Here is a 55,197-nt window from a genome sequence, read left to right on the forward strand (position 1 = left end):
AGATCGGCGGCGAGATCGACCGGGACGGCGCCGACCAGCTGCGCCGGGTGATGCTGGAGGCGGTCACCGGCCGGCCCCGTGAGGTCGTGGTCGACCTGGACGGTGCCGGTGGGGTCGACGCCGGTGGGATCGCGGCGCTGATGGCCGGCCGGGACGCCGCCGCCCGCACCGGCGTCCCGCTGCGGCTGACCCGGGTGCAGCCCGCGGTACGCCGCTCGCTGGCGGCGGCCGGCCTGCCGGCCACCGTCGAAGCCTGACCGCTGCGTGGCCCGACCCCGGCGCGGCCCGCCCGCGCCGGGGTCGGACCGCACCCGTCACGCCGACGCGGGCCCCCACATCCGCCCTCGCCCGGAAGGCCGGGCCGTGGACCGGCTGTGCGATCAGGTCGGTAGCCGGCCACCACCGGCGCCGCCGGTCCGGGCCGAACCCGCAGGGGCGGGGTGGTCGGGCCGTCTCACCTGGTCCGACCGACGGTGGCTGCCGCGACGAGCGCGCCGACCGGCCACGGGCCGAGGGCGACCGTGCCGAACCCGACAGGTGGACGGGCCGCAACCGAGCGGCGTCGCCGGTCGTGTCCCGCTCAGTGCTCCTCGGTGTCGCCGTGCCCGCGCGGGTGCCGCCACCGCTCGTTCTCCTGCGGCGCCCGCTCCGCGCCCAGGGCGCCGGTCTCCGGCTCGTCGGTCTCCTCGAAGCTGGGCCGGCGCACCTCCTCCGGCTCCGGCACGTCCACCGGCCGGGCGCCGGACTGCGGGGCGGGGTGGTACGCCTCCGCCGCCCGCGCGCCGTGCGCGCCCTCGGCCGCCGGCGACTCCGGAAGGTGCTTCTCCCGGTGCAGTTCCTCGCGGAACTCCTGCGGCGGGCGGGTGGTGCGCTGCGGCAGGTCCCGGCCCAGGTCGGCGACGAGTGGACCGTACTTGGCGTCGAAGGCGGGCCGCTCGGAGCGGATCCGGGGCATCCGGTCGAAGTTGCGCAGCGGCGGTGGGCAGGTGGTGGCCCACTCCAGGGAGTTGCCGAAGCCCCACGGGTCGTCCACGGTCACCATCGCGCCGTACCGCCAGGACTTCCAGATGTTCCAGATCAGGAACAGCGTGGACGCGCCGAGGACGAACGCGCCGACGGTCGAGACGATGTTGAGCACGGTGAAGCCGTCGCTGGGCAGGTAGTCGGCGTACCGGCGGGGCATGCCCTCGTTGCCGAGCCAGTGCTGCACCAGGAAGGTGGCGTGGAAGCCGAGGAACATGGTCCAGAAGTGCAGCTTGCCGAGGCGTTCGTCGAGCAGCCGGCCGGTCATCTTCGGGAACCAGAAGTACAGCCCGCCGAACGCGGCGAAGACGATGGTGCCGAAGAGCACGTAGTGGAAGTGCGCCACCACGAAGTAGGTGTCGGTGACGTGGAAGTCCACCGGCGGGCTGGCCAGCAGCACGCCGGTCAGGCCGCCGAGCAGGAAGGTGACCAGGAAGCCGACGGCGAAGAGCATCGGCGTCTCGAAGGTGATCTGCCCCTTCCACATGGTGCCGATCCAGTTGAAGAACTTCACCCCGGTGGGGACCGCGATCAGGTAGCTCAGGAAGCTGAAGAACGGCAGCAGCACCTGCCCGGTGGCGAACATGTGGTGCGCCCAGACGCTCATCGACAACACCGTGATGGCGATGGTGGCCAGCACCAGACCGGTGTAGCCGAAGATCGGCTTGCGGGCGAAGACCGGGATGATCTCGGTGATGATGCCGAAGAACGGCAGCGCGATGATGTAGACCTCGGGGTGGCCGAAGAACCAGAACAGGTGCTGCCAGAGCATCTGCCCACCGGTGGTGGAGTCGAACACGTGGGCGCCGAGCAGCCGGTCCGCGGCGAGCGCGAACAGGGCGGCGGCCAGCAGCGGGAAGACCAGGAGCACCAGCACGCTGGTCAGCAGCAGGTTCCAGGTGAAGATCGGCATCCGGAACAGGGTCATGCCGGGCGCGCGCAGGGTCAGCACGGTCGTGATCAGGTTGACCGCGCCGAGGATGGTGCCCAGACCCGAGACGGCCAGGCCGACCACCCACATGTTCGCCCCGACGCCCGGCGAGTGCTCGGCCGTGCTCAGCGGGGTGTAGGCGGTCCACCCGAAGTCGGCGGCCCCCTGGGGGGTGAAGAAGGCGGCCATGACGATCAGCGCGCCGAAGAAGTAGAGCCAGTACGCGAACGCGTTCAGCCGGGGGAACGCCACGTCGGGCGCGCCGATCTGCAACGGCACCAGGTAGTTGCCGAACCCGAACACCATCGGCGTCGCGAAGAGCAGCAGCATGATCGTGCCGTGCATGGTGAACATCTGGTTGTACTGCTCGGGGGAGAGGATCTGCATCCCCGGCTGGCCCAGCTCGGCCCGGATCAGCAGGGCCATGAATCCGCCGATGATGAAGTAGGCGAAGGACGTGCCGAGGTAGAGCAGGCCGATCAACTTGGCGTCGGTGGTCCCCAGCAGCTTGATCAGCGAGCTGCCCTTGAGGGCCGGCCGGACCGGGCCGGGGTAGCCGCCGAACCGGGCCGGTGCGAGGATCGCCGGCCCCCGGTCTCGTGCGGGCTCCGTGGTTACCCGTCTGGGCATGGCTCTCACCCCGTCGTCACGACAGAAAGGACGGGCGCGACTACCCGCCCCTCCGCCTATGTAACCAGGCGAGAGAGGTAATTTCGGTCAAACCGCCGGCACGAGGGCCCAGACGACCTTCCCGTCGCCGAGCGGCGAGCTGCCCCAGCGCTGCGCCACCTCGCGGACCAGCAGCAGCCCCCGGCCGCCCTCGGCGCGCAGCTCCGGGCACCCGGCCCGGGCCGCCGTCGGGCTGCCGTCGGCCACCGACACCTGCAGGTACGGCCGGCGCAACGTCAGCGTCACCTGCATCGGGGTGTGCGCGTGCCGGACCACGTTGCCCACCAGCTCGCTGAGCACCAGCGAGGCCGGGCCGGCCAGCTCCGGCACGTTCCACCGGCCGCACGCCTCCGCGACCAGCTCCCGGGCCTTGCGGCAGGCGGTCGCCACCGGCTCCAGTCGCATCCGCAGCCGCGGCGACGCGGACGCTCCGGCCAGCTCGGCGGCCTCGGCGCAGTTGCGGCGTACCGGCACCACCCGGCAGGCGGTGGACTCGGCGAGCCAGGCGGCGGCGTCCGGCGGGGGAGAGCAGAGCACGACCGGCACGGCCGGCCAGTCCGCGGCCCGCCGGCAGGCCGCCGCGAAGACGGACAACGCCAGCCGGTCGGTGACCCGGACGCCGCCGAGGTCGACCACGAGCGCGTCCGGCTGACTGGTCAGGCAGCGGTCCAGCACGGTGTGCACCGCGCGCATCGTGGCCATGTCCAGCGCGCCGGCGAGCCGCACGACGGTCACCGGGGACTCGTCGTGGACCTCACAGCTGATCCGGCTCGCCATCGGCTCCTCCGCTCATGTGCTGGCAGATCCCCGCAGGTACCCGCCGCAGAGCGGGACGAAACCGGACCGCGCCGCCCACCACGGCCGACTCAGTGGCGATCCCCGTCACGTCCGGCGAGCACGCCCAGACCGAGCATGCCGACCCCCAGCCCCAGGTGCAGCAGGTCGTCCGCGCCGTCGACCGGCAGGACGTTCGCGGCGCTGCGATGGTCGACCGCCAGCCCGTACAGCCAGAGCACGAGATAGACCGCCCCGCCGCCGACCAGGTACGCGCGGGCCCGCACGACGGTGCGCGCCAGCACCAGCCCGGCCACCCCGAAGGCCAGGTGCACCAGGTTGTGCAGCACCGACACCTGGAACACCCCGAACAGCTGCGCGCCGGACTGGTGCCCGGCCAGCCGCAGATCGGCGTACCCGGTGGTGATGCCGGGCACGAAGCCCAGCGCGCCGACGAGCAGGAAGAGCACCCCGACGGTGGCCGCGGCCCGCCGCACCGGCGCACGACCGTCCGCCGGGTTGCGCCGGGCCCGGGAGTGGGCCATCGGACCCACCATGGCGGGCTCCCTCCGTCGCGCCGCGCGTACCCGGGCCCGGAAGGGACAAACCCCGGTCCGGACCCCGCGCGGGGTCCGGACCGGGGTCGGTCGTACGGCTCAGGCGGCCTGCAGCTGGGGCACCCGTGCGCCCCGCCGGACCCGCTCGTAGAGGTCGACGTACCGCTGCGCCATCACCGCCGGGGTGAACCGGACGGCCGCCTCCCGCCGGCACTCGTCGGCGTCCAGCAGGCCGGCCGCGAGCAGCAGGTCGCCCAGCTCGTCCTCGTCGCCGGTGAGCAGCCCGGTGCGGCCGTGCTCGATCAGCTCGGGCAGGCAGCCGCGGGCGGTCGCCACCACCGGCGTGCCCAGCGCCAGCGACTCCACCACGGCCGTGCCGCCCGGCTCCTCCCACCGCAGCGGGAACAGCGACGCCTTCGCCCCGGCCAGCAGGTCGTCACGCTCCTGCCCGGCGACGGTGCCCACCCACCGGACCAACTCTCCGTCGACGTGCGGGGCCACCTCGTCGTAGAAGAACCGGACGTCCGGGTTCTGCCGGGCCTCGTCCCCGGCCGCGGCCAGGTCCTCCGGCCGGTGGTACGGCCCGACCGGCCCGGCGAGCACCAGCGGCACCCCGACCCGCTGGGCCAGCCGGGCGCCGACGTCCTGCCCCTTGCCCGGGTTGATCCGGCCCAGGATGATCGCGTAGTCGCCCTTCTCCGGCCGGGGCGCGCGGTCCGCGCCGACGGCCAGCGGCGTGGACAGGTGCACGTGCCCGACGGAGTGCGCCTGCAACGCCCGGGGGGCGCGGGCGAGCTGCGAGGCGGAGACGCCGTTGACCCGGACCCGCTCGCCGGCGTCGAGGTTGCCGTACAGCTCCGGGTGCTTGGCCAGGTCCCAGTGCAGGGTGTGCAGCACCGGCGGGGCGTCCGGGCCCATCGCCGAGAGGGTGGCCAGGCCGACCGCCTCCACGTGGTCGTGCACCAGGTCGATGTCGTCGCGGGTGTGCAACTGCCGGACGACGCCGTTGAGGTGCGCCTGGGAGACCCCGCACACCTGGTTGTACGGCCGTTGCAGGGCGTGGAACTGCCCGTCGGGGAAGACGGAGAACTTCTCGTCCACCGGCAGCGTGCTGCTGTCGACCGAGGCGAGCACCACCTTCACCCCGAGCCGCCGCAACTCCGGCACCAGGGTGGCGATGACGTTCTCGATGCCGCCGTAGCCGGGGGGCGGCACGGACAGCCAGGGGCCGGCGTTCATCAGGACCGTGAGACTCATCGCGCTGTCTTCCTTCCCTCGGCGGGGCCCCCGTCGGTCACCCGCTGCACGCCGTCGACCGACCCGTGGGGCCGGCCGTCCCGCTCCGGTCGTCGCGACCGGACGTTCACGCCGCCGCCACCCGCCGGCGCGGCACCCGGTGGCGCAGCTGCGCCAGCGGCGGACGCTCCTGCACGGAGACGTCGCTGACCACGATCTCCCGGTCCAGGTTCGGCAGCGCGTCCGAGCCGCCCCGGCGGAACTGGGTCAGCAGGGCCGCCGGCACCGTGCCCGGGCTGGCCCAACCGCGTCGCTGCAACCGCGACCAGGCGGTCTGCATGATCTGCGCCGACATCCGGCCCAGCGCCGCGGTGTCCTGGTGGCGGTGCTTGCGCTCGCCGAGGTCGACCTGGGCCAGCGCGTCCAGCCCCACCAGCTCCAGCAGGTCGATGAGCATCGCCGTCTCGACCCCGTACCCGGAGACGAAGGGCACCTGCTCCAGCACCTCGCGCCGGCCCGCGTACTCGCCGGCCAGCGGCTGCACGAAACCGGCCAGCTCCGGCCAGAAGAGGTTGAGCAGCGGCCGGGCCATCAGCTCCGTCACCCGCCCGCCACCGTCGGCCTCCACGCTGTGCGCCCCGACCAGCGGCCGGTGGTAGAAGCCCTTCACGAAGTCGACCGACGGATCGGTCAGCAACGGTCCGAGCAGGCCCGTCACGAAGTGCGGCCGGAACTCGCGCAGGTCGGCGTCGATGAAGGCGACGATGTCGCCCTCGGCGGCGGCCAGGCCGGCCCAGAGCGCGTCGCCCTTGCCGGTCAGTCGGGGCAGGCCCCGGGTCATCTCGTCCTGGCCGACCACCTCGGCACCGGCGGCGCGGGCCACCTGCGCGGTCCGGTCGGTCGACCGGGAGTCGACCACGATCAGCTCGTCGACCAGGGCGACCCGGTCCATCAGGTGTTCGCGGATCGTGGAGACGATCGCCCCGACCGTGGCCTCCTCGTTACGGGCGGGCAGCACGACGCTGACCCTGCTGCCACCCTTGGCGCGCATGAGCCGACGTGCCGGCCAGTCCCGTGCCGACGTCGTGCGATACGTGGCCCATGCCTCCACGACGGGTAAGACGATCGCTTCTGTATCCCGCACTGACACACCCCCAGATCGTGGCGGAAACGCGGAGTGGGTTTTCCCGAATCCGCCCGCGCGCTAACCGGATCATGCCTAACAGCTTGATCACGAAGGGTTCTCCGGTCGGTTCCGGGCAGATGAACGGTGCATTGCGCGCCCCGTCGGGTTTTACGTTCCGTCGCCGGGGGGAGTGCTGTCTCCGCTAGTCGTGACACAGCGTCGAGAGGGTCGGTGGAATGCGCACGTGCCGGGTGGGACTGGTCGGGGCCGGTGGGGTGGCGCAACGTCATGCCCGCGTGTTGGCCGGATTCGAGGACGTGGAACTGCTCGGGGTGACCGATGTGGCCCGGGACGCGGCGACGGAGCTGGCCGGCGCGCACGGCGGCCGCAGCTTCGCCGACATCGACGAGCTGCTCGCCGCCGGACCGGACGCGGTGTACGTCTGCGTGCCGCCGTTCGCGCACGGGCCGGTGGAGGAGGCGGTGATCGCCGCCGGCATCCCGATGTTCGTGGAGAAGCCGGTCGCGGTGGACCTGGACACCGCCGAGCGGATCGCCGCGCTGGTGCAGGAGCGGGGACTGCTCACCGCCGTCGGGCACCACTGGCGGTACCTGCACGTGGTGGAGCAGGCGCGGCAGCTGCTCGCCGACCGTCCGGTGCGGATGGTCAACGGGGCCTGGCTGGACAAGGTCCCGCCGGTGTCCTGGTGGGCGGTGCGGGAGCGCTCCGGCGGACCGGTCGTCGAGCAGGCCGCGCACGTGCTGGACCTGGTCCGCTCGCTGGTCGGCGAGGCGGTCGAGGTGACCGCGTACGGCGACGGCACGCCGCCGCCGGTCGACGGCGCCGACATCGACTCGGTGACCGCCGCCACCCTCCGCTTCGCCGGCGGGGCGGTCGGCACCCTCGCCGCGGCCTGCGTGCTGACCTGGAAGCACCGGGCCGGCCTGGAGATCCTCGCCGACGGCCTGGCGCTGTCGCTGGCCGAGGACGGCCTGGTGATCCGCGACGCCGACGGCGAGCGGCGCGTCGAGTCCGACCCGGACGGCGCGCGGGTCGCCGTGGACCGGGCCTTCATCGACGCGGTGACCGGGGTCGGCGACGACATCCGGGTGCCGTACGCCGAGGCGCTGCGCACCCAGCGGCTCGCCCTCGCGGTCGCCGAGAGCGCCCGCACCGGCCGCAGCGTCACGCTGCCCACCGGCCCGGCCGCCACTCGGTCGGTCGCCGCCGTGCCGACCGCCGTCACCGAAGAGGTGAGCGTCGATGCGTGACAAGGTCGTGGTGGTCAGCGGACCCGGCCGGGTGGAGCTGACCGAGCAGGACGCCGCCGAGCTGCCCGAGGGCTCGTTCCGGGTGGAGACGCTCTACAGCGGCGTCTCCGCCGGCACCGAGCTGAGCTTCGTCAAGGGCACCAACCCGTACCTCAACGTCACCTGGAACCCGGACCTGGGCCTGTTCCAGCCGGGGGAGGCGAGCACCCCGTACCCGGTCACCCGGCTGGGGTACATGCAGGTCGGGCGGGTGGTGGAGAGCCGTACCCCGGCCGTCGCCGTCGGCACGGTGGGGGCCATGACGTACGGCCACCGCACCGGCTACGTGGCCGACCCGCTCGCCGAACGCTTCGTCCCGCTCCCCGACGACCTGGACCCGATGCTCGGCGTCTACGTCGCCCACATGGGCCCGATCTGTGCCAACGGCCTGCTGCACGCCGCCGCCGACCTGTGCGGCACCGATGTGCGCTCGCTCGGCGACGGGGTGCGCGGGCGGCGGGTCGCGGTGGTCGGCAGCGGGGTGGTGGCGCTGCTGACCGCCCTGTTCGCCAAGCGGCACGGGGCGGCCTCGGTGGTGGTGCTGGACCCCACGCCGCAGCGGCGGCAGGTCGCCGAGGCGCTCGGCCTGGAGACCCTCGACCCGGAGGCCGACGACCCGGCCGTGGTGCTGAAGACCCGGTGGAACCACGCCGCCGGCGACCGGGGCGCCGACGTGGTGTTCCAGTGCCGGGGGCAGGCGTGGGCGCTGCACCTGGCGCTGCGCCTGCTGCGCCCCCAGGGCACCGTGATCGACCTGGCCTTCTACCAGGACGGCGCGGACGCCGTGCGGCTCGGCGAGGAGTTCCACCACAACGGGCTGTCGCTGCGCTGCGCCCAGATCGGCCGGGTGCCGCGCGGGCTCGCCCCGACCTGGGACCGGGAGCGGCTCTCCGCCGAGACGATCGAGCTGCTGCGGCAGTACGGCGACGTGATCCGCAAGCACCTGGTCTCCGCCGTGGTGCCGTTCGACGAGGCCCCGGGGCTGCTGACCGACCTGGCCGCGCGGCGCCGGCAGGAACTCCAGGTGATCTTCACCGGCTGAGCCGGTCCGGCCCTGGGCGGGGGCGGCTACGGTCGGGCCATGACCGTCGAGACCGCCGGCCGGCCGGGCCTGGCTGCCCTGCTGCCCTACCTGCGCGCCCATCGCGGCACCCTCGTCGCGGTGGGCGCGTTGTCGCTCGTCGGCGCCGGGGCGGCGCTGGCCCAGCCGCTGCTGACCCGGCAGGTGCTCGACTCCCTGGCCGCGGCCCGACCGGTCGCCGGCCTGGTCGTCGTGCTGGTCGCCCTGGTGGTGGCCGGGGCGGCTCTCGGCGGGCTCCGCGACTACCTGCTGCAACGCACCGCCGAGGGGGTGGTGCTGGGCACCCGCCGCCGGCTCGCCGGGCACCTGCTGCGGCTGCCGATCGTGGAGTACGACCGGCGCCGCACCGGCGACCTGCTCTCCCGGGTCGGCTCCGACACCACCCTGCTGCGGGCGGTGGTCACCTCCGGGCTCTTCGAGACGGTCACCGGAGCGGTGATGGTGCTCGGCGCGGCGACCGCGATGGCCCTGCTCGACCCGGTGCTGTTCGGGGTGACCCTGCTCGGGGTCGCCGCCGGGGTGGGCTTCGCGCTCACCGTCGCCCGCCGGGTGCGCGGCCTGTCCCGCGCCGCCCAGGAGCGGGTCGGGGAGATGACCTCCGCCGTGGAGCGCGCGATCTCCGCCGCCCGCACCATCCGCGCCGCCCGGGCCGAGGGCCGCGAGGCCGCCACGGTCGGGGTCAGCGCGCAGGCGGCGTACGCGGCCGGGCTGCGGGTGGCCCGGGTGCAGGCCGTCGTCGGCCCGGTCAGCACGGTCACCATCCAGGGCGCGTTCCTGCTGGTCCTCGGCGTCGGCGGGGCCCGGGTGGCGGCCGGCGCGATCACCGTCGGCGATCTGGTCGCCTTCGTGATGTTCCTGTTCTTCCTGGTCCTGCCGTTGGGTCAGGCGGTGCACGCGTACACCCAGCTGCAGACCGGGCTCGGCGCGTTGCAGCGCATCGAGGAGGTGCTGGCCGTACCGGCGGAGGAGACCGCGGACCGGGCCGGGCCGGCGCCGGTCCCGCCGCCCGGACGCCCGGCGGTGATCGAGTTCGACCGGGTCGGGTTCGGCTACCCGGACGGCCCGGCGGTGCTGCACGAGGTGAGCTTCACCGTGCCCGCCGGCGCCCGCACCGCCCTGGTCGGCCCCTCCGGCGCCGGCAAGTCCACCCTGCTGGCGCTGGTGGAACGCTTCTACGACGTCACCGCCGGGGCGTTGCGCATCGACGGCGTCGACGTGCGCGACCTGCCCCGCGACGCGCTGCGGTCCCGGCTCGGCTACGTCGAGCAGGAGGCCCCGGTGCTCGCCGGGACGCTGCGGGACAATCTGCTCATCGGCGCCCCGGACGCCAGCGAGGCCACCCTGCGCGACGCGCTCGAACAGGTCAACCTGACCCACCTCGCCACCCGCGCCCCCGAGGGGTTGGACGTGCAGGTGGGGGAGGGCGGGGTGCTGCTCTCCGGCGGCGAACGGCAGCGGCTGGCCATCGCCCGCGCGCTGCTCGCCGGGCCGCCGGTGCTGCTGCTCGACGAGCCGACCAGCAACCTCGACGCCCGCAACGAGGCGGCCCTGCGCCGGGCCATCGACGCGGTGGCCCGGCGGCGCACCCTGCTGATCGTCGCCCACCGGCTGGCCACCGTCGTCGACGCCGACCAGATCGTGGTGCTCGACGGCGGACGGGTGGTGGCGGTCGGCACCCACGACGAATTGACGGTCACCAGTCCGCTCTATCGGGAGCTGGCCGCTCACCAGCTGCTGGTGAGCTGACCCGGCCCACCCCCGCTGAGCTGGGCGGACGCCCGGCCGTTCGGGCCGGCGGCGCGCCCCTGACGAGCCGGGCAGCGATCAGCGGCCCGGTTCGCGTACCGTTGCCGCTCATGGGTGTGTCGCAACGCTTGAAGAGCAGGTTCCGGCGGTTCCTCCAGCGCCCGGGGACGACGGTGGACCTGGCCCCGCTGGAGAAGCTGCTGCCGCGGATCGCCGCGCGCGAGGAGGAACTGTCCGCCCTCGACGACGCCGCGCTCACCGAGGCCGCCGCCACCGCCTCGGAGTACGTGGAGATCTGCGCGCTCGGCCGGGAGGCCGCCCGCCGTGGGCTGGACCAGCGGCCGTACGACGTGCAGCTGCTCGGCGCGATGTCGCTGCTCTCCGGCAAGGTCGCCGAGATGGCCACCGGTGAGGGCAAGACGCTGACCGCCACCATCGCCGCGTACGGGCACGTCCGGCTCGGCAACGGCCCGGTGCACGTGCTCACCGTCAACGACTACCTGGCCCGCCGCGACGCCGAGTGGATGTCCCCGGTCTACCGCCTGCTCGGGCTCACCGTCGGCTGGGTCAACGAGGCCTCCACCCCCGAGGAGCGGCGGGCCGCGTACGCCTGCGACGTCACCTACGTCTCGGTCAGCGAGGCCGGCTTCGACTTCCTGCGCGACCAGCTCGTCACCGACATCGCCGAGCGGGTCCAGCCGCCGCTGAAGACCGCGATCGTCGACGAGGCGGACTCGATCCTGATCGACGAGGCCCGGGTGCCGATGGTCCTCGCCGGCTCGGTGGTCGGCGAGCAGGATCCGGTGCACGCCGCGGCGGCGCTGGTGCGCGGCCTGCGCAAGGGCAAGCACTACACCGTCGCCGAGGACGGCCGCAGCGTCGCCTTCACCAGCGCCGGCCTGGCCACCGTCGAGGCCAAGCTCGGCGGCATCGACCTGTACGACACCGAGCACGTCGGGCAGCTCTCCGCGGTCAACGTGGCCCTGCACGCGCACGCCCTGCTGCACCGCGACGTCGACTACATCGTCCGCGACGGCACCGTCGAGCTGATCGACGAGATGCGCGGCCGGGTCGCCCAGCGCCGCCGCTGGCCGGACGGCCTGCAGGCCGCGGTCGAGGCGAAGGAGGGGCTCGACGCCACCGCCGAGGGCGAGGTGCTGGGCACCATCGCCGTGCAGGCGTACATCGCGCTCTACCCGACGGTCTGCGGGATGACCGCGACCGCGGTGCTCGTCGGCGACCAGCTGCGGGAGTTCTTCGGCCTGGAGGTGGCGGTGATCCCGCCGAACACCCCCTGCATCCGCGAGGACGAGCCGGACCGCATCTACGCCACCCGGGCGGAGAAGGAGGAGGCGCTGATCGACGAGATCAGGCGCAACCACGAGCGCGGCCGTCCGGTGCTGGTCGGCACCCTGGACGTCAAGGAGTCCGAGGGCCTGGCCGCCGGGCTGAACGCCGCCGGGGTGTCCTGCGTCGTGCTCAACGCCAAGAACGACGACGAGGAGGCGGCGATCATCGCCGAGGCCGGCGCGTACGGCGCGGTCACCGTCTCCACCCAGATGGCCGGGCGGGGCGTCGACATCCGGCTCGGCGGCAGCGGCCAGGTCGACGCCGAGCGGGTCGCCGAGCTGGGCGGCCTGTACGTGATCGGCAGTGGCCGGCACGACAGCCGCCGGGTCGACGACCAGCTGCGCGGCCGGGCCGGCCGCCAGGGCGACCCCGGTGGCTCGGTCTTCTTCGTCAGCCTGGAGGACGACCTGGTCGTCCGGCACGCCGGCGACACCGTCCCGGCCTCGCCGCGGATGAACGCCGACGGTCTGGTCACCGACGAGCAGGTCGACTACGCCGTGGAGCACGCCCAGCGGGTGGCCGAGGGCGTCAACCACGAGATCCACCGCAACACCTGGCGCTACAGCGTGGTGATCGAGCAGCAGCGCAAGGCCCTGGCCGAGCGGCGCGAGCGGCTGCTCACCACCGACGTGGCGGCGCTGATGCTGCTCGACCGGGTGCCGGAGAAGGCCGGCGAGATGGACGAGGACCTGCTGGCCCGGGTCGCCCGCTCGATCGCCCTGTACCACCTCGACCGGCTCTGGGCCGAGCACCTGGCCGAGCTGTCGGAGGTCCGCGAGGGCGTGCACCTGCGCGCGCTGGGCCGTCTCGACCCGCTCGACGAGTTCCACCGGGCCGCGGTGCCCGCGTTCAACGACCTCGTCCCCGAGATCGAGACGCGGACCATCGCCACCTTCGAGGAGACCGAGTTCGCCGACGACTGGGAGCCGGACGCCGCGAAGCTGGTCCGGCCCAGCGCCACCTGGACGTACCTGGTCCACGACAACCCGTTCGGCTCGGAGCTGGACCGGTTGATCGCCTCGGTGGGCCGCCGGCTCGCCGGCTCGCGCTGAGCTGCCCCGGGTCCCTTCCGGCGACACCGCGCCGGAAGGGACCCCTTGCGCGGTTTCGATCCCGGTTTGCGAGGGTAGTAGCCCGGGGCTCATGACGCTGGGGGAGATCGGGAAGACGATGACACAGGCAATGGCGCCGGTCGCGCGGGACACCTCACGGTGCACGGGGGTCGGGACCCGGTGAACCTGGACACACGGGAGCCGACCATCGACACCCTCGGCGTGCTGGAGACGGCCGCCCTGCTGCGGGAGCTGACCGCGGGGCTGATCGCGGTCGACGACTTCGACGACGCGCTGGGCCAGCTGGTCCGCATCGCCCGCGACGCCGTGCCGGAGGTCGCCTGGTGCGGCTTCACGGCGCTGCGCGCCGGTGAGCCGGCCGGGGCGGCGGCCTCCGACCCGGCCCTGGCGGAGCTGGACGACCTGCGTCACGGCCCGGACTCGCCGCCGATGACCGCGATCCGCCGTCGCGAGATGACCATCGCGCCGGACCTCGACGGCGAGCAGCGCTGGCCGGCCTGGACGGCCCGGGCGCGCGGGCTCGGCGTACGCGGGGTGATCTCCGCGCCGGTGGACGTCGACGAACAGGCGATCGGGGCGATCAACCTGTACGCCGACGCCGGCGGCATCCTCTCCACCCGGCACCAGCTCACCGCGATGCTCCTCGCCGAGCACGCCGGGCTGCTGCTGGCCGCCGTGCGGGACCGGGCCAGGCAGGCCGAGCGGGCCGGTGAGATCGACGGCGCGCTGCTCGGCGAGGGTGTGGTGAGCCAGGCGATCGGGGTGATCATGACGCAGCGCGGCTGTCCCGCCCCGGAGGCGCTGGAGGTGCTGCGCAGCGCGGCGTCCTCGCTGGACATCCCGCTGCGGGAGGTCGCCGAGCGGTTGGTCACCACCGTCTCGCGTCCCCGCGAGGGCTGAGGGTCGGGTTTCGGTCCGTCCGGAACCCGCGCGTCGTTTCGTCCGGTCGGCGTACGGGTAGCACCCTGGATTCGTGGGCACGTGACGATCCTGGGGAGGACGCGATGGAGAGCCGTCTGCGGGTGCAGGGGCACCCCATCCAACCGATGCTGGTGACGTTCCCGTTCGGGCTCTTCGTCAGCGCCACCGTCTTCGACCTCGCCGACGTGGCCGGCGGGCCGGCGTTCCTCGGCGAGGTCGGCTACTGGACGTCGGTGGCCGCGCTGGTCGCCGCCGCGCTCGCCGCCGTGGCCGGCATGGTCGACCTGTGGGACGTCCGCGCCTCCCGGACCCGCCGGACCATGGTCACCTTCAACCTGGTCAACGCCGGCATGGCCGCGCTGTTCCTGCTCACCTGCCTGGTCCGGGCGGACGCGCCGCAGCGCGGCGCGACCGGTGTGCTGCTGCTGACCGAACTGGTCGCCCTGGCGGTCGGCACGGTCGGGGTCCGGCTCGGCGCCCGGCTGATGCGCCAGTTCGACCCCGGCCGCCGCGAGCCCAGCGGCTTCGACGCCCTTGACGGGGTGCCGGCCGGCGGCTCGACCGTCGAGATCGTCCGCCCGCGCGCCTGAGCGACCCCGCGCCTCGCGATGCGCGATGTGCGGCGTGTCGCGGTGTCCCGGGCGTCGGACACCGCGACACGCCGCAAACTGCGGGGCGCACGCGGGCGGGGTGTCGGCTGGACGAGTTGGGCGGAAATCGGTTGTCGGTGGTGGCCGGGGTCGGCGACGGTCGTCCGGTGACCGAGCGCAGCTTCGCCGAACTGGTCGCCGAGGCGACCGCGGCGCCCGTGACCGGGTGGGGCTTCTCCTGGCTCGACGGCCGGGCCACCGAGGAACGACCCACGTGGGGCTACGCCGGCCTGCTGGCGGCCCGGATGGCGCGGGCGCGTGCCGCGCTGGACGTCGACACCGGCGGCGCGGAGGTGCTCGCCGAGGTGCCGACCCCGCCGCCGCTGCTGGTCGCCACCGAGGCGTGGCCGCCGAACGTCGCGCTCGCCCGGCGTACGCTGCGCCGGCTCGGCGCCGGTGTGGTGCAGGTCGGCGCGGCGGCCGTCCTGCCGTTCCGCGACGGATCCTTCGACCTGGTCACCAGCCGGCACCCGGTCGAGACCTGGTGGGACGAGATCGCCCGGGTGCTGCGCCCCGGCGGGACGTACCTGTCCCAGCAGATCGGCCCGGGCACCATGCGCGAGCTGAGCGAGGCGATCCTCGGCCCGCTGCCTCCCGCGACCGGCCGGCACCCCGCGCTCGCCGTCGCCGCCGCCGAGGCGGCCGGGCTGACGGTGGTACGGCTGGAGGAGGCCACCCTCCGGGCGACCTTCCACGACGTCGGCGCGGTGGTCTGGTTCCTGCGCAAGGTGGTGTGGACCGTGCCGGACTTCGACGTCGACCGGTACCGGCCGCAGCTCGCCGCGCTGCACGAGCGGATCCGCGCCGAGGGCCCCTTCGTCGCCCACGCCCGCCGCTTCCTCGTCGAAGCACACAGACCCGCCCGCTGACCCCCGCCCCTCGGTCGATCATGAAGTTGTCGTCACGACACGCCGATGTGGACGACAACAACTTCATGATCACCGGGGGCCGGGGCGGGCCGGGGCGGGGCGGGGTGGGGCGGGGCGGGGTGGGGGGTCAGTGGGAGTGGGCGTGGTGGGCGGCGAGGACGTCGGCGCCGAAGTCGCCGGCCGGGCGGCGCAGCACGGTGTGCGCGTGGTTGCCGTCGTCGGCGGTGTTGTCGTACTCGACGAGCAGGTCCTCGCCCTGGATCCGGTAGTAGTGCCGCCCGCCCGGCCGCATCGGGCCGGCCCAGGCGAAGTGCGTCTCGCCGCCGGCGACCCGGTCGGCCTCCCGGGCCGCGAGTTCGGCGGGCAGCCGGTCCAGGTAGAGCGCGACGAGCTGGTCCAGCAGCGCCCGGCCGGTGACGCCGAGCCGCCCGCGCGGCACACCCAGCGGGACGAGCGGTGCGCCCACCGAGGCCCGGGTGGCGCTGACGATGTCCGCCGGCGCCTCGTCGGCGATGACGGCCGCCGCGCGCCCGGCCGGGCCGATCGCGGTCAGCAGCTCCCGGGCCAGGTCCTCCTCGACGCCGAGCGGGCGTGACACGGGGCGGCCGGCGTGCAGGACGGTGGCCGGGTTGGCGCCGAGGAACACCGGGGCGGGGGAGACCTCGTCGTCGACCACGGTCATGCTCACCGACAGGTGGTGCCCCTCGAAGCGCCAGGCCCACCGGTCGTCGACGGCCGGGTCGCCGAAGACGGCCACCCAGTAGTCGCCGCTGTGCCGCCCGCGTCGCCACCCCTCCGCCCGGTCCAGCACCTCCTCCAGCGCCACGACCGCCATCGCCTGGGCGTACGCGGCCGGGCTGAGCGCGGTGGCGAGCAGCCGGTGGGCGGCCTTGCGGCCGGCGACGTCCAGGTCCGCCAGGCAGACGCCGGGACGCGGCCGGGGCCGGTACTCCAGCCACCGCCGGCCCTCGTCGTCGAAGTGGTGGCCGGCGGCGGCCCGGGCCGGCTCGTCGAGGGCGTCCAGCAGCGCGGTGGCGGCCGTGCGCATCCGCTCGGGTACGGGATCGTCCACGGTGGCGCCTCAGCGGGTGGTGAGCAGGGTGGGCCCCTGCGGCCGGTCGCACATCCGATGGGCGCAGGCGAGCGTCTCGGCGTCGAGGTCGTCGGTCACCTGTCCAGGTTAGTGGTCCCGGCCGCCCGGCGGGCTGGTAGCTTGCGAGCCCGGGGAGGGTCATGGACGACGTGTACGTGGGCAACGCCGGTGTGGACGGGGCCACCAACGCCGGCTGGCTGCTCGGGCACTTCATGCCCGCCGGCGACCCCCGGCACAGCACCGACGTCGAGGTGAAGTGGGGCGTGCACCCGCCCGGGCAGGCCCGGTCCCGGTGGGCGACCGGTGAGTGCCGTACGGCGTTGCTGGTGCTGGTGAGCGGCCGGTTCCGGATGGAGTTCCCGGACCGCACGGTGGTGCTCGGCAGTCCGGGCGACTACGTCGTCTGGGGGCGCGGGGTCGACCACAGCTGGTACGCCGAGCAGGAGTCGGTGGTGCTCACCGTGCGCTGGCCCTCGGTGCCCGGCTACCGGGTGGACCCGCCCGTGCTGCGCTGATCCCGGCCCGGCCGGAACGTCGTCCCACCATCCGGCAATGCCTACTAAACCTATAGGACTTAACGGCTAGAGTGGCGGCCATGACCGACCTGCTCGCCGTCGCCGCCGGCCACGCCGACCCGGCCACCTGGCCGGTGCCGCCCTGCAGGACCTCGGCCTGCGCCGGGCCACCGACGTGATCGGCGGCTTCGTCGCCTGGCGCAGGGCCGGGCTGCCCGCCCTCGGCCCCACCCCACCGTCCCGCGTCCCGCCCGTCATGCCCCCGGTGATCGCCGGCCGGCCGCCGCACTGACCGCCACGCTCCACCGGGCGTGGCGGACGACCCCGCCACTACAGGAGGCCCCGATGTCCGTCGTCGCCATCACCTCGCGTCCGCACCCGCCGGGCCGACCCGACCGGGTGACGCCGACCCGGCCCCGCGCCACCGGAACCCTGACCATCACCCTCGACCTCGCCGCCGCGGCGATGACGCCCCGGCTGGCGCGCCTGGTCGACCTGCTCGGAGAGCTGGTCGAGTCGGGGGAGGGGATCGTCCGACCGGCCGAGCCCGCCGTGCCGCGACCGGTGGCCGTCGTGCCCGCCCCGCGTCCGGCGGCGGACGACGAGCACCCCGACACGCTGCACGTCCTGGCCGGCACCCGGGTGGTCCGCCGGGGCGGGCAGGAGATCCCGCTCACCCGCATCGAGTTCGACCTGCTGCTGTTCCTCGCCGAGTACCCGTACCGGGTCTTCACCCGGCGGCAACTGCTCGCCGGCGTCTGGGGCTACGAGCACGCCGTGGCCCGTACCGTGGACGTGCACGTGCGCCGGCTGCGCGCCAAGCTCGCCGCCGGCACACCGGTGGTGACCACCGTGTACGGCGTCGGCTACCGCCTCGCCGACGACGCCCGGGTCCGCGTCGACCGGTGCCGCTGACCCGCCGCCGGCCCGGCGTACCGAGGACCTTCCGCCCTGGTGCGCCGGTCCGGCACCGGCCAGTGTGAACGGCGCGGGGGTACCCCCCCGTCCACGTCCACCCCGTGACTCTGCTGTAATCATCAGGCTCGTACGCAGAGCGAGGGTTCGGCTGCGATGTGTTCGTCAATTGTCACATTCATGCAACGCGGCCGCCCCTTGACCCTCGCTCAGGGGCCCGGAAGCATCGATGAAGCGGCGTCCCGGGCCGTGGGATTACCCGGACCAGCCAAGGAGGACCATGTCGGTCAGCCCCGCCTCGTCGCGCGCCGGATGGCATACGTCCCAACCTGCTGTCCCCGGTCGTCCCCCCGGCGGCCAGCGCCGCCCGGCCAACACCGCCGCGCCCGTGCTCACCGTGACCCTGTCCATCCCACTGGCCAACGAGGAGTCGCTGACCCCACCGGCCCGGCGGCTGCTCGAGGCCGCCCGGGAGATGCTGGAGCGGGGTGAGGGCACCATCACCACCACCGGCGTACCGGCCGAACGGCGGCCCGAGCCACTGCCCGCCGGCCGCTCGGCGGGCCGGTCGCTGGCGCCGACCATCCCGGCCCTGCACATCCTGGCCGCCTCCCGCTCGGTGCTGCGCGACGGTGAGCCGTTGCCGCTGACCCGGCTGGAGTTCGACCTGCTGCTGCACCTGGTGGCCCACCCGCGCCGGGTCTTCACCCGGTTGCAGCTGCTCAACGCCGTCTGGGGGTACGAGCACGCCGGGGTCCGCACGGTCGACGTGCACGTGCGGCGGCTGCGCGGCAAGGTGGGCGTGGACGTCCCGCTGGTCACCACCGTCTACGGCGTCGGCTACCGGCTCGCCGACGACGCCCGGGTCACCATCGACCGCACCGGCTGAACCACCGGCACGTCACCGGAGCGGCCACCACCGCCTCGCGTCGGCGTACCCCCGACGACGCCCCGACCGCGCCGACCCGGCCGGGGCACCATGGTCGGATGCGCGTCCGACCCATCTCGCCCGAGCGGCTCGTCACCGAGCTGACCGACCGCGTCCTCGCCGCCGCCGACCTGGCCGCCGACCGGCCGCCGTCCGGCCCGGGCCCGGCCGCCGACCGGTCGCCGTCGCGGCTGCGGGTGGCGGTCGACGGCCCACCCGCCGCCGACCCGGACCGGCTCGCCGACGCCCTGGTCGACCCGCTGCGCGCCGCCGGCCGTCCGGTGCTGCGCATCCGGGCCGAGGACTTCCTGCGGCCCGCCTCGGTCCGGTACGAGCTGGGCCGGACCAACCCGGACGCCTACTACGAGGGCTGGACGGACGAGGCCGGGCTGCGCCGGGAGGTGCTCGACCCGGCCGGGCCGGGCGGTTCCGGGCGGGTCCTGCCGTCGCTATGGGACGCCGCGACCGACCGGGCCAGCCGTGCGCCGTACCTCGACCTGCCGGCCGGCGCGGTGCTGCTGGTCAGCGGGGCGTTGCTGCTCGGCGGTGGGCTCCCCTTCGACCTGGCGGTGCACCTGGCGCTCTCCCCGGCCGCCCTGGCCCGGCGGACCGACCCGCGACTGCGCTGGACGCTGCCGGCCTTCCAGCGGTACGCCGAGGAGGTCGACCCCGCCTCCTTCGCCGACGTCGTGGTACGCGTCGACGACCCCCGGCGCCCCGCGCTCGTCGAGCCGTCCTGAGCGCTGCCGCACGTCCGGGAAATTCGTCGGTTTGATCGACTGTGCGGGTGGGTAATCGCCCGGCTCAACAGGCACGGGTGATCTCGCCCGTGCGCACCGGGTCCGGGACGAACCGCCCCGGACAGCCACAGGCCCACGAAAGGCAGGCAGCGATGCTCGTCCACGACACGGTCGGTACGGGCCGATCCCAGGCGGAGATCGACCAGATCCGACTCTCCCTGCAGGCCCGCCACGACGAGCTGTCCGCGGAGTACGAGCAGGCGGTGGCGCAGAGCCAGGTGCTGCGGCTGGTGGAGGTCGGCGACACCGCCGGCGACGACCAGGCCGACAGCGGCACCAAGACCGCCGAGCGGGACACCGCGCAGTCCCTGCTGCGGACCATCCTGGAGCGCCGCGCCCAGTTCGAGCACGCGCTGGCCCGGCTCGACGAGGGGACGTACGGCTTCTGCGAGGGCTGCTCCGCGCCGATCCCGGTCGAGCGGCTGGAGATCTTCCCGTCGGCCACCTCCTGTGTGGCCTGCAAGCAGACGCGGGAGCGGCGAGCCGCCTGAGCGGCGTCGTGACGGCGGACCGGGTCGGGGACGCGGTGGACGTTCTCCATGGGTGAGATCAAGGTGGGCACCGCGTCCTGGACCGACCGGACCCTGCTGGACTCCGGGTGGTATCCGCAGACCGCGGACACGCCGGAGAAGCGCCTGGCGTACTACGCCCGGCAGTTCCCGCTGGTCGAGGTGGACGCCACCTACTACTCGCCGCCGGCCGAGCGGACCGCGCGGCTGTGGGTGGAGCGGACCCCGCCCGGGTTCACCTTCAACATCAAGGCGTTCAGCCTGCTGACCGGGCACCCCACCCGGGTCTCCGCGCTCTACAAGGACCTGCGGCCGGACACCGACAAGCGCAACCTCTACCCGGACGACCTGCCCGCGCAGGCGTACGAGGAGGTCTGGACGCGGTTCCTGACCGCGCTCGACCCGCTGGTCGAGGCCGGCAAGCTGGGCGCGGTGCTGTTCCAGTTCCCGCCCTGGTTCACCATCAAGCGGGCCAACAAGGAGTACCTGCTGGAGGTCCAGCGGCGCTGCCGCCCGCTGCGGCCGGTCTTCGAGTTCCGGCACGCCTCCTGGTTCGACGGCGACAACGCCGACGAGACCCTGGACTTCCTGCGCCGGCACGAGCTGGCGTACGTCTGCGTCGACATGCCCCAGGGGCACCGCAACTCGGTGCCGCCGGTGCTGGCCGCCACCGCCGACCTGGCCGTGGTGCGCTTCCACGGGCACAGCGACAAGTGGACCAGCACCGACATCCACGAGAAGTTCGGCTACCGCTACTCGGCCCGTGAGTTGCGGGACTGGGCGCCGAAGCTGCGGGAGCTGGCGGACGCCGCCGACCGGACCCACGTGCTGATGAACAACTGCTACCGCGACTACGCCCAGACCAACGGCCAGCAGTTGCAGGACCTGCTCGGCGCGTGACACCGCGCGGGGTCCGGCCGGCGTCCGCCCGCTTCACCCGCTGCGGGTGAGGCGGACTCACCCGGTCCCCGCGCAGCATGGGCGGTGCCGGTCACCGAGCGACCGGCCGACACCGACCAGGTACGGAGGTGACCGGTATGGGAGTGCGGGTGGTGACGGACCCACGGCGTGGCGCCGTGCTGCACGTCGTCGGCTCGGGTGGTGGCAGCAGCCCCCGGCGGCCGGCGCGGGCCGACCGGACCAGTCCGGTCCGCCAGGAGCGGGGGCCGTCCGGGCCGCCGCGACGCGACGACGACCGACGCTGGGAGAGCGAGACGCGGGGGTGGCGTGATGGCTGAGCAGCTGCATTCGGCGTTCGAGACGTCGATGGACAAGACCAACCTGATTCTCAAGGACATCGAGCAGGCGTACGGCTGGCCCAAGGAGCAGCGCAACCAGTCCTACGCGGCGCTGCGGACCGTCCTGCACCTGCTGCGCGACCGGATGACGGTGCAGGAGAGCGCCGAGTTCGCCGCGCAGTTGCCGGTGCTGGTGCGCGGGATCTACTTCGACGGGTGGCAGCCGGACAACGTCCCGATCAAGCTCAACCGGGACGACTTCCTCTACGAGGTCCGCCAGGGCTTCCCGTACGACGTGGAGGGCGGCCCCGAGCGGGTGACGCAGGTGGTGCTCGACACCCTGCGCCGGCACATCACCCAGGGCGAGTGGGACGATGTGCGGTCCACCATGCCCAAGGACATGCAGCAGCTGATCCCGTGACCGGGTGACACCCGGCCCGTCCCGCCGCGCCGGTGGGGCGGGCCTCGTCACGTCCGTCAGGCCGTCTCGCCCGCCAGTCGGTGATGCAGGGGTGACGCCCGGACCGTGACCCGGTCAGGCCGTGACGCGGCTGACCGGGTGCCCGGCCCGGCCGGCCAGCCCGGCGAAGGCGACCGCGTCGACCACCGCGGCACCTCCCGGGTCGTTGTTGAAGTACACGTACGCCGGCTGCGCGTCGTCGAAGGCCGCGCCGAGGCGGCGTACCCAGGTGGCGAGCGCCGTGCGCCCGTAGCGCGGCCACGGCCGGGCCCGCCCCTCGTGCAGCCGCAGGTACCCGAAGTCGGTGGTCCGCCACAGCGGGGTGACCGGCCGGCCGAGCCGGTCGGCCCAGACCAACGCCGCGCGGCGGCGCTCCAGCACCCGGCGCACCTCGTCGGTCCACCAGGACGGGTGGCGCGGCTCCACCGCCACCCGCACCTCGGCGGGGAACAGCCGCAGGGTCGCGTCGAGCGCGTCGGCGTCGGCCGGCAGGTTCGGCGGGAGCTGCACCAGCACCGGCCCGAGCCGGTCGCCGAGCGCGGTGGCCCGGCCCAGGAAGCGGGCGACCGGCTCCGCCGGGTCCCGCAGCCGTTTGACGTGGGTCAGGTAGCGGCTCATCTTGACCGCCACGCAGAAGTCCGCCGGGGTACGCGCCCGCCAGGCGGCGAAGGTCTCCCGCTCGGGCAGCCGGTAGAAGGCGTTGTTGACCTCCACGGTGGCGAACCGGGTGGCGAAGTGTTCCAGCCAGAGCCGCTGCGGCAGCCTCGCCGGGTAGAACCGCTCCCGCCAGTCGCGGTACTGCCACCCCGACGTGCCGACCAGGAACACCGCGCCCGCCTAGTGCAGGCCCAGCGGGAAGACCTCGAAGGCGGCCCCGTGGCGCACGCCGAGCCGGGTGCCCGCCGGCCGGCTGATCCCCTCCAGGAACTCCTCCGGGTCGAAGCTGCCGTCACCCAGCCCGCGCAGGTACGCGTCGTGCGCCCGCAGCGACGCCAGTCCCGCGTCGAAGGTGTCGGTCACGTCCACCCCGTGCCGGGCCAGCGGTGAGGCCGCGGCCCACACCTCGCGTACCCGGTTCCAGGGCTGCACGCCGTCGGTCAGCTGCTCCGGGAAGATCCAGCGGTTGCCCGCGTCCCGCGCGGCGTCGAGCACCGCCCGCCCGGTGGCGATGTGGTCGGCCTGGTTGAGCGTGTACGCCCCGTCCCAGGTCTCCCGGAAGTTGTTGGTGATCACCACGTCCGGCCGGTGCCGGCGGATCACCTCGGTGATCGCCCGGCGCAGCGGCACGCCGTACTCCAGCAGGCCGTCGGGGAGACCGAGGAAGTCCACCGTGTCCACCCCGACCAGCCGGGCGGAGAGCCGCTGCTCCTCCTCGCGGATCACTCGGGCCCGCTCCGGGGTGATCGCGTCGATCCCGGCCTCGCCGCTGGTCACCAGGCAGTAGACGACCTCCTTGCCCTGCCCGGTCCAGCGGGCGACCGCGGCGGCGGCGCCGAACTCCAGGTCGTCCGGGTGGGCGACCACGGCGAGCGCGCGCTGCCAGTCCTCCGCCAGCGGCGTCAACGGCTCCGGCTGCGGCTGCCCCATCGCGGTCCCCTCTCCCTCGGCTCCTCCCGCCATCCTGGCACCGCCGTCGCCGCCCCGCCGCCCGGCGACCGCCTTGACGGCCGACAGGGCCGGTGCGAGGATCGCGGAAGCGCTCCCATCGTCGTTCGTCACTGGTCGTCACCGTCGTGCCGACCTCCACGAAGGACAGGGACCGCATGCGCATCCACCACACCTCCCGACGGGCCCGGTCGGCCGTGCTGGCCACCGTGCTCGCCGCCGCCACCGCGCTCGCCGTCGGCGTCACGGTCAGCCGGCCGGGCGCCGCCGAGGCCGCCACCAGCCTGAAGAGCCTGGCCGACGCCAAGGGCCGCGACATCGGCTTCGCGCTGGCCCCCGACCGGCTCGCCGAGAGCGCGTACAAGCAGATCGCCGACAGCGAGTTCAACCTCGTCGTCGCCGAGAACGCGATGAAGTGGGACGCCACCGAACCCACCCGCGGCCAGTTCACCTTCGCCCAGGGCGACGCCGTCGCCGACTACGCCGCGGCCGGCGGCAAGAAGTTGTACGGCCACACCCTGGTCTGGCACTCGCAGCTGCCCGACTGGGCGTCCGGGCTGTCCGGGCCGGAGCTGCTGCAGGCGATGAAGGCCCACATCGCCGGGGTGGCCGGCCACTACCGGGGCAAGGTCGTCGCCTGGGACGTGGTGAACGAGGCGTTCGCCGACGGCGGCTCCGGCGGACGCCGCGACAGCGTCTTCCAGCAGCGGATCGGCGACGGCTGGATCGAGGAGGCGTTCCGCGCGGCCCGCGCCGCCGACCCGGCCGCCGACCTGTGCATCAACGACTACAGCACCGACGGCGTCAACGCCAAGAGCACCGCGATCTACAACCTGGTCCGTGACTTCAAGGCCCGGGGTGTGCCGATCGACTGCGTCGGCTTCCAGGCGCACCTGATCGTCGGCCAGGTCCCCGGCGACCTGCAGGCCAACCTCCAGCGCTTCGCCGACCTCGGCGTCGACGTGCGGATCACCGAACTGGACATCCGGATGCCCACCCCGCCCACCGCGGCCAACCTCGCCACCCAGGCCGCCGACTACCGCAAGGTGGTCACCGCCTGCCTGGCGGTGAGCCGCTGCGCCGGCGTCACCACCTGGGGCATCACCGACCGGTACTCCTGGATCCCGCAGGTCTTCCCCGGCCAGGGCGCGGCGCTGATCTGGGACGACAACTACGCGCCGAAGCCGGCGTACCAGGCGGTGGCCGAGGCGCTCGGCGGGGGAGTGACCGCCCCGCCCAGCACGCCCAACACCTCACCGTCGCCGACCACGCCCACCCCCGGCCCCGGCACCCCGGTCCCGGGCGGGTGCGTGGTCAGCTACGTCCCGAACTCCTGGAACAACGGGTTCACCGCCGAGGTCCGGGTCCGCAACGACGGCCCGGCGCTCACCGGCTGGACCGTCGGGTTCGCCTTCACCGCCGGCCAGCAGGTGACCAACGCGTGGAACACCACCCTCGCCCAGTCCGGCGCGCAGGTGCTCGCCCGCAACGCCGCCTGGAACGGCACGGTGCCGACCGGCGGCACGGTGAGCTTCGGCTTCCAGGGCACCCACGGCGGGTCCAACCCGAACCCCGCCGCCTTCACCCTGAACGGGGCCACCTGCCGTAACGGCTGACCGGCGGCGGGGCCGGGCGAACCGTCCCGAACGTCGGGCCCCGCCGTCTACGGTGTGGTTAGAGAAGATCGCGCGTGGGGTACCACCCGCTGCACGACGAACCCCGACCGACGGCGGGGCGGCACACCCGAGGGAGCATCCATGGCACTCAACGACGATGACATGCAGACCACCAGCGGCGGCGGCCTCGAGGGCCCGGCCGACGGCGGCGCGACCCCGGGTCACCAGGACGGTGGCGCCGATGGTGGTGCCGAGGGTCCGGCCGATGGCGGTGCGACCCCGGGCCAGCAGGACGGTGGCGCCGATGGTGGTGCCGAGGGTCCGGCCGATGGTGGTGCGACCCCGGGCCAGCAGGACGGTGGCGCCGATGGTGGTGCCGAGGGTCCGGCCGACGGTGGTGCGACCCCGGGTCACCAGGACGGTGGCGCCGACGGCAGCGCGTCCTGACGGATCGTCGTGACGATCGTCGACCCGCCGGGCGGCCACGGCCGCCCGGCGGTTCCGTCCCGCGCCCTGGCGGCCCTCACGCGCTGCGTCGGCGTCGAGCCGGCCAAGTTCGCCGCCGCGTACTGGGGCCGCGAGCCGCTGCTCTCCCGTGCCGACGAGCTACCCCACCCGCACGGCTTCACCGACCTGCTCAGCCCCGCCGACGCCGACGAGCTGCTCAGCCGGCGCGGCCTGCGTACCCCGTTCCTGCGGGTGGCCAAGGACGGCCAGCTCGTGCCCGCGGCCCGCTACACCGGCGGTGGTGGCGCGGGCGCCGAGATCGGTGACCAGGTCCTCGACGAGAAGGTGCTGGAGCTGTACGCCTCCGGCGCGACCCTGGTGCTGCAGGGCCTGCACCGCACCTGGCCCGCGCTCGTCGACTTCGCCCGCGACCTCGGCGCCGCGCTCGCCCAGCCGCTCCAGGTCAACGCCTACCTGACCCCGGCCGGCAGCCAGGGCTTCGCCACCCACTACGACACCCACGACGTGTTCGTCCTGCAGGTCGACGGTCGCAAGCACTGGCGGATCCACCCGCCGGTGCTGCCCGACCCGCTGGAGAGGCAGCCGTGGGGCGGCCGGGCCGACGAGGTCTCCGCCACCGCCTCCGGACCCGCCGCCCTCGACGTGGTCCTCGAACCGGGGGACGCGCTCTACCTGCCGCGTGGCTGGCTGCACAGCGCCCAGGCGCAGGAGTCCAGCTCCCTGCACCTGACCGTCGGCATCCGGGCGCTGACCCGGTACGCCCTGGTCGAGGAGCTGTTGGCGCTCGCCGCCGAGGACCCCCGGCTGCGGGCCGGCCTGCCCTTCGGCACCGACGTCGCCGACCCGGACGCGATCGAGCCCGAACTCACCGAGACCGTCGAGGCGCTGCGCGACTGGCTGCTGCGCGCCGACCCGGCTGCGGTGGCCGCCGGGCTGCGGCGGCGGGCCTGGCCGGCGGCCCGGCCGGCGCCGATCCGGCCCCTCGCGCAGGCCGCCGCGCTCGCGGCGCTCGATCCGGACCACCGCATCGCCCCGCGTGGGGGACTGCGCTGGCAACTCACCCCGACCGACGACGGCAAGGTCGCGCTGCGGCTGGTCGACCGGACCGTCACCCTGCCCGGGCAGTGCGAGGCGGCGCTGCGCGCGCTGCTCACCGCCGACGTGATCCGGGTCGGGGACCTGCCCGGGCTGGACGACGACGCCGACCGGCTGGTGCTGGCCCGCCGGCTGCTGCGCGAGGCGGTCGCCGTACCGGCCGAGTGACGTCACCCGCGGCCCGCTCCTGCTCGGCCCGCTCCTACCGGGCGGACCGGGCAGGGGGACCGGGCCGGGCACGCCGCCGACCGGTGCGACCGAAGGGGGCGGGGGTCAGCGGGTCGCGACCAGCAGCGCCACGGTGGTCGCCAACCCGGCGATCAGCACGATCGCCGCCGGCCGCGGGCCGAGCAGCGCGTGTCGCCGGTCCGCCAGCCGCTTCGCCGGGGCCAGGCCCACCAGCGGGCCGAGCAGCGTCACCACCAGCGCCAGCACCGGCATCCCCGCCGCCAGGTCGCCGCCGTAGCGCACCCCCAGCGCGCGGGCGCCGGCCCCCAGCGCGTACGCGAGCAGCGCGCCGGCCACCCCGCAGAGCGCCAGCAGCGGGTTCGCCGAGCCCGGCAGCTCACCCGGCTGCCCGGCCCGGTCCAACAGGTCCCGTACCCCGCGCAGCGACGCCACCGGGTCCCCGCCGGCGTCCCGCGCCGGCCCCGGCGGCGGCCCCAGCCGGCGGGCGCCCAGCCCCACCCGGCCGCGCAGCTCCGCCCAGAGGTGGCCCACCTCGGCGTCCACCCGGTCCACCATGGCCCGCGCCTCCGCCACCTCCGCCTCGGCCCGGCGCAGCTGCTCGGCGGCCTCGGCCACCGCCCGGTCGGCGGCGGCGCACTGCTGGTCGTGCCACGCCTGCGCCTCGGCGCGCTGGGCCCGGACCCGGCCGGTCAGCTCGGCGAGGCGGCGGACGTGGGCGGCGTACGTGTCACTGGCGACCGGTTCGTTCATCGGGACGGACCATAAGGGATGATCACCTGTCCGGTGCGGTGCACCGCGCGGTCGAAGAAGAGCCCGCGCCACGGCCGGGGGTACCAGTCCGGCCCCCCGGTGCCCGGGTACAGCGCCGAGCCCAGCTCACCGCCCTGCACGTCCAGCGCCACCCACGCCCCGATCTGGTCGGTGCGTGCCGCCGGACCGCCCAGGTCGGCCCGCATCCGGGCCACCCCGCGCCACCAGGCCAGCACGTGGGTACGCCGCTCCGGACCGTCGTGCAGGATGCGGCGCAGCCGGTCCAGCCCGCTACGCCCGCCGACCGACGTCGACAGCGCACCGGCCGCCGCGTCGACGGCGAACAGCAGCAGGTAGTGCGGGGTGGCCGGGGTGCCCGGCCGGGCCAGCGCCTCGACCGTCTCGGCCATCAGCTCCGGCACCGTCTCCTCGTCGTACCAGGCGGCGTCGTCGGCCAGGTCCTCGTACAGGGCGCGGGCCGCCGGGTCGGCGTCCGGGTCGAGGCAGGCGATGGAGAACCGGGCGGCGCCGGGCCGGTGCTGCCGGGCCAGCGAGCGGGCCGCGGCGTCGAGCACCGCGCACGCCTCGTCGACCCGGGTGCCGAGCACCGCCAGGTTGCGTCCGGGCGCCCGGGGCAGCCGCAGCGCCGCCGAGCGGGCCTGCACGTCGATGATCTCCCCGAGCAGCGCCACCGGGTTGCGGGGCGCGGCGTCCCCGGCCGGCGGGGCCAGCGCGCGGAAGTCCGGCGCGTCGGCCAGCCGGGGGACCGCGTCGCCGTCGAAGAGCCGGGCCGGGGCGGCGTCGGCCGGGCGCATCCGCCACAGCCGGTGCTGCAACTCGCTCCACGTCTCCCAGTCGCCGGCCGACGGGATCCGCGCCACCTGGTTGCCCTCGGTCATCCCGGACTCGGCGTTGACCACCGCGTGGTACTTCGGCAGCGCCTGCGCGGCGTCGTTGCGCTCGGCCAGGATCCGCAGCGCCTTCGGCAGCGCGATCCGCAGGGTGAACTGGGCGACCAGCGCCGGGCGCCCCCACAGCGCCTCGATGCCGCGTACGTCCTGCGAGGCGAGCACCAGGTGGATGCCCTGCGAGCGGCCCCGCCGGGCCAGGTCCTCCAACAGGTCGGCGGCCTCCCGGGCCACCACGTCCCGGCCGGCCAGCAGGGCCTGGAACTCGTCCACCACCGCCACGATCCGGGGCCAGTGCCCGGTCGGGTCCACCGCCCGCAGCTCGGCGAGCTTGGTGACCTCGTGCTTCTTCGCCGCGTCGGCGCGGCGGCGCAGCTCCTCGGCGAGGAAGCGCAGCAGCGCCAGCCCGAACTCCCGGTCGGTGTTGACGTTGATGCCGACCAGCCGCATGTGCGGCAGCCAGCTCGGGTCGCGCCGGCCCTGCGCGAACCGGGCGAAGGACACCCCCTCCTTGAAGTCGAGCAGGTAGAACTCCAGCTCGGCGGGGGAGTACCGGGCGGCCAGCGCGCCGATCCAGGCGAAGATCAGATTGGTCTTGCCGGTGCCGGACGGGCCGCCGATCAGCGCGTGCGGCGGGTAGTCGCCCAGGGTCAGCAGGACCGGCCGGCCGTGCGGGCCCTCACCGATCGGGGCGGTGAGCCCGTGCGCCGAGTCCTCCTTCCACATCTGCTCGGGCGGGGGCAGCAGGTCGGTGAAGGGGGTCGGCGGGGGACCGGCGTTGACCCGGGAGGCGATCTCCCGGCAGGTCTCGGTGACCAGGGTGGCCGGCGGCGGCGGGTCGAGGCGTACCGGCAGGCCGCTCGGGCCGCCCACCCGGGCCTCGCCCTTCTCGGCGGTGATCCGGGTCAGCGTCGCGTCGTCCGGCAGGTCGATGCCCCGGACCACCAGGTGCACCCCGCAGGCCGCCCCGGTGCGCAGCACCCGGTCGAGTTGGCCGCGCTCGTGCCGGGACGGCTCGTCCCCGCCGAGCAGCACCGCCACCCGCCACGGCTCCGGCCGGCGGCCGGTCGCCGCGGCCAGCTCGCGCAGCGAGGCGTACTCGCCGGCGAGCACGGTCTCGTTGATCCGGCGGATCTGCTCGACCAGGTCGTCCAGGAGCCGGCCCAGGCCGCCCGGGCCGACGAAGGTGAGCAGTCCGGCGGTGCCGAGCGGGGCGAACCCGGCCAGCCCGCCGCCCAGGTGCTCCGGGTCGTACCCGTAGAGCCGCACCGCGCCGGGGTCGGCCCGGCCGACGCCGCGCAGCAGCAGCGCGGACACCACGGCGTCACCACCGTGCCGGTCGGCCCCGGCCAGGTGCACGTGCCCGGCGTCCAGCAGCGGCACCAGCGCCGGCACCGGTTCCGCGCCGGGGACGCGCAGCGTGCCCACCCGTACCGGGCCGATCGGCTCGCCCCGCGCGGCCGGCGTCGCGTGCCACTGCGGCCAGGGCGCGGACGCCGCGCCCGGGGCCTCCCGCAGCGCGGCGGCGGCCGTGCGGCGGGCCAGCTCGCCGATCCGCGCGGCGTGCCGGTCGTCGATCTCGGCCAACCGCCGGTCCCGCTCCGCGGCGACCCGCTGCGGCACGGCGGCGGCGGCCCGTCGCGTCCGGGCCAGCCGCTCCCGGGCGCCGGTCAGCTCCGTCTCGGCGGCGGCCACCCGGGCACGGGTGGCGCCGAGTGCCTCGGAGAGCATCCCGCGTACCCGGGAGACGAGCTGCCCGCGCAGGTCAGCCACGGCGTCCGCCGTCGGGCGCCGGCTGCCGGCGCGGGTCGGGCCCGTCGGCGGGAGGCAGGTCCCGGCCCAGCCGGGCCAGCAGCACGGCGGTCGCCACCCCGGCCGTCACGGCGGGGTCGGCGGCGTGCGGCTGCTCCTCGCCCGCGCCCCGGCGCGGCGGGGGCATCCGGCAGATCCGGGTGAGCAGGGTGTCCAGCACCGGCGGCGGCAGACCGGGCAGCAGGTCACGCACCCGGCCGTCGAGTTCGCCGCGCAGCCGGCCCAGGTCGTCGGCGCGGGGCGGATGTCCCAGCAGCTCCCCGGCCAGGTCGCGCAGCAGGGGCGGGGCGAGGGCGGCCATGCCGAGGCCGACGTCGGCGTGCGCGCGGCGCAGCTCCCGGTGCAGCCGGTCCCGGTCGCCGGAGCGGACGCCGCCCGCCACCCGGCGCAGCAGCTCCCGGGAGTCGGCGACCCGCTCGTCCGGCTCGTCCGGTGGGCCCTCCGTCCCGCCGGTCAGCTCGGCCACCCGGACCGACCACCAGCGCTCGACCGTCGGGTCGGCGGCCGGCTCGTCGGCCGGCGCGGCCGCCGGCGGCCCGTCCTCGCGCGGCGCGTCGTGCTTCGGAGCCCGGCCGGTGGCCGGTGGCGGGGGCGCCCCGTCGGGGGCGAGCCCGATCGCCGCCAGGTACGCGGTGAGCTGCTCCTGGGCCACCCGCAGCGCGTGCCCGGCGGCCTCGGCGTGCTCGACGGCGGCGGACAGCTCCGGCACCCCCATCGGGTTGGCCGACTCCTGCCGGACCCAGCGCAGCCGCTCGGTGGCCTGGCCGAACTTCTCCAGCGCCAGGGCGAGCTGGGCGAGGGGGAACTCCTCCGCGGCGGCGCGCACCTGCGCCCCGACGTCCTCCACGATGGACACGGCGGCCGCTCAGAGCGTCGAGACGTAGAGCTGCGCCTGCTCCACCGCGACCAGGGTCGCGGCGAGGCATTCCTCCAGCTCCTGCCCGGCCTGGGTCAGCGAGGCCTGGGCGGCCTCCACGGTCTCGTGCCCGCTGCCCTCCAGGGCCCCGGCCAGGGTCTGCTGCGCCTCGGAGAGCTTCTCGCCGGCCGCCTGCACCGCTGTCTGACCGTCCCCGATCTGTTGGAGGGCGACCTCGATGGCTGCCTTCAGCTCGGCGACGCTCGCCACGATGACCTCCTGGGGGCGGGGAGACGTCCATTACAACGTATACCCGGGCGGTGGAGAACATCCGCCCGGTGGGTGTCCCTGCCCGGCTGCCCGTTTCCCGCCCCGACGTGCGCGAACCCGCCACCTGCCGCAATCGCCGGTCCCGCCCGGGCCCCACCCGGTCCCGCCGACGGGACCAAGGCTTCGGCGGCGGGAGCCGGCGCGGACGGGCACAGGTTCAGGGGCGGGGGAGCCAGCGCGGGCCGTGCACCTCCGCGCCGAGGGCGGTGACCCGGGTACGCAGCTCGCGGTCGGCGGTGACCACCAGGCGGCGGCGGTCCGGGGCGTCGCGGACCAGCGCGACGATCGTGTCGTCGCCGGAGGCGGGCGCGGCGACGGTGCGTACCTCGGCGGTCCCGGGGACCTCCCGGGCCGCCCCCTCCACCACCAGCACCACCTCCACCGGTGGCGGCAGCTCGGGCGGCAGGCCCGCCGCGGCCAGCGGGGCCAGCGCGTCGCGTAGCCGGGCCGCCGCGCCGGCCCGGTCCCGCCACCATCCGTCGGGCCGGGAACCGACCACGTTGGCGCCGTCGACGATCAGCAGGGGGCGGTTCTCCATGGCCCCAGCCTGCCACCCGGTGGCGTTTGCCGCGTCGGCCGTCGGGTAGCCACCGGCGACCGTGCCGCGCCCGCGGTGTCGCTCCGGCGACCGTGCCGCGCCCGACTGCGGAGGACAGAGATGATGGGACCCGGTGACTTCGGCTCCGACCCGTGGGACGAGTTCCTGGCCCGGTACTTCGGCCGGGGAGAGGGCGGACGCCGACCGGCCCACCGGGTCGACATCACCCGGCTGATGACCGCCGACGCCCGGGAGATGCTGGCCGACGCGGCCCGCCGAGCCGCCGAGAAGCACAGCAACGACCTGGACACCGACCACCTGCTCTGGGCGGCGTTGCAGCGCGAGCCGCTGCGCGACCTGGTACGCCGGGCCGGCGCCGACCCGGACGCCCTGGTCAACGCCCTCGGCGGCCGGGGTGAGGGCGCGCCCCGGGGCGAGGTGCCGCCGAACCTCTCGCTCACCCCGGCGGCGAAGCGGGCGCTGCTCGACGCCCACCAGCTCTCCCGCGCGATGGGGGCGAACTACATCGGCCCCGAACACATCCTGATGGCGCTGCCGCTCAACCCGGAGTCACCGGCCGGCCGGATGCTCGCCGCCGGCCGGATCCAGCCCGAGTCGTTGCAGGCGGCCAGCGCCGAGCGCGGCCCGATGCCCGGCCCGAAGCCGGACCGGGGCACGCCCACCCTCGACCAGTACGGCCAGGACCTCACCGACCTGGCCCGCAACGACCAGATCGACCCGGTGATCGGCCGGGCCGACGAGATCGAGCAGGCGGTGGAGATCCTGTCCCGGCGCACCAAGAACAACCCGGTGCTCATCGGTGAGGCGGGTGTCGGCAAGACCGCCATCGTCGAAGGGCTGGCCGAGCGGATCTGCGACGGCGACGTGCCGCAGACGCTGCTCGGCAAGCGGGTGGTGCAGCTCGACCTGGCCGGGCTGGTCGCCGGCACTCGGTACCGGGGCGACTTCGAGGAACGCCTGAAGAAGGTGATCGACGAGATCCGGGCCCACCGGGACGAGCTGATCATCTTCCTGGACGAGATCCACACCCTGGTCGGCGCGGGCGGCGCCGGCAGCGAGGGCGGCATGGACGCCTCGAACATGCTCAAGCCGGCCCTGGCCCGTGGCGAGCTGCGGGTGATCGGCGCGACCACGTTGGACGAGTACCGGCGCAGCATCGAGAAGGACGCGGCGCTGGCCCGGCGCTTCCAGCCGGTGCTGGTGCCCGAGCCCACCGTCGAGGACACCGTGGCCATCCTGCGCGGCCTGCGCGACCGGTACGAGGCGCACCACCAGGTCCGCTTCACCGACGAGGCGCTGGTCGCCGCCGCCGAGCTCTCCGACCGGTACGTCACCGACCGGTTCCTGCCGGACAAGGCGATCGACCTGATCGACCAGGCCGGCGCGCGGGTGCGGCTGCGGACCCGCACCCCCGCCTCGGACGTGCGGGAGCTGGAGCAGCAGCTCGACGAGGTGCGCCGGGACAAGGAGCAGGCCGTCGCCGACGAGCAGTACGAGAAGGCGTCCGCGCTGCGCGACCGGATCGCCGAGATCGAGGCGCAGATCCGCCGGGCCCAGGGCGACGGGGAGGGCGGCAACCACGTCCCGTCGGTCGGCACACAGGAGATCGCCGAGGTGGTGTCGCGGGCCACCGGCATCCCGGTCAGCCAGCTCACCGAGGAGGAGCGGGACCGGCTGCTGCGCCTGGAGGGCCAGCTGCACGCGAAGGTCGTCGGGCAGGACGACGCGGTCACCGCGGTCGCCGAGGCGGTGCGCCGGTCCCGCACCGGGTTGGCCGACCCGGAGCGGCCGATGGGCAGCTTCCTCTTCCTCGGCCCCACCGGCGTCGGCAAGACGGAGCTGGCCCGGGCGCTGGCCGAGGCGCTCTTCGGCGAGGCCGACCGGATGGTCCGGGTGGACATGAGCGAGTTCCAGGAGCGGCACACGGTGGCCCGGCTGGTCGGTGCGCCTCCCGGCTACGTCGGGTACGAGGAGGCCGGTCAGCTCACCGAGGCGGTGCGCCGCCGCCCGTACGCGGTGGTGCTGCTCGACGAGATCGAGAAGGCCCACCCGGACGTGTTCAACATCCTGCTCCAGGTGCTCGACGACGGCCGGCTCACCGACGGGCAGGGGCGCACGGTCAACTTCAAGAACACCGTGCTCATCATGACGAGCAACCTGGGCGCGGAGCTGATCACCGGCACCCAGCGCGCGGTGGGCTTCGGCGCGGGCGAGCCCGGCGGGACGGCGGAGACCGACGAGCTGCGTGAGCGGCTGATGCGCCGACTCCAGGAGACCTTCCGCCCCGAGTTCCTCAACCGGATCGACGAGACGATCATCTTCCGCCGGCTGGAGGCCGAGCAGCTGCGTCAGATCACCGGGCTGCTGCTGGAGGAGACCCGCCGCCGGCTGCACGCCCAGGACGTCGAGGTCGACTTCACCACGGCCGGTGTCGACTGGCTCGCCGAGCACGGCTACCAGCCGGAGTTCGGGGCCCGCCCGCTGCGCCGGGTGATCCAGCGCGAGGTGGACAACCGGCTCTCCCGGATGCTGCTGGAGAACGAGATCTCACCCGGCCAGAAGGTCACCGTCGACGCGCGTGACGGCCAGCTCGCCTTCGAGGTGGCCGCCGGTGACCGTGGCTACACCGCGGCCACCACGTCCCACCCACGATGACCCGGAGGGCGGACGAGATGACCGAACCGGAGGAGACCAGGGAGAGCACCGAGCGCACCGAACCGATCCTCGCGCCTCCGACGGCGAACCCGGCCCGGGTCCAGGTGCCGCCGGAGGGCCTCAAGCAGCAGACCGACGACGGGGACCCGGTGCCGTCCGGGCGCCCGGAAGAGGAGGCGTGATGGTACGCGAGAAGCGACTCGACCCCGAGGTCGAGGTGATCTGGGACGACTTCCACGCCGAGGTGAACGTCCCCTCCGAGCAGTTGCGGCAGTGGCTGCTGACCCGGGGCTCCGGGGAGGAGTCGTTCGGGCCGAACCCGGATCTCGACCTGCCCGAGCCCGGCCGGCAGATCCTGCGGGTGCTCAGCAAGCGCAAGGTCGACCTGACCCCGGAGGACATCGAGGTAATGCGGGAGGCGATCGAGCGCATCCGGGCGCTGACCGCGGAGAAGCCGCGCGGCGGCAACGCCGACGACCAGTGGCGGCACTCCCTGCTCGACCTGGGCCACGACGTCCTCGTCGAACGCTGACCCGGGTACCACGCGGCGCCCGCGGACCGGTGCGGTCCGCGGGCGCCGTCCGTGCGCGCCCGGCGTCGGGCGCGCAGCGCTCAGGGCTCCAGGCTGGGCAGTTGCAGGCCGGCGGCGTCGGCGGCGCTCTGCCGGTCGGCCAGGGTGCGCTCCTCCCGGCTGAGCAGGGTGGCGTACTCGGTGACGTCGGCCGGGTCGGGCACGTCCGGCAGCCGGCGCAGGAACGCCTCCACGTCACGAGCGGCGGCGGTGTGGGCGGCGGCGGCCTGACGCAGCAGCTCCCGCTGGTCGGCGACGGGGTCGAGATCGGTCATACCGGCCTGATACCCGTCGTCACGCCGTTCGCACCCCCGGGTGGGCGGGGGTCGTCCGGGCGCCGAAGTCCGGGTGTCGCAGCAGCCAGGCCAGGTAGTCGGGGTGTGCGGCCAGGGAGTCGGTGTACGCGGCGACCGCGTGCTCCAGCACCGACTCGGCGACCCGGGCGGCGGGGGAGTCGGGGTGCCAGCCGAGCAGCAGCCGCCAGCGCAGCGGCGTGCCCGCCAGCCGGCGGGTCACCAGGCCGGCCACCGGGCGGAAGGTGGCCTGGCAGAGCGCCACCGCCTCCCCGGCGTCCACCAGGTCCATGCAGCCGCGCACGTCGGTCTCGTACACCTTGCGCGGGGTGAACCCGGCGCGGGCGCAGGCGGCGGCGAAGCAGTCGCCGAAGCAGCCGTCGCCGGGCGCGGCCACCCACTGCTCGCGGCGCAGGTCGGCCAGGCCGACCTCGTCCCGGTCGGCCATCGGATGGGACTCGGGCAGCAGCACCAGCACCGGGTCGACCGCCACCTCCCGCCAGCTGAGGCCGAACTCGGTCGGCGGGGCGGCGTCGCCGCAGACGCCGGTCAACGCGAAGTCCAGCCGCCCGCCGGCCACCAGCGAGGCCAGCTCGTCGGCGGACCAGGAGGCGTACGTGGTGAGCTGCGCCTGGGGCTGCTCGGCGGTGAGCCGGTGCACCAGCCGCCCGAGGATCGGACTGTTCACCCCGCCGAAGCGGTACCGCCCGAGGGTGCCGTCCTGCCCGGCCAGCCGGGCCGCCTCGTCCTGCAGCCCTTTCATCGCCGGCAGCAGCACCCGCGCCCGGGCCAGCACCAGCTCGCCGAGCGCGGTGGGACGCGCCCCGCGCCGGTCCCGTTCGAACAGCGGCCCACCGAGTGTGCGTTCGATGCGCTGGAGCTGCGCGGTCAGGGCCGGTTGTGCCAGGCCGAGGGTGGATGCCGCCTTGGTCACGCTCCCCGTCTCGGCGATCGCGCAGACCACCCGCAGGTGCCGCAGCTCCAGGTTCATAAGGTGACGGTAGGACCACGCACCGGCCGGGGGAAGGCCCCGAACGGATCGGCGTACGTCATTCCCTCAAGTCGCGCCGGAGATCGGCCAGGTACGTGCGCCGCCCGGTGACCGCGTCGCGCACCTTGTCCACCACGCCCAACGCCGGTTCGACCACCCGGTTCCAGGGCGGGCTCGCCGGGGTGCCGGGGTGCGGACGGGTCGGGGCGGCCTCCTCGGCGATCTCCCAGCGGTTGCCCAGCCGGATCAGCTCGGCGTCGGAGGTCACCTCGCGCAGCCGCGCGGTCAGCGTCCGCACCTCGTCGACGTGGCGGCGTACCCGCTGGACCACCTCGGCCAGCGTGTCGTCCTGCGGGCCGGTGAGCGCCTTCAGCGCGGTCAGCAGCGCGGCGTCCGCCGCGAGCACCTCCTCGACCCGGTCGGCGGCCTCGGGCAGCGCCGACCGTACGGCCGGCAGCAGGTACTGCTCCTCGGCGGAGAGGTGACGCGAGACCGCGGCGGTCAGCACCTCGACGACCTCCCGGCGCCGCTCGCCGTCCAGCTCCGGGTCGTCGAGGCGGCCGGCGAGGCCGAGCAGTTGCCGGTGCTCGGTGTCGGCGAGGTCGGCCACGCTGCGGCCGCCGGGCCGGTAGGCGTCGTCGGCGGCGGGCGGCAGCGGGGGCAGGGGAACGGACATGGTGCCCTCCTCGGCGGGCGGCCGGGGCGTTGGGGGACGGCCGGCGCGACGGGCGGTGCGGGGACGCCGACGCGGTACCCGTACCCCGTGATCGCGAAACGCGCCGGGCCGGGCGCGCGGTCCCGGCCCGGCGACGCGGCGGGCGACGGCGTCCGGGCCGCCGAGGCGGGCCGGCCGGCTGGTAGAAAGAGGCGGTGACTGCCGACGCCGCCTCCACCCGACCCGACCCCACCGACGAGGTCGTGGAACTCTGCCGTGACCTGCTGCGCATCGACACCACCAACACCGGTGACAACGCCACCAGCGCCGGGGAGCGCCGCGCGGCCGAGTACGTCGCGGAGAAGCTGGCCGAGGTCGGCCTCGACGCCCGGATCCACGAGTCTGCGCCGGGACGGGCCAACGTGGTCGCCCGGATCGCCGGCGCCGACCCGGGCCGTGACGCCCTGCTGGTGCACGGCCACCTCGACGTGGTGCCGGCCGACGCCGACGAGTGGTCGGTGCACCCGTTCTCCGGCGAGGTCCGCGACGGCTACCTGTGGGGCCGGGGCGCGATCGACATGAAGGACTTCGACGCGATGGTGCTGGCCGTGGTGCGGCACTGGCAGCGCACCGGGGTCCGCCCGCCGCGCGACATCGTGCTGGCCTACACCGCCGACGAGGAGGCGGGCAGCGACTACGGCGCGCACTTCCTGGTGCAGCGGCACCGGGAGCTCTTCGACGGCTGCACCGAGGCGATCGGCGAGGTCGGCGGCTTCTCCTACTCGATCAACGAGTCGCAGCGGCTCTACCTGATCGAGACGGCCGAGAAGGGGCTGGACTGGCTGCGCCTGCACGCCAAGGGCCGCCCCGGGCACGGCTCGTTCGTCCACGACGACAACGCGGTCACCGCGCTGGCCGAGGCGGTCGCCCGGGTGGGGCGGCACAAGTTCCCGGTCACCGTCACCCCGACCGTGCGGGCCTTCCTCCAGGAGGTCTCCGACGTGCTCGGCGTGGAGTTGGACCCGGACGACCCGGAGACCGCGATCGCCAAGCTCGGCCCGATCGCCAACATCATCGGCGCGACCATCCGCAGCACCGCCAACCCGACCCGGCTCGCCGCCGGGTACAAGGACAACGTCATCCCCGGGCGGGCCACCGCCACCATCGACTGCCGCAGCCTGCCCGGGCAGTCGGAGATGCTGGAGCGCCAGTTGCGCGAGCTGGTCGGCCCGGACATCGAGATCGAGTACATCCAGCGCCAGCCGGCCCTGGAGACCACCTTCGACGGTGACCTGGTCGAGGCGATGTCCGCGGCGCTGCGCGCGGAGGACCCGGGGGCCCGGCCGGTGCCCTACATGCTCTCCGGCGGCACCGACGCGAAGGCCTTCTCCCAGCTCGGCATCCGCTGCTTCGGCTTCTCCCCGCTGCGGCTGCCGGCCGACCTCAACTTCTCCGCCCTGTTCCACGGCATCGACGAGCGGGTACCGGTGGACGGGCTACAGTTCGGCGTGCGGGTCCTGGACCGGTTCCTGCGCGCCTGCTGACCTCGTCCGGTGTCACGACCTGCCCCATTTTCCGAAGGGATCGCCTCATGACCGACCAGCACGGTGAGCTCGACGCCGCCCTCGAGCGCGTGATCGACGCCGCCCGGGCCCACCTGGCGGCCGTGCGCGCGGCCCAGGGCCGGATCGACGACGACGACGTCTGGCAGGCGTACGTGGCGTTGAACAACGCCTCCTACGCCTACGACGAGCAGCTGCTCGACGCGTTCGGCGAGGTCACCCCCTGGGACGTCGAGTCGATCGACCCGGACGAGGCCGACGAGCGGTTCGGCGGCGGCGAGGGGGCCCCGGCCACCGACCCGCACCCACAGGTGATCTCGGTGCGCCAGCGCCGCGACTACCGGGTGCCGAGCGTCTCCGCGCTGATCCGGGTCGCCGAGGCGGCCCGCCGCGAGGGCACGCCCGAGCAGGACGAGCCGGCGCCGGTCGAGGGGGTCGGCGAGGCGGTGCTGGAGCTGTTGCAGAGCGGCGACGGCTCGCTGAGCGCGCTGGACGTGCCGGAGCTGGAGCCGCTCGACGGCGTGGTGATGGTCAGCGAGGTGGGCACCCCGGTCGACCTGGAGTCCTTCGACGACGACGACCCGGTGGGCCCGTTCCAGCCGGCCGCCGACGACCGCCTGGTGGGGCGGCTCGACGAGCACCCCTTCCTCGACGAGGAAGAGGACGAGCACGATCACGCCGGGCACGACCACGCCGGGCACCGGCACTAGCCCACGCCGTCCCCGGGGCCCGGCCGTCCGGTCCGGGTCCGGGGACGCGGGGCGGGTGACGCCGGTCGGCGTGACCCGCTCAGTAGGAGAGGCCCGGCTGCGGCTGGGCGACCCGGCGACGGCGCAGCACGACCTGCCGCGTACCGTCCCGGAACAGCCGCACCCGGGCCAGTTCCCATCCGGAGAACTCCGCCTGGATCGCCAGCTGCGCCGCGGCGGTCAACCGGTCGACGTTCGGCGGCAACCGCAGCGGCGCGTACTCGTAGTCCATGTGACCCATGCTGCCCAGCCCGGCGGCGCTTCGCCACCCCCGGTGAGTGACCCGCGCCGCTGTTCGGGGGCCGGACCCCGGCGGCGTGTCCGGTTCGTCCCCGCAGGCGGCCCGCCGTCCGGACCGTCGCCTAGGGTACGGGCATGGTGACCGTCCGGTTGGAGTCGATGACCGACGCGCAGTACCTCGACTACCGCGAGCGGGCCGAGGACGACTACGCCGACAGCATCGCCGCCAGCGGCACGCTGCCCCGGCCCGAGGCCCGCCGCAAGGCGCGCGAGGACCACGCCCGGCTGCTGCCCGACGGGCCGGCCACGCCCGGGCACCACCTCTGGCGGGTCCTCGACGGTGACGACGGCGCCGACGTGGGCCTGCTCTGGCTACACGTCGCGCAGCGCTCCGACGGCCCGCACGCCTTCGTCTACGACATCGAGGTCCACGAGCAGGCACGCCGGCGCGGCTACGGGCGGGCGGTGATGCGGGCCGCCGAGCGGTTCTGCCGGGACCGGGGGGTGGTCTCGATCGCGTTGAACGTGTTCGGCCACAACACCGGCGCCCGCGCCCTCTACGAGCAGGAGGGCTACCAGGTCACCTCGGTGCAGATGCGCAAGCGGCTGTGAGGCGCGCCGGGCTCACGACGACACGCAGTCGGTGGCCCCGTCCTGCCAGCCGTGGTCGTAGCGCCCCGCCACCGCCGTGACGAACTCCTCGACCGCCCGCTCGTCGAGCCGGTCGAGCCGGTGCAGCCGCTGCCAGCCGGTGAGCCCGATGCCCCGCCCGAGGGGCGGGTACGGCGCGACCACCACGTCCCGGGGGTGGCGCCGGCCGAGACGCTCCAGCGCCTCCACGTCGGCGGCCGGGACGTCCGGGGCGTACTGCACCAGCACGTGCCCGTGCTCCAGCACGTGCACCTGCAACTCCGCCGGCACCGGGTCCCGGTAGATCCCCGGGACGACCACCCGGGGGGAGTGCGGCCCCGAGGTGGGCGGCACCGTCCGGTACGGCTCGTGCGGCGCGCCCTCGTACGGGATGTGCCGCTCGCCCTCGAACGGCTGCGCGGTGCCGGGCACCCGGTCGCAGGGGAGCGCGGCGGTGTCGTCGGTCAGACCGAGGAGCACCCCCACGCCGAGACTCGACATGGTGGCGACGCTGAGCACGGTGACGACGGCGCTGACCACCGTGCCGAGCCATCGGCGTTTCATGCCAACGCCTTTCTCGTCCGGCGACGATTGCGCACGATCACGCCGAGCGGCAGCAGGACGTTGAAGGAGGCGAATACGAGTAGCGCTATGCCCTCCCACCAGTACGCGCTGGCGAGGGGTGCGCCGATGAGTACTCCGGCCGCCCAGCCGAATGTGACTTTCGCGCTCGGCCACAGAAAGTGGATCGCGAACCAGATCATCCAGATCAGGCCGGCGAGGTAGAGCAACCGGTACCAGCGCGACACCCGTAGATCGGTGTCGTGCGCGTGCCGCAGAATGGTGTTCTCCTCGGCGCTGAGCCGCCGTATCCGACGTTTGAGGGACAGTCGGGTCACCTGGTGCAGGTTCCGGCAGCCGGTGGCGGTCGCCATCACCAGGTACATGTCGGTGCGCAGGTACGCCAGCGTCTGGAAGGCCAGCTTGACCGCCTGGCTGAACACCACCATGGCGAGGAACCGGACCAGCTCCGGCGGCAGATCGATCCAGCCGCGCGACCAGGCGAAACGGGGTGCGACGGCGGCGAAGAGCAGCACCGAGTCGATGGCCATGCCGGCCAGGAACGGCCCGTACCGCCGCTCCGGCGGCAGCGCCCACAACCCGGTCAGGTCGGTCTCCAGCACCGGGAAGATGCCCCGCCGCTCCACCCGCAGCCGCGACGGCACCCCGACGGCCGCCCCGGCCAGGGCGTGCCACACCTCGTGCACGATCGTCAGGACGACCACCACCACGTTGGTGATCAGCAGGCTCAGCACCACGTCCGGGAAGATGAAGGTGTCCTCGTAGTGGGGCAGCAGGGACGGCTCGGCGGCGAACATCACCAGCGTGGCCAGCAGGGCGGCGACGTACCCGGTCCAGGCCACCCGGCCGAACAGCGGGCGGACCAGGCGGGCGGGGATCCGCGACACCGACCAGTACCGGGCCGGCGCGGCCGCTGCGGCGGCGTCCTCCGGACGGCCGTCGATGACGCCCGCCTCGACGAGCACCTCGACGAAGTCCAGGGCGTCGACCGGCTCGCCGGTCTGGCGTTCCACCTCGTCGGCGGCCTCGGCCACCGAGCGGCCGGCGGCGAAGAGCGCGACCAGCCGGGCCCCCACCTCGGGTACGACGACGAAGGTGCCGGTGGCGGGGTCGCCCACCACGTACTCGTCCTCGTCCTCCTGCCGCACGACCAGGTTGCCGACCCGGGGCCGGCTGTCGAGCCCGAGCCCGCTCACGCCTCCTCCTCGGTCCAGCCGCAGGTGCCGCAGGTGTGCCCCGGGCGCGGGTTCACCACGTAGTGGTAGGTCAGGTCGGTCAGGCTCAGGTGGAACATCCGCCCCCGGCTCGTGGTGGGGATGCCGCCGAGGTGGTAGACCGCGTCCAGCGCGGCCAGGTGACCGGTCAGGTTGGCCGTCGGGGCGATCACCGCGTGGCCGGTGAACGGGAACAGCTCCTCCGGCTCGGCGCCGTAGTGCTCCCGCAGCCGGTCGTTGACGCTGGGCAGGCAGGCCTGGCAGCAGGTCTGCCCGGGCACGAAGAGCCCGACCACCGCCATCGGCCCGGCGTACTGGGCGATCATCCAGGGGGTGCCGGTCGCCAGCGCGGCCCGGTTCGTCCAGTCCCGGATGGCGTGCAGCGGCTGGTCGGCGCAGAGCACCAGCAGGTCCCGCCCGGCCATCAGCGCGGCCACCGACTCGACGGAGTCGACCCGGGTCTCCGCGCCGGTGACCGTCACGTGCGCGTTCATCCGGGCCAACCGCCGCACGGCCACGTCGAGCTTCGGCCGGCCCACGTCGTCCTCGGTGTAGAGCAGCTGCCGGGTCAGGTTGCCCGGCTCGACACGGTCGAAGTCGACGCAGTGCACCGTGCCGACACCGGCGGCGACCAGGGACGAGGCGACGGCCGAGCCGGTGCCGCCCAGCCCGACGACCACGACGTCGCTGGCCTTCAGCCGGGCCTGCACCTCGTACCGGGACGGGCGGGGGGTCAGGTCGACCCAGGCGTAGTAGGTCAGCGCCCGGTCGTAGCGCTCGACCTCGGCCGGGCTCAGCGCGGGTGGCACGGGGGCGGCGGCGTCCTCCACGTACCCGGCGTCGACGATCGTGCGCAGCGCGTCGTCCGCCTCCTCCGGCTCCATCCCGGGGTGTCGGGCGAGCATCGCGGCGACGATCTCCGCGCGGGTGCGGGTGCCGTCCATCAGGCCCAGCAGCGCCCAGAGCGAGCCGTCCTCGTCGTCGATCTCCGCCCCGATGCCCATCTGCCGACCGCCGATGCTGATCAGCGTCGGGCTCAGCCGTACGGGTTTGTGGATGCCCTTGATCCGGGGGCGCAGCATCGGTGACCTCCTCCGCGATGGGTGACCGGGGCGCGGCGCGCCGCGCCCCGGTCGGGGAACGTGATCAGCCGCAGAGGTCGTTGCGGCAGCCCGGGTCGATGATCGCCGCGGTGGTCTCGAGCTTCTCCAGCTTGCGCACGACGACCTTGGCCGGCTTGCGCTTGACGTCGGTCTTACGGTCCACGGTTTCCTCCACCGAATTGAGAGGGACGACGCGGCGAGCTTGCTCGCGCCGCACTCAGTAGAGCACCGCGAACAATGGCTCTCAATATTCATTTCTGTCATAACCCTGACGTGCGGCTGGTCCGTATTCCGATATCGGTGACGGCTGCCCGGAAAAGGAAGAGATAAATGCCCCGCGAGTGCCGCTGTGTGGCTCACCGTCGGCTTTCGGGGCAGATCAAAGCCTGCCGGGTTGATCGAATTATGGGTGCCCGACGGTCAGTAAAGGGGGATGGGTCGACATGGGCCCGCTGCGCGCGTCTTTGCGCCGATCCGACGCAGATTCGCGCGGCCCGCTCCGGCGGGCACGCCTCGGCCCGGGCGTGGGTACGGCTCCGGCAGAGCGCCTCGGCCCGGGCGGGTACGGCTCCGGCGGGCACGCGTCGGCGCACGGCCGGCGCAGGGCTCCGCCGGAAGACGCCTCGTCCGAGGGCGTACGGCGTGGCGGAGGCGTCGCCTCTCAGGCGTGCACGGCTCGGCGGGGAATCACCTCGCCCCATGGCCGTGCCCGGCATCGGCACGGCCATGGGCGAGGCGGTCGGCGGGACCTGGCGTCGCGTCCGCCGATCGGGCGTGAGCGCCGCGCCCCGCCGAGGCAGGGCGACGCCCGCCGCCCTGCCGCACGCCGTGCATCCGGCCGTCGGTCGGCGAGGTCCTGTCGCCCCTCGGGGCCGCCCCGCCGACCGGCGCGGCCGGGGGAAATTGCGACCGGGACCGGGACCGGGACCCGGCTAGCGCCCCTGTCCGGACGGCTCCGGCGGGTGAGCAGCGGCGCCGGAGCCGGACGCGGTCCCGGCCGGCACCGGCGCGCCGTCCGATGCGGCGAGGCCGGCGACGTCGTTGGCGGCCAGCAGCGCGCCCAGCGCCGGCGCGCTGAGCGTCAGCCCGTGTGGGGCACCCGGGTCGACGGTCAGCCCCCAGCTCCGGTCCGGCCAGTCGGCCAGCAGGTCGGTGGCGGGTGTCGCGACGAACGGCACCCCGGGGCCGACGAACGCGACGAGCGTCTCCGGCGAGGTGAAGACCGGCAGCAGCGGCTCTCCGCCCGCGCCCAGGACGACGGTCCACGGGAACTCCCGCTCGGGCGTCGGCTCGTCGGCCAGCGGCACGCAGACCCCGCCGGTGAGCAGCACGCCCAGGTAGCCGCGCAGGTCGTGCCGGGCCGCCGCGTCGGCGAGCAGGCCGGTGGCGTCGACGGTGGCCGTCCGGCCCGCCGGGGGGCCGGGATCCGGCCCCGGCTCGTCGTCCGCCCGGTGCCGTCCGCCGGCTGTCCGATCCGCCCCGCCGGCTGTCCGATCCGCCCCGCCGGCCGTCCGGTCCACCCCGCCGCCGTCCGGCACGGTGTCTCCGCTGTCCAGCACGGTGTCGCCGCCGTCCGGCGTGGCGTCGCTCGCGTGGTGCCCCGCGACCGAGGTGGCCGCGCCGGGGTCGGTGGCCGTCGCGCCCGCCGGCAGGACCCGGCAGGTCAGCGCGGCGGTGTCGGCGGTCAGCACGGCGGCGGCGGTACGGCAGGCGAAGCCGCTCCACCAGTGCAGCGCCTCGGGCGTGCGCGGCGTCTCGTACCAGAAGGCGCCGCCGTCCGGCGCGGCCTGCCAGCCGAGGTCGGCCAACTGCCGCGCGTCGTGCGGCGGGCAGGTCCCCCGGACGGTCGCCCGCCGCACCGTCAGGTGCAGGCGGCGGGCCCCGGCGGCGAGTTCGAGGTCGGTGTCGCGGTCGCAGCGGACCAGGGTGTCGTGCAGCCGCGCCACGATCTCCGGCCAGCCCGGCGAGGTCATGCCGACTGCCCCGGCAGGCGGCGCTCCAACCGCTCCAGCCGGCCCATCGTCTCGTCGAGACGGCCGAGCGCGGAGAAGTCGCCGGGCGCGCCGAACAGGTCGCCCAGGCTCGACCCCAGCTTCACGCCGAGCCCTTCGGTGCGTTCCCGGATCTGCTCCGTCGCCGCGGTCCGCGCCCTGCGGTACGCCTCCAGGACCATCTCGGACAGTCCCTGGCTGCCGGCGCGCAGGGCGACCGGCTCGAACGTCACGTCGGTCAGCTCGCCGGACACGTCGACCGTCACCGTGACCAGGCCGCTGTCGTCGGTCCCGGTGGCACGGAAGGCGGCCAGATCGTCCTGCAGGCCGGCGAACTGCTGCTCGATGGCGGCCAGCCGGCCGGCGAGCGCGTCGAAAGCGGATGCTGGATCGGTCATCCCTCGGTCCTCCCCGTTCCTGGCGTCGACCGGGGTGGCGGCCGACGGCCGGTGGATCGTATCGTCACTGCGCCGACTGACAGGGGGAAGCGGCGATGCCGGACATCGAAGTGGACGTGGCGACGGTCCGTCGCCTGCAGGGCGCCGCGGCCGACGCGGCCGCGGGACTGGGCGGGCTGCACACCGCCATCGCGGGCGCCGCGGAGGTGCCCCCCGGCGCCTTCGGCCACCTGCCCTTCGCCAGCGACATGCTGCGCGACAAGTACGCCGAGCAGGTGCGCGGCGGCATGGAGATGTTCCGTGCCGGGCAGGACGCCTTCGGCCGGGTGGCGACCTCGCTGGGGGCCACGGCCGACTCGTACGAGCGCAACGAGCAGCAGATCGACGCCGGCTTCACGGCGATCCGCTCGGGGCTGGGCCGGTGAGCGGGCCCGCGGGCAGCGCCGTCGAGCTGTGGAACAACATCGACGGTGCGTTGTCCACGGTGGACAAGGCGGTCGACAGTGTCTGCCGTACCCTCGCCTGGCCGCTGATCCAGCTGGTCGACATGGTCGACGGCGACCCCGAGGTGCTGCGGGCGCACGCGACGCAGTGGGACGCGGTCGCCGCCCGGGTACGCGAGATCGCGCTCGACCACCGCAGCGTCCGTGAGGCCGAGCGCTCCGGCTGGCGCTCACCGGCGGGCGACGCCTACGGGCAGCGCCTCGCCGAGACCGAGCAGCAGCTGCTGGACGTGGCCGACCAGTTCACCGCCACCGCGGAGTACCTCCGGGGTGTCGCCGACGGGTTGCAGGTCACCCACGACGTGCTGGTCGACATCTGCGTCGAGTTCGTCAACTTCCTGCTGGTCACCCTGATCACCGCGCTGCTGATGGCGCCGTTCACGGCCGGCGCGTCCTGGGCCACCGGCATGGCGGTCACCGCCACCCGCTTCATGATCACCCTGGCCCGGGCGGTGAAGGCCATCCGGCCGCTGGCGACCCACCTGCCGAAGGTGGTCCGGCTGCTGGAGCGGATCATCCTCAAGCTGGAGAAGATCATCACCCAGCTGCAGAAGCTGGGCCGGCACCTGAACAAGCTCGCCGACAAGCAGAAGGCCCTGATGAAGGGCCAGAAGTACGCCGACAAGCGGGCCGCCGCCGGCAAGGCGGACAAGTGGTACCACAAGATCACCGACCCGGCGCAGGGCACCTTCAAGCTCGGCAAGTCCGGCTCGCCGTTCGACATGGGCATGTTCGACCGGATGGGCGCGCTGCGCAACAACGGCCTCGTCGACGGCGGCAAGATCATCGCCCGGGACTGGGCGGCGAACCTGTCGTGGAACATCCCCAACACCGTCATCCACGGCGTCACCTGGGGCACCGTCGCGATCGCCACCGGGCTGTCCGTGCCCGGCTCCGAACAGGTCGGCGACCAGGTGCAGGAGGCCGTGCAGGACGGGGCCGACTGGATCGACCAGAACGTCTTCGGGCAGCCGCCCGCGGAGCAACCGGCGGGCCGGTAGCCGCCCGGGCCGTCCCGGCGGCCCGGCCGTACAGGCGACCCACTGCCATCTCGACCACGGGACGGCCGCCGGACCAGCCGAGTGGTCGATCGGTGGGTCGGCGACGGGCCGCTCCACCGCAGCGGGCGGACAAGGGCGCGGCGGGCGCTGACCCGAGCACGGCGCGCCGGGCGGTGGGTCCGGCTCGACCGGGTCGGCCACAATGTCCTCGGACCGCCGACCGGGTCCGGCCGCCGGTGCGCAGGCGGTCGTCATGACGGAGGGGACGACATGACCGGAGCGTGGAACCGGATCACCCGGCTGACCGGCTCGGTGGTGGGCCAGGCGCGCAGCGTCCGCGACAAGGCCCGGGAGCTGCGCGAGGAGTTCCGTGGCACCGACGAGCCCGAGCGGCTGCTGGTGGCGCCCCTGGTGCCCGGCCAGCAGGTCCGCTACGTCAGCCAGTTCGGCTTCTACGGCGACGAGTACCACAAGATGGGCGCGCAGTTCGCCGACCAGGTGGGCGACGCCCTGGCCGACTCGTTCGACCCCCGGGTGCTGTACGGGCTGCTGAACATCGTCAACCCGGTCGCCTGGGTGGACGCGGTGATCACCCCGGTGCGGATCGCCGCCGGTGTGCTCACCCTGCCCGCCAAGGCGGTGGTGGCGGGCGGCGCGGACGCCGGGCAGGCGCGGGACGGGCAGCTCGTGCCGCCGAGGCGGCCGCTGCCGCTCACCCCGGAGCAGGAGGCGTTCCGGGCCCTGTTCGGCTTCGACGCCTACCAGCCGCTCGCCGACCAGCTCGCCGAGTTCACCTTCCACTACCGGTACGCGTTCAGCGGCGACCTGACCAGCCTCGCCGGCGGCATGCTGCTGTTCCTGGCCCGGTTCACCGACACCCCGGTCGCGGTCACCGACACCCACCTGCACGTGCTGGAGCTGCCGGAGCGTCCCGCCCCGGGCCAGCCGGACGAGCGCCGGCCCCGGCTGCTGTGGAGCGTCGAGCGGCGTCGCCTGGCCCGCGTCGACTTCGACTACGGCCCCACCCGCCTGTTGCAGTTCCCGGCGACGATCGTCTTCGACGACGGCTCCTGGATCCACGTGGTGAACCCGACCACCCGGGACGACCAGAACCGCTTCCTGCAGGCGCTGGAGGGCGTCCCCGGCAAGCGGCCCGGGGACCGGTGAGCGCTCAGCCGTCCCGCTCGGGGTAGCCGACCGGCACGGCGGAGACGTCGTCCAGCGCGGTGGTGATCTCCTCCGGCAGGGTCATCCGCTCCACCTGGAGCGCGCCGAGCAGTTGACCCACCGTGCGCGCGCCCAGGATCGGCGCGGTCACCCCGGGCCGGTCCCGGATCCAGGCCAGCGCCACCTCCAGCGGTGACACGCCGAGCCCGCCGGCCGCGATGGCGACCGCCTCCACGATGCTGGAGCAGCGCGGTTCGAGGTAGGTGGTGACGAAGCGCTCGAAGTGCGCCGAGGCGGCCCGGGAGTCGGCAGGCCGGCCGTTGCGGTACTTGCCGGTGAGCACCCCCCGGCCCAGCGGCGACCAGGGCAGCACGCCCAGCCCGAGCGCCGCGCAGGCCGGCAGCACCTCCCGCTCCACGCCCCGCTCCAGCAGCGAGTACTCCACCTGCGCGGCGACCACCGGGGCCCGCCCCGGCCAGGCGGCCTGCCAGGCGGCGGCGCGGGCGGTCTGCCAGCCGGAGAAGTTCGACACGCCGACGTAGCGGACCCGGCCGCTGGCCACCGCGTGGTCCAGCGCGGCCAGGGTCTCCTCCAGCGGGGTGTCCGGGTCGTACCCGTGCACCTGCCACAGGTCGACGTGGTCGGTGCCCAGCCGGCGCAGCGACGCGTCGAGGGTGCGCAGCAGGTGGCCCCGGGAGCCGTCGCGCCGTCGTCCACTGCCCGGCCGCAGGCCCGCCTTGGTGGCGATGAGCACCTCGTCACGGGGGACGAGAGCGCCCAGCAGCGAGCCGAGCACCGACTCGGCGTCGCCGTCGCCGAAGACGTCGGCGGTGTCGACCAGGTTGCCGCCCGCGTCGAGGAAACTCTTCAGCTGGGCGGCCGCGTCGTCGGCGTCGGTGTCCCGACCCCAGGTCATGGTGCCGAGCGCGAGCCGGGAAACCGCCAGCCCGCTTCGGCCGAGCGGTCGCTGTTGCATGGGTGAACCTTATTTCGAACCCGGCGTCACGGATATCCTCGCTCCCGTCATCTCTGCCCTCCGCGTCGCCGATCCGACCGTCGGCGGCGACCGCGCCGGTCGTCGACCGCCCGGCCGGGTGGGGTGAGCCGGTGATCGGGGCCACCCCCGCCATTGCGTACCCTGGTGCGACCTGTGCTGCGGATGGGGGAGGACCAGTGCGACTCGGGCTCAGCCTCGGATATCAGACGGCGTGGAGCACACCCGCCGACCACCTCGCGCTCGCCCAGGAGGCGGACCGGCTGGGCTACTCGGTGGTGTGGGCCGCCGAGGCCTACGGCTCCGACTCGCCGAGCATGCTGGCCTGGATGGCCGGGCAGACCGAGCGGATCGACGTGGGCAGCGCGGTGATGCAGATTCCCGCCCGTACCCCGGCGATGACGGCGATGACCGCGGCCACCATCGACGCGCTCTCCGGCGGCCGGTTCCGGCTCGGTCTGGGCGTCTCCGGCCCCCAGGTCTCCGAGGGCTGGCACGGCGTCCGGTTCGCCAAGCCGCTGGCGCGCACCCGGGAGTACGTCGACATCGTGAAGCTCGCGGTGGCCCGCAAGGAGGTCGCCTACGACGGCGAGCACTACACCCTGCCGCTGCCCGACGGGCCGGGCAAGGCGCTGCGGCTGGGCTTCCACCCGCCGCGCGAGCACATCCCGATCTACCTGGCCGCCGTCGGCCCGAAGAACCTCGAACTGGCCGGCGAGATCGCCGACGGCTGGCTCGCCGTCTTCTACGCCCCCGAGTTCGCCGAGGAGCAGCTCGCCTCGGTGCGCGCCGGCCGGGCGAAGGCCGGCAAGGAGCTGGCCGGCTTCGACGTCGTCCCCTCGGTGCCGGTGGTGGTCGGCGACGATGTCGCCTCCTGCGCCGAGCTGGTCCGTTGGTACGCCGCCCTCTACGTCGGCGGCATGGGCAGCCGGCAGCAGAACTTCTACAACCAGCTCGCCACCCGGATGGGCTACGGCGACGCGGCCCGCGAGGTGCAGGACCTCTACCTGGCCAAGCGGCAGCGCGACGCCGCCGCCGCGGTGCCGATGGAGTTCATCGACCGCACCTCGCTGCTCGGGCCGAAGGAGCGCATCGCCGAGCGGATGCGGGAGTACGCGGCGGCCGGCGTGACCACCCTGTCGGTGACCCTCTTCGTCGCCGACCGGGACAGCGGCGTGCAGACCCTGCGTACCGTGGCCGAGGCCCTCGACCTCTCCGGGGTCGGCGAGTGACCTGGGTCGAAGCCATCGTCCTGGGCATCGTCCAGGGGCTCACCGAGTTCCTGCCCGTCAGCTCGTCGGGACACCTGCGGATCACCTCCGCGATCTTCTTCGACCGGGACGCCGGCGCCTCCTTCACCGCGGTGACCCAGCTGGGCACCGAGGCGGCGGTGCTGATCTACTTCGCCAAGGACATCTGGCGGATCACCCGGACCTGGCTGGTCGGCATTCGGGACCGGTCGGTGCGCGCCAGCCTCGACTACCGGATGGGCTGGTACGTCATCGTCGGCTCGATCCCGATCGGGCTGTTCGGCTTCCTCTTCAAGGACCAGATCCGGGAGACCGCCCGCAACCTGTGGGTGGTCGCCACCACGCTGATCGTCTTCGCCTTCGTGCTGGCCTTCGCCGAGTACTGGGGCCGGCAGACCCGCACGCTGGAGAACTTCCGGATGCGCGACGGCGTGGTGATGGGCTTCGCCCAGGCGATGGCGCTGATCCCGGGGGTGTCCCGCTCCGGCGGCACGCTCACCGCCGGCCTGTTGCTCAACCTGACCCGGGAGGCGGCGGCACGGTACTCGTTCCTGCTGGCCATCCCGGCGGTGGTGATGTCCGGGATCTTCAGCATCGGCGACGTGTTCGAACCGGCCGCGCCGGGCACCTCGGTGCCGAGCGTGGCGCAGATGGTGGTGGCCACCGTGATCGCCTTCGCGATCGGCTACGCGGCCATCGCCTGGCTGCTGCGCTACGTCGCCCACCACACCCTGTACGTCTTCGTGCTCTACCGGGTGGCGCTCGGCACGCTGGTGCTCGCGCTGCTGCTCACCGGCACGATCAGCGCCACCTGAGCCACCCGCCCGGCGTCCCCGCGCCGGGCCGGGGCGAGCGCGCCGGCGGCCCCCGACACCAGCTGAGTGCCCGGGGGCCGCCGCCGGTGCGGCCCGCCCGTAGGGTGGACGGCGTGGCGACCCTTCTGCTTCTGCGACACGGCCGGACGACGGCGAACGCCGACGGTGGGCTGGCCGGCCGCCAACCGGTCGAACTCGACGACACCGGCCGCGCCCAGGCCGCCGCCGTCGGCGAGCGGCTGCGCGGGTTGCCGCTGGCGGCGGTGGTCACCAGTCCGCTGATCCGCTGCCGGCAGACCCTGGAGCTGGCGCTGCCGCGGGTCGCGCCGGTGGTCGAGGAGGGGCTGATCGAGTGCGGCTACGGCAGCTGGGAGGGACAGCCGCTGAAGAAGCTGGCCAAGGAGCCGCTCTGGCCGGTCGTGCAGCAGCACCCCAGCGCCGTGGTCTTCCCCGAGGGCGAGTCGATGGCGGCGATGGCCGCCCGGGCGGTCGCCGCGGTGCGCTCCTGGGACGCCCGGGTGACCGCCGAGCACGGGCCGGAGGCGGTCTGGCTGGCGTGCAGCCACGGCGATGTGATCAAGGCCATCGTGGCGGACGCGCTCGGCGTGCACCTGGACCTGTTCCAGCGCATCGTCGCCGATCCGGCGTCGGTCACCGCGATCCGCTACACCCCGCTGCGCCCCTTCCTGGTCCGGCTCAACGACACCGGCGGTGACCTGGCCGCGCTGGTGCCGCCGCCGCCGAAGCGGCGCCAGCGGGCGAGCCGGCGGGTCGACTCCGACGCGGCCGTGGGCGGCGGCGCGGGGGCCGCCGGGTGAGCGGCGCCGCCACGCCGGGGCCGCCCGCGCGCCGCCCGCGGCGTTTCGCCCTCGGCTGAACCACCCTCGGTGCGGTACGCGGCGCTTCCGCCCGCCGGATAGGGTCGTGGGCATGACCCACCAGGTGCACGCCTTCGAGCCGCCGGAGCGGTTCGTCGCCGGGACCGTCGGGCCGCCGGGGGAGCGCACGTTCTTCCTGCAGGCGCGCGGTGGCGGCCGGCTGGTCAGCGTCGCGCTGGAGAAGGTGCAGGTCTCCCTGCTCGCCGAGAAGCTGGAGGAGTTGCTCGCCGAGGCCCAGCGCCGCTTCGGTGTGGAGCTGCCCGAGGCGCCGGCCGCGCTCGGCGACAACGACCCGCTGGACACCCCGGTCGACGAGGAGTTCCGGGTCGGCACCCTCGGCCTGGCCTTCGACGTCGACAGCGCGACCGTGGTGATCGAGGCGATCGCCGCCGGTGAGACGGAGGTCGAGGTCGAGCTCGGCGGCGACGAGGACGACGAGGCCGACGAGGACGAGGAGCCGGACGAGGACCTCGACCGGCTGCGGGTGCGGCTGACCCCCGAGGCGACCCGCGAGTTCATCGAGCGGGCCCGTCGGGTGGTCAACGCCGGCCGGCCGCCCTGCCCGCTCTGCGGCCAGCCGCTCGACCCCGCCGGCCACCTCTGCCCACGGCACAACGGTTACCACCGGTGACCTCGTCGGAGTTGCAGCCCCGCCACGACGGCGACGCGGCGCTCCGGCTGCTGCGCGACGGTGAACTCGACATCGAGGGGCGGCTGGTCGACGCCTCCAACACCACCCTGCGCGGGATCCTGACCCTGGACGGGCGGACCGCCCGCTGCGTCTACAAGCCGGTGCGCGGCGAGCGCCCGCTCTGGGACTTCCCCGACGGCACCCTGGCCGGGCGGGAGGTCGCGGCGTACCTGGTCTCCCGGGCCTCCGGGTGGGACCTGGTGCCGCCGACGGTGCTGCGGGACGGGCCGTTCGGCCCCGGCTCCTGCCAGCTCTGGATCGACGAGCCGTCCGACGCCGAGCCGCTGGTCGGCTTCGTCCCCGCCACGGAGGTGCCGCCGCGCTGGTTCCCGGTCGCGGCCGCCCGCGACGACGACGGGGCCGCGTACGCGCTCGCCCACGCCGACGACCCCCGGCTGGCCCGCCTCGCGGTGCTCGACGCGGTGCTCAACAACGCCGACCGCAAGGGCGGGCACGTGCTGGTCGGCCCGGACGACCGGCTCTACGGCGTCGACCACGGCGTCTGTTTCCACGTCGAGGAGAAGCTGCGCACGGTCCTGTGGGGTTGGGCGGGCCGGCAGTTGCCGCCGGACGCGGTGGCGATGCTCGGCACCCTCGCCGGTCTGGTCGCCGGTGAGCTGGGCGAGGAGCTGGCCGAGCACCTGACCCTCGGCGAGGTCGCGGAGCTGGCCGCGCGCGTCGACCGGCTGCGCGAGACCGGTCGCTACCCGCAGCCGCCGCGGGACTGGCCGGCGATGCCCTGGCCGCCCATGTGAGCCGTTGTCGTGTTGATCACCCGGAGGGTGGCTCCCGGCGGACTGACGGCTCGTTAGGCTGACGGGCATGGAGTCTTGGGCGGGACACGAGGTGCCACGGCTGCCGGGGAACGGCGGGCCCCTGAGCTTGTACGACTCGGCGCGGCGCGGTGTCCATCCCAGCCGGCCCGACGGCACGGCGAGCATGTACGTCTGCGGCATCACCCCGTACGACGCCACCCACCTGGGGCACGCCGCCACGATGATCACCTTCGATCTGGTGCAGCGGATGTGGCGCGACGCCGGGCTGACCGTGCGGTACGTGCAGAACGTCACCGACATCGACGACCCGCTGCTGGAGCGGGCCGAGCGCGACGGCGAGGACTGGAAGGTCCTGGCCATGCGGGAGACCGCGCTGTTCCGTGAGGACATGGAGGCGCTGCGGATCATCCCGCCAGCGCACTACGTGGGCGCGGTGGAGTCGATCCCGGACATCGCCGAGAAGGTGCAGGTGCTGCTCAAGGACGGCGCGGCGTACCGGCTCGACGACGGCACCGGCGACGTCTACTTCGACATCGGCGCGGCGCCGGCGTTCGGCTACGAGTCCAACCTGACCCGTGCGCAGATGCTGGAGATCTTCCCGGAGCGCGGGGGCGACCCGGACCGGACCGGCAAGCGCGACCCGCTGGACCCGCTGCTGTGGCGCGGGGCCCGCGAGGGCGAGCCGTCCTGGCCCGGCGGTGAGCTGGGCGCCGGCCGACCCGGCTGGCACATCGAGTGCGCGGTGATCGCGCTGAACCTGCTCGGCGACCGGATCGACGTGCAGGGCGGCGGCAACGACCTGCTCTTCCCGCACCACGAGTGCTCCGCCGCGCACGCCGAGCGGCTCACCGGCGCGGCGCCCTTCGCCGACCACTACGTGCACGCCGGCATGATCGGCCTGGACGGCGAGAAGATGTCGAAGTCCAAGGGCAACCTGGTCTTCGTCTCCCGGCTGCGGGCCGACCGGGTCGACCCGATGGCTGTGCGACTCGGGCTGATGTCCGGCCACTACCGCGCCGACCGCACCTGGACCGACGACCTGCTCGACGCCGCGCAGGCGCGGCTGGCCCGCTGGCGGCGGGCCGCCGCCGCGCCGAGCGGGCCGTCCGGGGAGGCGTTCCTGGCGGGCGTACGCGCCCGGCTCGCCGACGATCTGGACACCCCGGGAGCGCTGGCGCTGGCCGACGACTGGGCCGAGCGGACCCTCGCCGGCGCGGGCGACGATCCGCAGGCGCCGGGACTCTTCGCCACCACCGTGGACGCCCTGCTCGGCATCCGACTCTGACGGCCCGCCCCGTCACCGTGGAGTCGAGGCGTTCGCACGCGTCGTCGGCGCCGACCGTGCACGATCGCCGGGGCAGGCGGTCAGCCGAGGACGAGGCCGGGGTCGGGGTCCTGCTCCGGGGCGGGGGCGGGGATCCGGTACTCCTCGGTGAGGGTGGTCATCGGCCCGGGCCAGGTGGCCTGGGCGACCTCGATCGGCTTGCGGTCGCCGTCGTAGGCGACGTGCAGCAGGTGCAGCACCG

Annotated in this window: 57 protein-coding genes and 1 pseudogene (2 of these 58 running past the window's edge); 34 read left to right on the top strand and 24 right to left on the bottom strand. The window is 74.6% G+C overall.

The annotated features are described in order from the left end of the window. Positions 1–257 carry the 3' end of a SigB/SigF/SigG family RNA polymerase sigma factor gene (locus GA0070614_RS27655; RefSeq protein ID WP_088978694.1) on the top strand. Its footprint begins 892 nt before the window's first position, so only the last 257 of its 1,149 coding nucleotides appear in the window; its start codon lies off the left edge, out of view; its stop codon occupies positions 255–257. Positions 258–580: 323 nt separating this feature from the next. Here GA0070614_RS27655 and ctaD read toward each other — a convergent pair whose 3' ends face one another. The 5 genes from ctaD to GA0070614_RS27680 all read right to left on the bottom strand — a co-directional run bounded on the left by ctaD (position 581) and on the right by GA0070614_RS27680 (position 6,241). Beyond that, positions 581–2,584, bottom strand: coding sequence for an aa3-type cytochrome oxidase subunit I (gene ctaD, locus GA0070614_RS27660; RefSeq protein WP_088978695.1), 2,004 nt, complete (start codon positions 2,582–2,584; stop codon positions 581–583). 87 nt (positions 2,585–2,671) lie between these two features. Continuing rightward, entirely contained in the window at positions 2,672–3,400 is a 729-nt protein-coding gene (locus GA0070614_RS27665; protein ID WP_088978696.1) for an ATP-binding protein, read from the bottom strand. Positions 3,401–3,489: 89 nt separating this feature from the next. Then, positions 3,490–3,954, bottom strand: a complete 465-nt coding sequence (locus tag GA0070614_RS27670) for a DUF4383 domain-containing protein (RefSeq protein ID WP_088978697.1) — start codon at positions 3,952–3,954, stop codon at positions 3,490–3,492. Positions 3,955–4,053: 99 nt separating this feature from the next. After that, positions 4,054–5,211: a glycosyltransferase gene (locus GA0070614_RS27675; protein WP_088978698.1), complete on the bottom strand. Its 1,158-nt coding sequence runs from the start codon at positions 5,209–5,211 to the stop codon at positions 4,054–4,056. A gap of 106 nt (positions 5,212–5,317) precedes the next feature. Continuing rightward, positions 5,318–6,241, bottom strand: a complete 924-nt coding sequence (locus tag GA0070614_RS27680) for a glucosyl-3-phosphoglycerate synthase (protein ID WP_231933411.1) — start codon at positions 6,239–6,241, stop codon at positions 5,318–5,320. 311 nt (positions 6,242–6,552) lie between these two features. Here GA0070614_RS27680 and GA0070614_RS27685 point away from each other — a divergent pair, with 311 nt between their 5' ends. The 7 genes from GA0070614_RS27685 to GA0070614_RS27715 all read left to right on the top strand — a co-directional run bounded on the left by GA0070614_RS27685 (position 6,553) and on the right by GA0070614_RS27715 (position 15,316). After that, entirely contained in the window at positions 6,553–7,587 is a 1,035-nt protein-coding gene (locus tag GA0070614_RS27685) for a Gfo/Idh/MocA family protein (protein ID WP_088978700.1), read from the top strand. Continuing rightward, positions 7,580–8,668: a zinc-binding dehydrogenase gene (locus GA0070614_RS27690; RefSeq protein ID WP_088978701.1), complete on the top strand. Its 1,089-nt coding sequence runs from the start codon at positions 7,580–7,582 to the stop codon at positions 8,666–8,668. The genes GA0070614_RS27685 and GA0070614_RS27690 overlap by 8 nt, the downstream gene beginning before the upstream one ends. A gap of 39 nt (positions 8,669–8,707) precedes the next feature. Beyond that, positions 8,708–10,453, top strand: a complete 1,746-nt coding sequence (locus GA0070614_RS27695) for an ABC transporter ATP-binding protein (protein WP_088978702.1) — start codon at positions 8,708–8,710, stop codon at positions 10,451–10,453. Between the two features lie 110 nt (positions 10,454–10,563). Further along, positions 10,564–12,855 (top strand): accessory Sec system translocase SecA2, encoded by a 2,292-nt coding sequence (gene secA2, locus GA0070614_RS27700; protein ID WP_088978703.1) that lies wholly within the window; start codon positions 10,564–10,566, stop codon positions 12,853–12,855. 180 nt (positions 12,856–13,035) lie between these two features. Next, positions 13,036–13,776 carry a GAF and ANTAR domain-containing protein gene (locus GA0070614_RS27705; RefSeq protein ID WP_088978704.1) on the top strand — a complete coding sequence of 247 codons (741 nt, stop codon included), beginning with the start codon at positions 13,036–13,038 and terminating at the stop codon, positions 13,774–13,776. Positions 13,777–13,880: 104 nt separating this feature from the next. Beyond that, a complete protein-coding gene (locus GA0070614_RS27710; protein WP_088978705.1) occupies positions 13,881–14,387 on the top strand; it encodes a DUF2231 domain-containing protein in 507 nt (168 codons plus the stop codon). Between the two features lie 167 nt (positions 14,388–14,554). Continuing rightward, complete coding sequence (locus GA0070614_RS27715) at positions 14,555–15,316, top strand: class I SAM-dependent methyltransferase (RefSeq protein WP_088979715.1); 762 nt, start codon at positions 14,555–14,557, stop codon at positions 15,314–15,316. A 127-nt stretch (positions 15,317–15,443) separates the two neighbouring features. Here GA0070614_RS27715 and GA0070614_RS27720 read toward each other — a convergent pair whose 3' ends face one another. Then, positions 15,444–16,364 (bottom strand): DUF3500 domain-containing protein, encoded by a 921-nt coding sequence (locus GA0070614_RS27720; RefSeq protein WP_088978706.1) that lies wholly within the window; start codon positions 16,362–16,364, stop codon positions 15,444–15,446. A 185-nt stretch (positions 16,365–16,549) separates the two neighbouring features. On the opposite strand from GA0070614_RS27720, the gene GA0070614_RS27725 reads away from it, so the two are divergent. From GA0070614_RS27725 to GA0070614_RS27765, 8 genes and pseudogenes are all read left to right on the top strand, one after another. Continuing rightward, positions 16,550–16,924 carry a cupin domain-containing protein gene (locus GA0070614_RS27725; protein WP_088978707.1) on the top strand — a complete coding sequence of 125 codons (375 nt, stop codon included), beginning with the start codon at positions 16,550–16,552 and terminating at the stop codon, positions 16,922–16,924. Positions 16,925–17,051: 127 nt separating this feature from the next. Next, positions 17,052–17,216: pseudogene (locus GA0070614_RS31315) on the top strand (rhodanese-like domain-containing protein); the annotation flags it as partial. A gap of 140 nt (positions 17,217–17,356) precedes the next feature. After that, positions 17,357–17,839 carry a winged helix-turn-helix domain-containing protein gene (locus GA0070614_RS27735; RefSeq protein ID WP_331715119.1) on the top strand — a complete coding sequence of 161 codons (483 nt, stop codon included), beginning with the start codon at positions 17,357–17,359 and terminating at the stop codon, positions 17,837–17,839. 280 nt (positions 17,840–18,119) lie between these two features. Continuing rightward, entirely contained in the window at positions 18,120–18,728 is a 609-nt protein-coding gene (locus GA0070614_RS27740; protein ID WP_088978709.1) for a winged helix-turn-helix domain-containing protein, read from the top strand. A gap of 98 nt (positions 18,729–18,826) precedes the next feature. Continuing rightward, positions 18,827–19,507, top strand: coding sequence for a nucleoside/nucleotide kinase family protein (locus GA0070614_RS27745; RefSeq protein ID WP_088978710.1), 681 nt, complete (start codon positions 18,827–18,829; stop codon positions 19,505–19,507). A gap of 152 nt (positions 19,508–19,659) precedes the next feature. Then, the gene (locus GA0070614_RS27750; protein ID WP_088978711.1) at positions 19,660–20,058 is read left to right on the top strand and encodes a TraR/DksA family transcriptional regulator; all 399 of its coding nucleotides are present in this window, start codon (positions 19,660–19,662) and stop codon (positions 20,056–20,058) included. A 48-nt stretch (positions 20,059–20,106) separates the two neighbouring features. Next, a complete protein-coding gene (locus GA0070614_RS27755; protein WP_088978712.1) occupies positions 20,107–20,976 on the top strand; it encodes a DUF72 domain-containing protein in 870 nt (289 codons plus the stop codon). 330 nt (positions 20,977–21,306) lie between these two features. Then, a complete protein-coding gene (locus GA0070614_RS27765; RefSeq protein WP_088978714.1) occupies positions 21,307–21,735 on the top strand; it encodes a DUF2267 domain-containing protein in 429 nt (142 codons plus the stop codon). A 114-nt stretch (positions 21,736–21,849) separates the two neighbouring features. Here GA0070614_RS27765 and GA0070614_RS27770 read toward each other — a convergent pair whose 3' ends face one another. Together GA0070614_RS27770 and GA0070614_RS27775 are read right to left on the bottom strand one after the other, a co-directional pair. Further along, a complete protein-coding gene (locus tag GA0070614_RS27770; protein WP_088978715.1) occupies positions 21,850–22,602 on the bottom strand; it encodes a DUF72 domain-containing protein in 753 nt (250 codons plus the stop codon). Positions 22,603–22,611: 9 nt separating this feature from the next. Further along, on the bottom strand, positions 22,612–23,361 hold the full coding sequence (locus GA0070614_RS27775; RefSeq protein ID WP_088978716.1) for a PIG-L deacetylase family protein: 750 nt from the start codon (positions 23,359–23,361) through the stop codon (positions 22,612–22,614). Between the two features lie 176 nt (positions 23,362–23,537). Here GA0070614_RS27775 and GA0070614_RS27780 point away from each other — a divergent pair, with 176 nt between their 5' ends. The 3 genes from GA0070614_RS27780 (at position 23,538) to GA0070614_RS27790 (ending at position 26,726) form a co-directional block, all read left to right on the top strand. Beyond that, positions 23,538–24,995 carry an endo-1,4-beta-xylanase gene (locus GA0070614_RS27780; protein ID WP_088978717.1) on the top strand — a complete coding sequence of 486 codons (1,458 nt, stop codon included), beginning with the start codon at positions 23,538–23,540 and terminating at the stop codon, positions 24,993–24,995. A 141-nt stretch (positions 24,996–25,136) separates the two neighbouring features. After that, entirely contained in the window at positions 25,137–25,442 is a 306-nt protein-coding gene (locus GA0070614_RS31320) for a hypothetical protein (protein ID WP_088978718.1), read from the top strand. 9 nt (positions 25,443–25,451) lie between these two features. Next, positions 25,452–26,726 carry a cupin domain-containing protein gene (locus tag GA0070614_RS27790; RefSeq protein ID WP_088978719.1) on the top strand — a complete coding sequence of 425 codons (1,275 nt, stop codon included), beginning with the start codon at positions 25,452–25,454 and terminating at the stop codon, positions 26,724–26,726. 105 nt (positions 26,727–26,831) lie between these two features. Here the strand turns inward: GA0070614_RS27790 and GA0070614_RS27795 are convergent, their stop codons facing one another. The 5 genes from GA0070614_RS27795 to GA0070614_RS27815 form a co-directional block, all read right to left on the bottom strand. Continuing rightward, entirely contained in the window at positions 26,832–27,497 is a 666-nt protein-coding gene (locus tag GA0070614_RS27795) for a hypothetical protein (RefSeq protein ID WP_088978720.1), read from the bottom strand. After that, a complete protein-coding gene (locus GA0070614_RS27800; RefSeq protein ID WP_088978721.1) occupies positions 27,494–30,178 on the bottom strand; it encodes an FtsK/SpoIIIE domain-containing protein in 2,685 nt (894 codons plus the stop codon). The genes GA0070614_RS27795 and GA0070614_RS27800 overlap by 4 nt, the downstream gene beginning before the upstream one ends. Further along, positions 30,171–31,073 (bottom strand): hypothetical protein, encoded by a 903-nt coding sequence (locus tag GA0070614_RS27805; RefSeq protein ID WP_088978722.1) that lies wholly within the window; start codon positions 31,071–31,073, stop codon positions 30,171–30,173. The genes GA0070614_RS27800 and GA0070614_RS27805 overlap by 8 nt, the downstream gene beginning before the upstream one ends. A 9-nt stretch (positions 31,074–31,082) precedes the next feature. Then, positions 31,083–31,343: a hypothetical protein gene (locus GA0070614_RS27810; protein WP_088978723.1), complete on the bottom strand. Its 261-nt coding sequence runs from the start codon at positions 31,341–31,343 to the stop codon at positions 31,083–31,085. Between the two features lie 217 nt (positions 31,344–31,560). After that, positions 31,561–31,941, bottom strand: coding sequence for a hypothetical protein (locus tag GA0070614_RS27815; RefSeq protein WP_088978724.1), 381 nt, complete (start codon positions 31,939–31,941; stop codon positions 31,561–31,563). Between the two features lie 120 nt (positions 31,942–32,061). Here GA0070614_RS27815 and GA0070614_RS27820 point away from each other — a divergent pair, with 120 nt between their 5' ends. From GA0070614_RS27820 to GA0070614_RS27825, 3 genes are read left to right on the top strand one after another with little or no spacing between them, the layout of a single operon-like run. Next, entirely contained in the window at positions 32,062–34,617 is a 2,556-nt protein-coding gene (locus GA0070614_RS27820; protein ID WP_088978725.1) for an ATP-dependent Clp protease ATP-binding subunit, read from the top strand. Positions 34,618–34,634: 17 nt separating this feature from the next. Continuing rightward, a complete protein-coding gene (locus GA0070614_RS30670; RefSeq protein ID WP_172892519.1) occupies positions 34,635–34,799 on the top strand; it encodes a hypothetical protein in 165 nt (54 codons plus the stop codon). Continuing rightward, positions 34,799–35,149: a DUF3140 domain-containing protein gene (locus tag GA0070614_RS27825; RefSeq protein WP_088978726.1), complete on the top strand. Its 351-nt coding sequence runs from the start codon at positions 34,799–34,801 to the stop codon at positions 35,147–35,149. The genes GA0070614_RS30670 and GA0070614_RS27825 overlap by 1 nt, the downstream gene beginning before the upstream one ends. Positions 35,150–35,229: 80 nt before the next feature. On the opposite strand, the gene GA0070614_RS27830 is transcribed toward GA0070614_RS27825, so the two are convergent. Genes GA0070614_RS27830 through GA0070614_RS27840 form a run of 3 tightly spaced genes read right to left on the bottom strand, consistent with a single transcriptional unit; the run spans position 35,230 to position 37,148 of the window. Beyond that, positions 35,230–35,463, bottom strand: coding sequence for a hypothetical protein (locus tag GA0070614_RS27830; protein WP_088978727.1), 234 nt, complete (start codon positions 35,461–35,463; stop codon positions 35,230–35,232). A gap of 19 nt (positions 35,464–35,482) precedes the next feature. After that, positions 35,483–36,472, bottom strand: coding sequence for a LysR family transcriptional regulator (locus GA0070614_RS27835; protein ID WP_088978728.1), 990 nt, complete (start codon positions 36,470–36,472; stop codon positions 35,483–35,485). A gap of 58 nt (positions 36,473–36,530) precedes the next feature. Continuing rightward, positions 36,531–37,148: a hemerythrin domain-containing protein gene (locus GA0070614_RS27840; protein WP_088978729.1), complete on the bottom strand. Its 618-nt coding sequence runs from the start codon at positions 37,146–37,148 to the stop codon at positions 36,531–36,533. A 194-nt stretch (positions 37,149–37,342) separates the two neighbouring features. On the opposite strand from GA0070614_RS27840, the gene GA0070614_RS27845 reads away from it, so the two are divergent. After that, on the top strand, positions 37,343–38,671 hold the full coding sequence (locus GA0070614_RS27845; protein WP_088978730.1) for a M20/M25/M40 family metallo-hydrolase: 1,329 nt from the start codon (positions 37,343–37,345) through the stop codon (positions 38,669–38,671). Between the two features lie 47 nt (positions 38,672–38,718). After that, the gene (locus GA0070614_RS27850; RefSeq protein WP_088978731.1) at positions 38,719–39,399 is read left to right on the top strand and encodes a hypothetical protein; all 681 of its coding nucleotides are present in this window, start codon (positions 38,719–38,721) and stop codon (positions 39,397–39,399) included. 79 nt (positions 39,400–39,478) lie between these two features. On the opposite strand, the gene GA0070614_RS27855 is transcribed toward GA0070614_RS27850, so the two are convergent. Continuing rightward, positions 39,479–39,670 carry a DUF5703 family protein gene (locus GA0070614_RS27855; protein WP_088978732.1) on the bottom strand — a complete coding sequence of 64 codons (192 nt, stop codon included), beginning with the start codon at positions 39,668–39,670 and terminating at the stop codon, positions 39,479–39,481. A gap of 143 nt (positions 39,671–39,813) precedes the next feature. Here GA0070614_RS27855 and GA0070614_RS27860 point away from each other — a divergent pair, with 143 nt between their 5' ends. After that, positions 39,814–40,290 carry a GNAT family N-acetyltransferase gene (locus GA0070614_RS27860; protein ID WP_088978733.1) on the top strand — a complete coding sequence of 159 codons (477 nt, stop codon included), beginning with the start codon at positions 39,814–39,816 and terminating at the stop codon, positions 40,288–40,290. Positions 40,291–40,302: 12 nt separating this feature from the next. Here GA0070614_RS27860 and GA0070614_RS27865 read toward each other — a convergent pair whose 3' ends face one another. The 5 genes from GA0070614_RS27865 to GA0070614_RS27885 form a co-directional block, all read right to left on the bottom strand. Further along, positions 40,303–40,872 (bottom strand): DUF3105 domain-containing protein, encoded by a 570-nt coding sequence (locus GA0070614_RS27865; RefSeq protein ID WP_088978734.1) that lies wholly within the window; start codon positions 40,870–40,872, stop codon positions 40,303–40,305. Next, complete coding sequence (locus tag GA0070614_RS27870) at positions 40,869–42,086, bottom strand: hypothetical protein (protein WP_088978735.1); 1,218 nt, start codon at positions 42,084–42,086, stop codon at positions 40,869–40,871. The genes GA0070614_RS27865 and GA0070614_RS27870 overlap by 4 nt, the downstream gene beginning before the upstream one ends. Continuing rightward, entirely contained in the window at positions 42,083–43,186 is a 1,104-nt protein-coding gene (locus GA0070614_RS27875) for a HesA/MoeB/ThiF family protein (RefSeq protein WP_157745104.1), read from the bottom strand. The genes GA0070614_RS27870 and GA0070614_RS27875 overlap by 4 nt, the downstream gene beginning before the upstream one ends. Positions 43,187–44,139: 953 nt before the next feature. After that, complete coding sequence (locus GA0070614_RS27880; protein WP_088978737.1) at positions 44,140–45,180, bottom strand: SseB family protein; 1,041 nt, start codon at positions 45,178–45,180, stop codon at positions 44,140–44,142. Continuing rightward, a complete protein-coding gene (locus tag GA0070614_RS27885; protein WP_088978738.1) occupies positions 45,177–45,596 on the bottom strand; it encodes a YbaB/EbfC family nucleoid-associated protein in 420 nt (139 codons plus the stop codon). The genes GA0070614_RS27880 and GA0070614_RS27885 overlap by 4 nt, the downstream gene beginning before the upstream one ends. Positions 45,597–45,691: 95 nt before the next feature. On the opposite strand from GA0070614_RS27885, the gene GA0070614_RS27890 reads away from it, so the two are divergent. From GA0070614_RS27890 to GA0070614_RS27900, 3 genes are all read left to right on the top strand, one after another. Next, positions 45,692–46,021 (top strand): hypothetical protein, encoded by a 330-nt coding sequence (locus GA0070614_RS27890; RefSeq protein WP_088978739.1) that lies wholly within the window; start codon positions 45,692–45,694, stop codon positions 46,019–46,021. Then, positions 46,018–47,100: a WXG100 family type VII secretion target gene (locus GA0070614_RS27895; RefSeq protein ID WP_088978740.1), complete on the top strand. Its 1,083-nt coding sequence runs from the start codon at positions 46,018–46,020 to the stop codon at positions 47,098–47,100. The genes GA0070614_RS27890 and GA0070614_RS27895 overlap by 4 nt, the downstream gene beginning before the upstream one ends. A gap of 270 nt (positions 47,101–47,370) precedes the next feature. Then, a complete protein-coding gene (locus GA0070614_RS27900) occupies positions 47,371–48,267 on the top strand; it encodes a hypothetical protein (protein ID WP_088978741.1) in 897 nt (298 codons plus the stop codon). Positions 48,268–48,271: 4 nt separating this feature from the next. Here GA0070614_RS27900 and GA0070614_RS27905 read toward each other — a convergent pair whose 3' ends face one another. Further along, the gene (locus tag GA0070614_RS27905; RefSeq protein ID WP_088978742.1) at positions 48,272–49,243 is read right to left on the bottom strand and encodes an aldo/keto reductase; all 972 of its coding nucleotides are present in this window, start codon (positions 49,241–49,243) and stop codon (positions 48,272–48,274) included. 197 nt (positions 49,244–49,440) lie between these two features. Here GA0070614_RS27905 and GA0070614_RS27910 point away from each other — a divergent pair, with 197 nt between their 5' ends. The 6 genes from GA0070614_RS27910 (at position 49,441) to mshC (ending at position 54,956) form a co-directional block, all read left to right on the top strand. Then, positions 49,441–50,493, top strand: a complete 1,053-nt coding sequence (locus GA0070614_RS27910) for an LLM class F420-dependent oxidoreductase (RefSeq protein ID WP_088978743.1) — start codon at positions 49,441–49,443, stop codon at positions 50,491–50,493. Continuing rightward, positions 50,490–51,326 (top strand): undecaprenyl-diphosphate phosphatase, encoded by an 837-nt coding sequence (locus GA0070614_RS27915; protein WP_088978744.1) that lies wholly within the window; start codon positions 50,490–50,492, stop codon positions 51,324–51,326. Before GA0070614_RS27910 ends, GA0070614_RS27915 begins: the two co-directional genes overlap by 4 nt. Before the next feature lie 113 nt (positions 51,327–51,439). Then, positions 51,440–52,144 carry a histidine phosphatase family protein gene (locus tag GA0070614_RS27920; protein WP_408630716.1) on the top strand — a complete coding sequence of 235 codons (705 nt, stop codon included), beginning with the start codon at positions 51,440–51,442 and terminating at the stop codon, positions 52,142–52,144. Between the two features lie 112 nt (positions 52,145–52,256). Then, on the top strand, positions 52,257–52,835 hold the full coding sequence (locus GA0070614_RS27925; protein ID WP_088979716.1) for a DUF3090 domain-containing protein: 579 nt from the start codon (positions 52,257–52,259) through the stop codon (positions 52,833–52,835). Then, a complete protein-coding gene (locus GA0070614_RS27930) occupies positions 52,832–53,650 on the top strand; it encodes an SCO1664 family protein (protein WP_088978746.1) in 819 nt (272 codons plus the stop codon). The genes GA0070614_RS27925 and GA0070614_RS27930 overlap by 4 nt, the downstream gene beginning before the upstream one ends. Before the next feature lie 67 nt (positions 53,651–53,717). Then, complete coding sequence (gene mshC, locus GA0070614_RS27935) at positions 53,718–54,956, top strand: cysteine--1-D-myo-inosityl 2-amino-2-deoxy-alpha-D-glucopyranoside ligase (protein ID WP_088978747.1); 1,239 nt, start codon at positions 53,718–53,720, stop codon at positions 54,954–54,956. Positions 54,957–55,036: 80 nt separating this feature from the next. Here mshC and GA0070614_RS27940 read toward each other — a convergent pair whose 3' ends face one another. Continuing rightward, positions 55,037–55,197, bottom strand: the end of a protein-coding gene (locus tag GA0070614_RS27940) for a GntR family transcriptional regulator (protein WP_088978748.1). 631 nt of this gene lie beyond the right edge of the window; only the last 161 of its 792 coding nucleotides appear in the window; the start codon falls outside the window, past its right edge — the gene reads right to left on this strand; it ends in the stop codon at positions 55,037–55,039.

It is taken from the genome of Micromonospora coxensis, assembly GCF_900090295.1.
GTDB classification, from domain to species: Bacteria; Actinomycetota; Actinomycetes; order Mycobacteriales; family Micromonosporaceae; genus Micromonospora; species Micromonospora coxensis.

Coding starts and splice junctions, on each gene's coding strand:
- GA0070614_RS27680 (WP_231933411.1), bottom strand. CDS start 6,241: ATGCGCGCCAAGGGTGGCAGCAGGGTCAGCGTCGTGCTGCCCGCCCGT.
- GA0070614_RS27850 (WP_088978731.1), top strand. CDS start 38,719: ATGACCGACCAGCACGGTGAGCTCGACGCCGCCCTCGAGCGCGTGATC.
- GA0070614_RS27695 (WP_088978702.1), top strand. CDS start 8,708: ATGACCGTCGAGACCGCCGGCCGGCCGGGCCTGGCTGCCCTGCTGCCC.
- GA0070614_RS27925 (WP_088979716.1), top strand. CDS start 52,257: ATGACCCACCAGGTGCACGCCTTCGAGCCGCCGGAGCGGTTCGTCGCC.
- GA0070614_RS27745 (WP_088978710.1), top strand. CDS start 18,827: ATGCGCGTCCGACCCATCTCGCCCGAGCGGCTCGTCACCGAGCTGACC.
- GA0070614_RS27775 (WP_088978716.1), bottom strand. CDS start 23,361: ATGGGGCAGCCGCAGCCGGAGCCGTTGACGCCGCTGGCGGAGGACTGG.
- GA0070614_RS30670 (WP_172892519.1), top strand. CDS start 34,635: ATGACCGAACCGGAGGAGACCAGGGAGAGCACCGAGCGCACCGAACCG.
- GA0070614_RS27765 (WP_088978714.1), top strand. CDS start 21,307: ATGGCTGAGCAGCTGCATTCGGCGTTCGAGACGTCGATGGACAAGACC.
- GA0070614_RS27855 (WP_088978732.1), bottom strand. CDS start 39,670: ATGGACTACGAGTACGCGCCGCTGCGGTTGCCGCCGAACGTCGACCGG.
- GA0070614_RS27690 (WP_088978701.1), top strand. CDS start 7,580: ATGCGTGACAAGGTCGTGGTGGTCAGCGGACCCGGCCGGGTGGAGCTG.
- GA0070614_RS27835 (WP_088978728.1), bottom strand. CDS start 36,472: ATGAACCTGGAGCTGCGGCACCTGCGGGTGGTCTGCGCGATCGCCGAG.
- GA0070614_RS27900 (WP_088978741.1), top strand. CDS start 47,371: ATGACCGGAGCGTGGAACCGGATCACCCGGCTGACCGGCTCGGTGGTG.
- GA0070614_RS27825 (WP_088978726.1), top strand. CDS start 34,799: ATGGTACGCGAGAAGCGACTCGACCCCGAGGTCGAGGTGATCTGGGAC.
- GA0070614_RS27780 (WP_088978717.1), top strand. CDS start 23,538: ATGCGCATCCACCACACCTCCCGACGGGCCCGGTCGGCCGTGCTGGCC.
- GA0070614_RS27840 (WP_088978729.1), bottom strand. CDS start 37,148: ATGTCCGTTCCCCTGCCCCCGCTGCCGCCCGCCGCCGACGACGCCTAC.
- GA0070614_RS27880 (WP_088978737.1), bottom strand. CDS start 45,180: ATGACCTCGCCGGGCTGGCCGGAGATCGTGGCGCGGCTGCACGACACC.
- GA0070614_RS27905 (WP_088978742.1), bottom strand. CDS start 49,243: ATGCAACAGCGACCGCTCGGCCGAAGCGGGCTGGCGGTTTCCCGGCTC.
- GA0070614_RS27820 (WP_088978725.1), top strand. CDS start 32,062: ATGATGGGACCCGGTGACTTCGGCTCCGACCCGTGGGACGAGTTCCTG.
- GA0070614_RS31320 (WP_088978718.1), top strand. CDS start 25,137: ATGGCACTCAACGACGATGACATGCAGACCACCAGCGGCGGCGGCCTC.
- GA0070614_RS27675 (WP_088978698.1), bottom strand. CDS start 5,211: ATGAGTCTCACGGTCCTGATGAACGCCGGCCCCTGGCTGTCCGTGCCG.
- secA2 (WP_088978703.1), top strand. CDS start 10,564: ATGGGTGTGTCGCAACGCTTGAAGAGCAGGTTCCGGCGGTTCCTCCAG.
- GA0070614_RS27740 (WP_088978709.1), top strand. CDS start 18,120: ATGTCGGTCAGCCCCGCCTCGTCGCGCGCCGGATGGCATACGTCCCAA.
- GA0070614_RS27665 (WP_088978696.1), bottom strand. CDS start 3,400: ATGGCGAGCCGGATCAGCTGTGAGGTCCACGACGAGTCCCCGGTGACC.
- GA0070614_RS27670 (WP_088978697.1), bottom strand. CDS start 3,954: ATGGTGGGTCCGATGGCCCACTCCCGGGCCCGGCGCAACCCGGCGGAC.
- GA0070614_RS27875 (WP_157745104.1), bottom strand. CDS start 43,186: ATGCTGCGCCCCCGGATCAAGGGCATCCACAAACCCGTACGGCTGAGC.
- GA0070614_RS27725 (WP_088978707.1), top strand. CDS start 16,550: ATGGACGACGTGTACGTGGGCAACGCCGGTGTGGACGGGGCCACCAAC.
- GA0070614_RS27685 (WP_088978700.1), top strand. CDS start 6,553: ATGCGCACGTGCCGGGTGGGACTGGTCGGGGCCGGTGGGGTGGCGCAA.
- GA0070614_RS27860 (WP_088978733.1), top strand. CDS start 39,814: ATGGTGACCGTCCGGTTGGAGTCGATGACCGACGCGCAGTACCTCGAC.
- GA0070614_RS27815 (WP_088978724.1), bottom strand. CDS start 31,941: ATGGAGAACCGCCCCCTGCTGATCGTCGACGGCGCCAACGTGGTCGGT.
- GA0070614_RS27890 (WP_088978739.1), top strand. CDS start 45,692: ATGCCGGACATCGAAGTGGACGTGGCGACGGTCCGTCGCCTGCAGGGC.
- GA0070614_RS27830 (WP_088978727.1), bottom strand. CDS start 35,463: ATGACCGATCTCGACCCCGTCGCCGACCAGCGGGAGCTGCTGCGTCAG.
- mshC (WP_088978747.1), top strand. CDS start 53,718: ATGGAGTCTTGGGCGGGACACGAGGTGCCACGGCTGCCGGGGAACGGC.
- GA0070614_RS27710 (WP_088978705.1), top strand. CDS start 13,881: ATGGAGAGCCGTCTGCGGGTGCAGGGGCACCCCATCCAACCGATGCTG.
- GA0070614_RS27720 (WP_088978706.1), bottom strand. CDS start 16,364: ATGCGCACGGCCGCCACCGCGCTGCTGGACGCCCTCGACGAGCCGGCC.
- GA0070614_RS27865 (WP_088978734.1), bottom strand. CDS start 40,872: ATGAAACGCCGATGGCTCGGCACGGTGGTCAGCGCCGTCGTCACCGTG.
- GA0070614_RS27750 (WP_088978711.1), top strand. CDS start 19,660: ATGCTCGTCCACGACACGGTCGGTACGGGCCGATCCCAGGCGGAGATC.
- GA0070614_RS27885 (WP_088978738.1), bottom strand. CDS start 45,596: ATGACCGATCCAGCATCCGCTTTCGACGCGCTCGCCGGCCGGCTGGCC.
- ctaD (WP_088978695.1), bottom strand. CDS start 2,584: ATGCCCAGACGGGTAACCACGGAGCCCGCACGAGACCGGGGGCCGGCG.
- GA0070614_RS27755 (WP_088978712.1), top strand. CDS start 20,107: ATGGGTGAGATCAAGGTGGGCACCGCGTCCTGGACCGACCGGACCCTG.
- GA0070614_RS27795 (WP_088978720.1), bottom strand. CDS start 27,497: ATGAACGAACCGGTCGCCAGTGACACGTACGCCGCCCACGTCCGCCGC.